This window comes from Streptomyces griseiscabiei (genome assembly GCF_020010925.1).
GTDB classification, from domain to species: Bacteria; Actinomycetota; Actinomycetes; order Streptomycetales; family Streptomycetaceae; genus Streptomyces; species Streptomyces griseiscabiei.
Window position 1 is genome coordinate 1,952,849 of sequence record NZ_JAGJBZ010000002.1, and the last position, 57,671, is coordinate 2,010,519.

The window sequence follows — 57,671 nt, forward strand, 5'->3', positions numbered from 1 at the left end:
AGTGCTGACCGGACCGGACGACGACGGCAGCAGGCGGCCGCCCCGTGGTGCGAGACCACGGGGCGGCCGCCTGCTGCCGTACGCGGAGGCGTCAGGCCACTTGTCAGGCCACTTCGTCACCGAGCGGACGGGGGTTGGGAGCGATGTGCCGGGAGCGGGGCCGCCCCGGCGGGTGCAGGAACGTGGCCACACAGCCCGCGAAGAGGGAGATCGTGCCGGCCAGGACGAAGGCGCCGGAGTAGTCCCAGGCGGAGACCACGACCGCGCCCATACCGGAGCCGAGCAGGCCCGACACCAGCTTCGACGAGTACACCAGGCCGTAGTTGGAGGCGTTGTTGTTCTCACCGAAGTAGTCGGCGGTCATCGCGGCGAACATCGGGAAGATCGCGCCGCCGCCGAAGCCGGAGATGGAGGAGAACAGCAGGAAGAGCGGCAGATTGCCGATGTTCCCGGAGAACAGGATGCCGTACTGCGACAAGCCGAGGACGATGCAGACGAAGATCAGGCACTGTTTGCGGCCGTAGCGGTCGGACAGCCAGCCGATGACACCGCGGCCGGTGCCGTTGACGATCGCCTTCAGGGACATCGCGGTCGCCACGATGCCGCCCGCGAAGCCCGCCTCGTCACCGAAGGGCACCTGGAAGGCGATACCGAAGATGTTGACGCCCGAGGTGCACAGCAGACAGAACCACATGAGGGCCACCCGGCCGGTCTTCCATGCCTCCCTGGGGGTGTACTGGTGCACGGCCGGCGGGTTCTTCTCCATCGCGCGCCGGGCGCGCGCGTCGGTGGGCTTCTTCAGCGGGTCGACCTCGGCCGGCCACCAGTTCTTCGGCGGGTCCCGGAAGAAGTAGCCCGCCGCCGCCACCACGGAGGCCAGGAAGACACCCACCGCGACGAGCACCCAGCGGAAGTTCGTCAGGTCCATGTAGCCGGTGAAGATGAAGACGAACGGCACCGAACCGTAGGCGAAACCGCCGTTCACGAAGCCGGTCTTGCCGCCCTTGCGCTCCGGGTACCACTTGGCGACCATGTTCACGCAGGTCGCGTAGACCATGCCCGCGCCCATGCCGCTGAACATGCCGAAGCCGATGTAGGCGACGATCACATGCGGTGCGAACGCCAGGGAGAGATAGCCGAGCAGGGTGCCGACGGCACCGCACATCATCGCCCAGCGGGCCGGTAGTTTGCCGCTCTCCCGCAGCTTGCCGGCGGGGAAGGCCACGGCCGCCTGGAAGAAGACCCAGACGCCCAGCATCCAGAAGATGTGCGCGCTGCTCCAGCTGTGCGCCGTGTGCAGCGTGTCCTCGGCGGACGCGAACGCGTACTCCGCCGAGCTGATGCCCATCATGCCCACCCACGGCAGGATGACCATCCACTTGCGTTTGCGCCCCATGATGTCCAGGTCGGACTCGCCGATCCGGTACATCCGGCCGTTGGCGTCCGTCACCTCCCGGTAGGGGACGGGTGTGGAGATGTCAGTTGTTGCCATGTCGATCGAACCCTCCGCGTGGAAGAAGTCTGGCCAGCGCCCCCTGTCCGTGCTTCTTTGCGCCGGGGCCCGCGGTGAGCGGTCGCCGCAGGCCCCGTGGTTCGAGCCGTCCCTCAGCTCATCGGCCGCCTCCCAACAACCCCGCGGCCCGCGCCCAGCGATACTTCGCGCCCAGCACCGCCACCGGCTTCTCGGTCGTGTACGGGTACGCCACGACCCCGCGCTCGAAGAGGTACTGGCAGGCCTCCTCCACCTCGACGTCGCCCGCGAGCGACGCGACGACGGGCTTCTCGATGCCGCGCTCCCGGAACTCGGCCACCACGCGCGCGGTGAGCTCCGCGAAGACCATCGGGGGAGTGACGATGGTGTGCCAGTAGCCGAGGACGAGCGCGTGGATGCGCGGGTCCTCCAGGCCCAGCCGGATCGTCGCCTCGTACGTCGACGGAGGCTCGCCCCCGGTGATGTCGACGGGGTTGCCGGCGGCCCCGAACGGCGGGATGAACGTCCGGAACGACGCGTCCAGGTCCGGCGGTATCTCCATCAGCGTCAGCCCGTTGTCGGTCACCGCGTCGGAGAGCAGCACACCACTGCCGCCCGCACCCGTGATGATCACGACGTTGTCGCCCTGGGGAGCCGGAAGCACCGGCAACGCGCGCGCGTACTCCAGCATCTCGTTCAGACCCGGCGCCCTGATGACACCCGCCTGCTTGAGGATGTCCTCGTACACGGCGTCGTCGCCCGCCAGCGCGCCCGTGTGCGAGCCCGCCGCCTTCGCCCCGGCCGCCGTACGGCCCGCCTTCAGGACGACGACCGGCTTCTTCGGGACGGTCGCCCGCGCGGCCTCCACGAAGGCCCGCCCGTCCTTCAGATCCTCCAGGTGCATCGCGATGCACTCGGTGTGCGGGTCCTCGCCGAACCAGGTCAGCAGGTCGTCCTCGTCCAGGTCCGACTTGTTGCCGAGCCCGACGATCGCCGACACCCCCGTCTTCGTGGTCCGCGCGAAGCCCAGGATGGCCATCCCGATGCCGCCGGACTGCGAGGTCAGCGCCACCCCGCCCTTGACGTCGTACGGCGTGCAGAACGTGGCACAGAGATCCTGCCAGGTCGAGTAGTAGCCGTAGATGTTCGGTCCGAGCAGCCGGACGCCGTGCCGCTCGGCGATCGCCACGATCTCGTCCTGGAGTTCGTGCTCACCGGTCTCCGCGAAACCCGAGGGGATCAGTACGGCGTTGGGGATGCCCTTGCGACCCACCTCCTCCAGCGCCGCTGCCACGAACTTGGCGGGGATCGCGAAGACCGCCACATCCACCTCACCGGGAACGTCCGTGACACTCTTGTACGCCTTGCGGCCCAGAATGTCATCGGCCCTGGGGTTCACCGGATGGATCTCCCCGGCGAAACCTCCGTCGACGAGATTGCGCATCACCGAATTGCCGATCTTCCCCTGCTCGTTGGAGGCCCCGATCACGGCCACCGACGAGGGCTGCATCAGCCGGCGCATCGACGTCAGGATCTCGTCCCGCGTGTACCTCCGTCGCGGCTTCGGCACCGACTCGGCGAGGATCACCCGGATGTCCGCCGCGACCGCCCCCTCCGGGGTCGCGATCACCGGGTTGAGGTCGACCTCGGCTATCTCCGGGAAGTCCGCCACCAGTTCGGAGACCCGGCGGATCTGCTCGGCGATCGCCCACCGGTCCACGGGGGGCGCTCCGCGCACCCCGCGCAGGATCTCGGCCGCGCGGATCGAGTCCAGCATGGAGAGCGCCTCGTCCGCGTCGACCGGCGCCAGCCGGAACGTCACGTCCTTGAGGACCTCCACCAGCACCCCGCCCAGCCCGAACGCGACGACCTTCCCGAACGTCGGGTCCGTCACCGCGCCGACGATGACCTCCTGCCCCTTCGGCAGCAGCTCCTGCACCTGGACGCCCTCGATCCGGGCGTCCGGCGCGTACGCGCGCGCGTTGTCGACGATCGTGTGGAACGCGGCCCGTACAGCACCGGCGCCCTCCACTCCGACGATCACACCGCCCGCGTCGGTCTTGTGGAGGATGTCCGGCGACACGATCTTCATGACCACCGGCCCGCCGAAACGCGCCGCGAACGACACCGCCTCGTCCACGTCCCGCGCCAACTCCTCGCCGGGTACGGCGATCCCGTACGCGTCGGCGATCACCTTGCCCTCGGGAGCGGTCAGCGCGCTCCGGCCCTCGGCCCGTACGGCGTCGAGGAGCCCACGCACCTTCAGCACCCGGTCTTCGGCCATCAATCAGATCACTCCGTTCGACTTGAGCAGGCGCAGCTCCTCGTCGCCGAGCCCCAGCTCGCCGACGTAGACCTCTTCGTTGTGCTCGCCGAGGAGTGGTGAACTGGTCACGTCCACGGGGGAGTCGGACAGCTTCAGCGGGCTGCCGACGGTGACGAAGTCGCCGCGCTCGGGGTGCGGGACGGTGACGACCATCTCGTTGGAGACCAGGGACTCGTCCTCGATGATCTCCTTGGTGGAGAGGATCGGCCCGCACGGGATGTTGTGCGCGTTGAGCCGCTCCAGCACCTCCCACTTGGGCAGGGTGGAGGACCACTCCTCGATCAGCTGGAACATCTTGTTCAGCTTGGGCAGCCTGGCCTCCGGTGTCGCCCACTCGGGGTCCTCGGCCAGCTCGGGCCGGCCGATCAGCTCGCTCATCGGCTGCCAGCCCACGGGCTGCACGATGACGTACACATAGTCGTTGGGGCCGCCCGGCGCGCACTTCACGGCCCAGCCGGGCTGACCGCCGCCGGACGCGTTCCCGGACCTGGGAACCTCGTCGCCGAAGTCCTCGTTGGGATATTCACGGAGCGGGCCGTGTGCCAGCCGCTGCTGATCCCTCAGCTTCACCCGGCAGAGGTTGAGGACGGCATGCTGCATGGCCACATTGACCCGCTGGCCGCGCCCGGTGTTCTCCCGCTGGTACAGCGCCGCGAGAATCCCCGCCACGGCGTGGATGCCCGTGCCCGAGTCCCCGATCTGGGCCCCCGTCGCCAGCGGCGGCCCGTCCTCGAAGCCCGTGGTCGCCATGGACCCGCCCATGGCCTGCGCGACGACCTCGTACGCCTTGAAGTTGGTGTACGGACCGTCCCCGAACCCCTTGATGGAGGCATAGACGATACGCGGATTGATCTCCTGGATACGGTCCCAGGTGAAGCCCATGCGGTCGACCGCGCCCGGTCCGAAGTTCTCGACCATGACGTCGGAGCGCCGGATCAGCTCGGTGAGGATCTCCTTGCCGCGCTCGGTCTTGGTGTTGAGGGTGATGCTCCGCTTGTTGCAGTTGAGCATCGTGAAGTAGAGGGAGTCGACGTCCGGGAGGTCGCGCAGCTGCTTGCGCGTGATGTCACCGGTCGGCGCCTCCAGCTTCACCACGTCCGCGCCGAGCCAGGCGAGCAGCTGGGTGGCGGACGGGCCGGACTGGACGTGCGTCATGTCGAGGACGCGGATGCCTTCGAGAGCCTTGGTCATGCCGAGGTCACCTCACTTGTACATCGTCTGGTTCATGGTTCCGGGGGCGTACGCGTCCGGGTCGACCCAGACGTTGATGAGCGACGGCTTGCCCGACTCACGCGCGCGCCGGAGCGCGGGGCCGATGTCGGCGGGGTCGCGGACCTCCTCGCCGTAACCGCCGAGCATCTGGGCGAACTTGTCGTAGTGCACGTCGCCGAGGGTGTTGCCGATCCGCTCGCGCTCCAGGCCGTACTTCTGGGCCTGGCCGTAACGGATCTGGTTCATGGAGGAGTTGTTGCCGATGATCCCGACGAAGGGGAGGTCGTAGCGGACGAGGGTCTCGAAGTCCCAGCCGGTGAGGGAGAAGGCGCCGTCGCCGAAGAGGGCCACCACCTCCTTGTCGGGCCGTGCCTTCTTCGCGGCGAGCACGAAGGGGACGCCGACGCCGAGCGTGCCCAGCGGCCCCGGGTCCATCCAGTGCCCGGGTGACTTGGGCTGGACGACCTGACCGGAGAAGGTGACGATGTCGCCGCCGTCGCCGATGTAGATGGAGTCCTCGGTCAGGAAGTCGTTGATCTCGCTGACCAGCCGGTAGGGGTGGATGGGCGAGGCGTCGGACCTCAGGCTGGGCAGCCGCTTGTCGATGGCCACCTGCTCGGCGGCGCGCAGCTCGTCGAGCCACTCCTTGCGCTTCGACGCGCCCCCGTTGATGCGCCCGGAGGCCGCCTCCGTCACGGACTTGAGCACCAGACCCGCGTCGCCGACGATCCCGAGGTCGATGTCGCGGTTCTTGCCGACGGTCCGGTAGTCGAGGTCGATCTGGACGACGGTCGCGTCCGGCGACAGCCGCTTGCCGTAGCCCATGCGGAAGTCGAAGGGCGTGCCGACGATGACGATGACATCGGCGTTGGAGAAGGCGTACCGGCGGGAGAGCTGGAAGTGGTGCGGGTCGCCGGGCGGGAGCGTGCCGCGTCCGGCGCCGTTCATGTACGCCGGGATGTTGAGCGTGCGCACCAGCTCGATCGCGGACTCGGTGCCACGGGTGGTCCACACCTGGCTGCCCAGCAGGATCGCGGGCTTCTCGGCGTGCACCAGCAGATCGGCGAGCTTCTCGACGGCCTCGGGGTCGCCGGCCGAGCGGGTCGAGGCCCGGTAGGCACCGGCCTTCGGTACGCGCGCCTTCTCCACCGGCACCTTGGCGTCGAGGACGTCACGCGGGATCTCCAGGAAGGAGGGGCCGGGGGCGCCGTGGTAGCACTCGCGGAACGCCATCGACACCATGTCGGCGGCGCGGGCGGTGTCCGGCACGGTCGCCGCGAACTTGGTGATCGGCGTCATCATGTCGACGTGCGGCAGGTCCTGGAGGGACCCCATCTTGTGCTGGGTGTGCGCGCCCTGGCCGCCGATCAGCAGCATCGGCGACTCGGCGCGGAAGGCGTTGGCGACACCGGTGACGGCGTCGGTCGTACCGGGGCCGGCGGTGACGACCGCACAGCCGGGCTTGCCGGTGATCCGGGCGTAGCCGTCGGCGGCGTGGGCGGCGACCTGCTCGTGGCGGACGTCGACGACCTCGATGCCCTCGTCGACGCAGCCGTCGTAGATGTCGATGATGTGGCCGCCGCACAGGGTGTAGATGACCTCCACACCCTCCGCTTTGAGTGCCTTGGCGACGAGGTGACCACCGGAGATGAGTTCCTGGCTGTTGCCGTCGGGCATGGCGAAGTCCTGTCCCTTCGTAGGGGATCGGCGTGTGCTCGCGGTTGATTGCATACAGTCGACGAATACTGTATGAAGCTTGTTATCCCGCATCCGGTGGGTGGTGTCCAGGGGGCGTGCGGCACTTTTGAGTCAGGAGCCGGAATGGACCTTTTCGAGCACCAGGCAAGGGAACTCTTCGAGGAACACGGCATCGCGGTGCCACGGGCCGAGGTCACCGACTCGCCCAAGGAGGCCCGTGAGATAGCCCGCAGGCTGGGCGGACGCGTCGTCGTCAAGGCCCAGGTGAAGACCGGCGGACGCGGCAAGGCGGGCGGGGTGAAGCTCGCCGCCGACCCCGCCGCCACCGAACTGACGGCACGGCAGATCCTCGGCATGGACATCAAGGGCCACACCGTCCGCGAGGTCATGGTCGCCGAACCCGTCGCGATCGAGAGCGAGTTCTACGTCTCGTACGTCCTCGACCGCGCCGCGGGGCGCTTCCTCGCGATCGCCTCCGCCGAGGGCGGCATGGACATCGAGGAGGTCGCGGCGAGCAGGCCGGAGGCGGTGGCCCGTGTCCCCGTCGACCCGGCGGAGGGCGTGACCTCGGCCAAGGCGTCCGAGATCGCCGAGGCGGCGGGCCTGCCCCCGCAGACCGTCGACGTCCTCATGCGGCTCTGGCAGGTGCTGACCCGCGAGGACGCCCTCCTCGTCGAGGTGAACCCCCTCGTCCGCACCGCACAGGGGCAGATCCTCGCCCTCGACGGCAAGGTCACCCTCGACGACAACGCGACCTTCCGGCAGACCCGGCTGGGCGACGAGGGCTTCGCGCACGACGACCCGCTGGAGGCGGCAGCGGCGGCCAAGGGCCTCAACTACGTGAAACTGGACGGCGAGGTCGGTGTCATCGGCAACGGCGCCGGACTCGTCATGTCCACCCTCGACGTGGTCGCGGGCTGCGGCGCCCGCCCCGCCAACTTCCTCGACATCGGCGGCGGAGCCTCCGCCCAGATCATGGCCGACGGCCTCTCCGTCATCCTCTCCGACCCCGACGTGAAGTCCGTCCTCGTCAACGTCTTCGGCGGGATCACCGCCTGCGACGCCGTCGCCGACGGCATCGTGCGGGCCCTGGACAGCGTCCGGTTGACCAAGCCGCTGGTCGTCCGCCTCGACGGCAACAACGCCGTACGCGGCCGGGCGATCCTCGACGGCCGCGACCATCCGCTCGTCCACCAGGCCACCACCATGGACGGCGCCGCGCGCCGCGCCGCCGACCTCGCCCACGCGAACTGAGGAGCCGGACATGGCCATCTACCTCACCAAGGAGAGCAAGGTCCTCGTCCAGGGCATGACCGGCGGCGAGGGCATGAAGCACACCCGCCGGATGCTCGCGGCCGGCACGAACGTCGTCGGCGGCGTCAACCCCCGCAAGGCCGGCCGCACCGTCGACTTCGACGACCGGGCCGTCCCGGTCTTCGGTTCGGTCGCCGAGGGCATCGAGGCCACCGGCGCCGACGTCACCGTCGTCTTCGTCCCGCCCGCCTTCGCCAAGGCGGCCGTCGTCGAGGCCGCCGACGCCGGGATCGGCCTCGCCGTCGTCATCACCGAGGGCATCCCCGTCCACGACTCCGTCGCCTTCACGGCATACGCCCAGGCCAAGGGCACGCGCATCGTCGGCCCCAACTGCCCCGGCCTCATCACCCCCGGCCAGTCCAACGCGGGCATCATCCCCGCCGACATCACCAAGCCCGGACGGATCGGCCTGGTCTCCAAGTCCGGCACCCTCACCTACCAACTCATGTACGAACTGCGGGACATCGGGTTCTCCACCTGTGTCGGCATCGGCGGCGACCCCGTCGTCGGCACCACCCACATCGACTGCCTCGCCGCCTTCCAGGACGACCCCGACACCGAACTCATCGTCCTCATCGGCGAGATCGGCGGCGACGCGGAGGAACGGGCCGCCGCGTACGTCCGCGACCACGTCACCAAGCCCGTCGTCGGCTACATCGCCGGGTTCACGGCCCCCGAGGGCAAGACGATGGGCCACGCCGGCGCGATCGTCTCCGGCTCCTCCGGTACCGCGCAGGCCAAGAAGGAGGCGCTGGAAGCGGTCGGCGTGCGCGTCGGCGGCACGCCCACGGAGACGGCCCGGCTGGTGCTGGCCGCGCTGGAGGCCGAGGTCTGACGCACCACCCCACCACCGGCTGGAGGCCGCGGCCCGACCGCACCTCCTTCCGACGCGCCACCCCGCCCCCGACTGTGCACCGAGAGCGGAGAACCCATGGCACCACCCACAGCGACACCCACCACCCCATCCACCCTCACCCTCAAGTCCGGCACCGCCTGGACCGACGCCTGGCAGCGGTGTCTCGCCGTCGCCCCCGAGGCCTTCCGGGACGACCGTGTCCTCAACCTCTGGAACGGCACCTGGCAGGCCGACGGCCGGGCACTCCCCGCCACCAGCCCCGTCGACGGCACCCCCGTCGCCGGCCCGCCCCGCCTGGACGGCACCACCGCGCACCGGGCGGTACGGGCCGCCCTCGACCAGCACCGGGCCTGGCGCCACGTCCCCCTCGACGAACGCCGCGCCCGGGTCGCCGCCACCCTCGACGCCCTCGCCCAGCACCGCGAACTCCTCGCCCTGCTCCTCGTCCGGGAGATCGGCAAGCCCTGGCGGCTCGCCCAGGCCGACGTGGACCGGGCCATCGACGGCGTCCGCTGGTACGTCGACGGCATCGGACCCATGGTCGAAGGGCGCGTCCCCCTCGACGGCCCGGTCTCCAACATCGCCAGCTGGAACTACCCGATGAGCGTGCTCGTCCACGCCATGCTGGTCCAGGCGCTGGCGGGCAACGCGGTCATCGCCAAGACCCCGACCGACGGCGGCGTCGCCTGCCTCACCCTGGCCTGCGCGCTCGCCGCCCGCGAGGGCGTCCCCGTCACCCTCGTCAGCGGCAGCGGACACGAACTGTCCGAGGCGCTGGTCCGCGCGCCCGAGATCGGCTGCGTCTCCTTCGTCGGCGGCCGGGACACCGGCGCCGCCGTGGCCACCGCCGTCGCCGACCTCGGCAAACGCCATGTCCTCGAACAGGAGGGCCTGAACACCTGGGGCATCTGGAACCACACCGACTGGGACACCCTCACCGCCGTCATTCCCAAACTCTTCGACTACGGCAAACAGCGCTGTACGGCCTACCCGCGCTTCGTCGTCCAGCGCGCGCTGTTCGACGACTTCCTCGCGGCCTACCTCCCGGCGGTCCGCACCCTGCGCGTCGGTCACCCGCTCGCCGTGGAACACCCCGACGACCCCTACCCGAAGCTGGACTTCGGCCCCGTCATCAACGCGGCCAAGGCGAAGGAGCTGAACGACCAGATCACCGAGGCCGTCGACCGGGGCGCCGTCCCCCTCCACCGGGGCAGGCTCTCCGACGCCCGCTTCCTGCCCGGCCAGGACACCGGCGCGTACGTCCAGCCCGTCACCCTGCTCAACCCGCCCCCGTCCTCCCCGCTCCACCACGCGGAACCCTTCGGCCCGGTCGACACGATCGTCCTGGTCGACACCGAGGCCGAGCTGCTGGCCGCCATGAACGCCTCCAACGGCGCGCTCGTCGCCACCCTCTCCACCGACGACCGGGCCACGTACGAGCGGCTGGCACCCCAGATCCGCGCGTTCAAGGTCGGCCACGGCACCCCCCGCTCGCGCGGCGACCGCGAAGAGCTCTTCGGCGGCTTCGGCGCGTCCTGGCGGGGCGCCTTCGTCGGCGGCGAACTGCTGGTGAAGGCCGTGACCCACGGCCCGCCGGGGGAGCGGCTCCCGGGCAACTTCCCCGAGTACCACCTCATGCCCTCCGCGGCCTGAACCGGCCGGATCGTGACCGTCCCCTCACCCCCGGTGAGGGGACGCGAGGCCCGCGCGCGGGGCCCCGCGGAACCCCTTCCGGGGCCCGGATATGCAGGTGAAGGGCGCTCCGAAAGCTTGGTATTGTTGTCCATGTCGCCGCGGGGAACACTCCCTGTCAGGCGGCGGACACCCGGTCCGGGTGGCGGAATGGCAGACGCGCTAGCTTGAGGTGCTAGTGCCCTTCGGGGCGTGGGGGTTCAAGTCCCCCCTCGGACACAGCAGCACAGCAGAGATCTACATCGACCCCATCGACCGGTTCCGGTCGGTGGGGTTTCGTCATTCGGAGCTCGGTGGGGCTTCGTCCTTCGGGGCACGGAAAAAAATGCGGTGCCCTCGCGTGATCCTCTCTCTAAGCTCGGTCCATCGAACGACGAGAGAGGGGGACCGGCCATGTGTGAGCGCACCGCTGTCGTCGTTCCCCGTTCCCTCCACGAGGTGATCCTCGTGTCTTCGTCCGGCCGGTGCCCGCTGCGCGGCCGGTACCGGACACCCGTGACGCACGTCTGACGTCCCCGACGTCTTCGCCCGGCGCCTTCGTACGGCGCCCTCGCACGGGAATCGCGCCGCCCTGAAACAGCTCAGCTGAAAGGCCATGGGCCATGCGCACCGACCTGAACACCACCCTCGCAGCCGTCCGGAACCTGGGCATCCTCGCCCACGTCGACGCCGGCAAGACCACCGTCACCGAGCGGTTCCTGTACGCCACCGGCACCACCCACAAGCGGGGCGAGGTGCACGACGGCACGACCGTCACCGACTACGACCCGCAGGAGCGCGACCGTGGGATCACGATCTTCGCGGCGGCGGTCAGCTGCGCCTGGGACGGGCATCGGATCAATCTGATCGACACCCCGGGCCATGTCGACTTCGCCGACGAGGTGGAGCGTTCGCTGCGGGTGCTCGACGGCGCGATCGCGGTGTTCGACGCGGTCGCCGGCGTCGAACCGCAGAGCGAGTCGGTGTGGCGGCAGGCGGACCGGCACGGCGTACCCCGTATCGCCTTCGTCAACAAGCTGGACCGTGCGGGCGCCGACCTCGACACCGCCGTCGAGTCGATCCGGCGGCGGCTCCATCCGGCGCCGCTGGTGGTGCAGTTGCCGATCGGCGCGGAGGACGGCTTCGTGGGTGTCGTCGACCTGCTGCGGATGCGGGCGCTGGTCTGGGCGGACGGCGGCGACGACGCCGTGGAGGGGCCGGTGCCGGACGCCCTGCGGGACGAGGCGGAGCGGCGCCGACGGCTTCTGGAGGAGGCGGTGGCGGAACTGCATCCGGGGGCGCTGGAGGAGTACTGCGGCGAGTCCACGCTCTCCGCGGCGACCCTGGCCGCCGCGCTGCGCGACCTGACCCGCACGGGTGAGGGCGTGGTCGTGCTGTGCGGCTCGGCCTACCGCAACCGCGGCGTCGAACCGCTGCTCGACGCGGTCGTGGCGTATCTGCCCTCGCCGCTCGACGTACCGGCCGTACGCGGTACGCACGACGGTACGGAGCAGGAGCGGGCCGCCGATGACCAAGTGCCGCTCGCGGCCCTGGCGTTCAAGGTGAGTGCCACGGCCACCGGACGGCTGACCTATCTGCGGCTGTACTCGGGCACGATCCGGAAGGGGGAGACCGTGCTGGACGCGGGCACGCGGCGCACCGAGCGGATCGGCCGGATCCTGCGGGTCCGGGCCGACCGGCACGCCGAACTCGACCGGGCCGTGGCCGGGGACATCGTCGCGGTGGTCGGGCTGAAGTCGGCCCGCGCGGGCACGACCCTGTGCGCGCCGTCGGCGCCCCTGCTGCTCGAACCGCCGTCCGTCGCCGACCCGGTGGTGTCGGTGGCCGTCGAGGCGCGCCGGAGCACCGACACCGACCGGCTCGCGACGGCTCTCGCGCGGCTGGCCGAGGAGGACCCGTCGCTGGTCGTGCGGACCGATCCGGAGACCGGTCAGACCCTGCTGTCCGGCATGGGCGAACTGCATCTGGAGGTGGCGGTGGAGAAGATCCGGCAGAGCCAGGGGCTCGACGTCGCCGTCGGCCGCCCCCGGGTCGCGTTCCGTGAGACGGTCGTGCGCGGGCTGTCCGGTCTGGTCTTCCGGCACGTCAAACAGGACGGCGGGGCGGGGCAGTTCGCCCATGTCGTGCTGGACCTGGCGCCGCTGGAGGCGGAGGGCGACCGTGCCGCCACGGGCTTCGTGTTCCGCTCGACCGTGGTCGGCGGGCGGGTGCCGCAGGAGTACGTCCGCGCGGTCGAGGCCGGCTGCCGGGACGCCCTCGCCGAGGGGCCGCTCGGCGGTCACCCGGTGACCGGGCTGAGCGTCACCCTCACCGACGGGGCGACCCACTCCAAGGACTCCTCGGAGATGGCGTTCCGTACGGCCGGGCGGCTGGCGCTGCGGGAGGCCATGCGGACGGCGGTGATGGGGCTGCTGGAGCCTGTCGCCGATGTCAGCGTCACGGTGCCCGCGGACGCCGTGGGCGGGGTGCTCGGTGATCTCGCGGCTCGGCGGGGGCGGGTCACGGACTCCGTGACCCGGGGTGGCTCGGTGGTCGTCAGCGCGGTCGTGCCGTTGGCGGAGCTGTTCGGGTACGCGACGCGGTTGCGTAGCCGGACGCAGGGGCGGGGGACGTTCACGGCTCGGCCCGCCGGGTACGCCGCCGCGCCGGGGGCCGTGACGGTGGGTTAGCGGGGACGGCGGGGGTGGGATCTTTCTCGCCCCCGCCGCCCCTACCCGTCCCATCCTCAAGGGGCTGCGCCCCTTTGACCCCCATGGTGCGGGTCGGTGGGGCTTCTCGCGCAGTTCCCCGCGCCCCTTTCAGGGGCGCGGGGTTTGCCTTTCTCGCTCAGGCCCAGGGGGTCACGGCTGTGAAGGAGCTGTCGGCTCGGAAGGTGTCCGTGGCCTGGTGGACGTCGAGCCGCAGTTCGTAGTTGTAGTGGCGGATGTAGCGGCCCGGATAGTTGTACGACTCCAGCCGGACCGAGCCGGAGGTCGTGCCCGGTCGGGCGCAGTACGTGGCGTCCTTGTCGAAGACGGTCGTGCCGTTGTCCGTGTCGAAGCGGATCCGGTAGTCCCAGTGCCGCAGGTAGCGGCCCGAACTGTCGCGGAACGAGTAGCAGTTGGCGTCCGCGAGGCCGGGCACGACCGTGAAGGTCGCGCTCTGCTTGACGGCGGTGGTGCTGGAGGAGGTCACCGGGTCGGTGTAGCCGAGGCTGTCGGAGCGGACCACGGCGTAGCGGCCCGTGTAGTTGACGGACTGGAGGGAGCGTGTGGTGTTGGTGGGCAGGGTGACCCCGCCGGAGACCGTCTCCTTGAGGACCGTCAGATGGCGTACGAAGCCGGTGAGGCCGGGGAGCTCGGTCGGGGCCGACCAGGTGGCGAAGGTGTCGTAGCTGTCGCTGTACCAGTACTTCCCGGCGCCGTACGCGTCGTAGTAGATCCGCCAGCCGCCGTTGTCGAGCTGGACGAGGGCCGGGCCCTCCATCCCCGAGCCGAAGCCGGCCCAGTTGCCCGTCTTCGAGATCGTGTAGGGGCCGGTGAGGCTGGAGGCGGTGCCGTACTCGATGTACTTCGTCGTCTCGTTCTTGGTGAACGCGTGGTAGGTGGAGCCGATCTTGACGATGAAGGTGTCGATGTAGTTCGGGCCGATACCGGAGAGCACGGTGGGCGCCGACCACGCGGTGAGGGCGGAGTTCGTCGCCGTCAGCTTGTACGGCTTGAAGATCCACTCTCCGTCGGCCGCGACGGACGCGGACAGGATGATGTTGACGCTGCCGTTGGTGTCGACGAACCACTCGGGCGCCCAGGCGCGCTGCAGACCGCTGATCGGGACCGTGTAGTCGTACAGGAAGGTCCAGTTGAGGCGGTCGGTGGAGCGGGCGAAGCCGATGGTGGTGGAGAGCGCCGACCAGGTGCGGGTGGTGTAGGTCAGGTAGTAGTAGCCGTCCGTGTGCTTGAAGATGCTGGGGTCACGGATCAGGCCGGAGGGCGGGGTGTACGCCGGGCCCTTCCGCAGGGTGAAGCCGGTCGCGTCCGGTGAGTCGTAGACATACATGTTCGACTCGCTGCTGTTGGTGAACGCGGTCATGGTGTACCGCGTCGCCTGTCCGGGCGCCGGGTGAGCGGCTCCGGCCGGAGCGGCGAGGGCGGTGGTCAGGCCCAGCAGGGCGGCCACCGAGGTGAGGAGGGCGAGGACCGCCCTGAGGGTTCTGTTCAACGCTCGTCCCGTCTACGCGTGAACTGCCCTGAGGCGTCGGATGTTGTTCGAAATGTCGGCTCTTGTGCGGAACTTCGGTCAGAAGATAAGAGGGGGGCATGTTCGCGTCAATGGATTGAGCCAGGTTTTCTGCGAGACGAGATTCCGCTTTGCGTCCGTCATGACTCCGCTGTGCTGCCGCTGTGTCCGTCCTGCCTTCCGCTCCCTTCCCCCGCGGTCCCCCTGCCGCCCTCTCCCGTACCACTCCGGCGTTGCCTCCGGGATCGCGTTTCCCCAGCTCATCAACCGTTTCCCGGCCGTCGTGCGGGAGGGCAACAGGAAACCCGTCGACCACGGTGAGCGACCGGGCAACTCTTGATTCGTCAGCGACGGCGGAACCCGGGGACGGGACGGACAGGCCAAGGGAGGTGGAGACCATGAGACGGGCGCTCAAGGCTCTGTGCGTGGTCATGGCGGCCACCGCGGCCGTCACCACCGGATGCGCCGGCGGGGACACCGGCGACGGGGGCCGGGAGCGGGCGGACCGGAAACCGCGTCCCCAGGCGCTGACCTGGCAGCAGGAACTGCGCACCAGCGACGCCCAGCAGCACCTGACCGCCGAGTGCATGCGCCGCCAGGGCTTCATCTACTGGGAGGACCGCACCCTGACCCTCCAGGAGAGCCGCCCCGTGCGCTACGTCCAGGACGACGTGGCCTGGGCCCGCACCCACGGATACGGCGGGCGGATCGACGCGAAGAGCCAGCGGGCCCGTGAGGACAACCCCCTCGGCGCCTACCGCCAGCGCCTCTCCGCGTCCCGGCGCGCCGCCTTCGACACCGCGCTCGACGGCGGCGGCGACGCCCGCGTCCTCACGGCACCGCTGCCGAGCGGCGGGGAGATCCGCAAACGCAGCGGGGGCTGTATGGAGGAGGCCGAACGCGAGCTCTACGGCGACCCGGCCGAATGGTTCCGCACGAGCAAGATCGCCACGGGGCTCAACGCCCTGTACGGCCAGGACCTGATGAAGGACGCCCAGCTCGCCGACCGCCTCCGGGCGTGGGCCCGCTGCATGAAGAAGGCGGGTCAGCCCTACGGCGACCCCCAGGCCGCCCGCGACGCCGTGCGGGTCGACACCAGCCGGCTGGGCGGCGCCCGCGCCGACGAGTCGTTCGCCGCCGAGCGCCGGACGGCCGTCGCGGACGCGACCTGCGCCCGCGAGACCTCCCTCAAAGCCGTGGCCTCGGCCAGGGAGACGTACTACCAGGACCGCCTGCGCGATCGCTTCGGCGAGGACGTCGACACCTACCGGAACCTCGGTCGGCAGGCCTATGACCGGGCGGTGCGCATCGTTCCGGAGCGCGACTGACCACCGCGCGCCTCCGGCGCACACCGACCGCGGGGCGCCTCCGGCGCACCACCCCACGCATCACCGACCGACCGCGTCACCGACCGACCGCACCACCGATCAGACACATCACCAAGAAAACGAGGGGAAACACCATGCGCAAGTTCACCGCCACGGCAGCGCTGCTCGGGCTCACCGCCCTGGGCGTTCTCGTACCCGCCGCCACCTCGCAGGCCGCCGTCGCCGGCCCCGGCTGCGACAGCAAGTGGGGCCCGCGCAACGGCAACATGTACGCCTGGCAGGACCTGGACTGCTCCGGCACGCAGCTGATCGTCGCCGCGGGCAACAGCGCCAACTGGGGCGCCGGTGCCAACGACAAGGCCACGTCCGTCATGAACCGCGGCTTCACCGGCGGCCTCGACCACGTCGCGTTCTACGAGCACGACAACTTCGGGGGCGGCCACGCCTGTCTCGCCCCCGGCGAGCTGTACGCCGACAACCTGACCGACAACCGCCTCACCAGCGGGGTGAACGCGAACGACAACATCACCTCGCACCGCTGGGTGGCCAGGAGCGCCTGCGGCGCCTTCCTGACCTGATCCCCCACGGCACGGGCGGCCCGGAACTGACCACCCCGGGCCGCCCGTTCCCGCTCGGCAGCCTCGTACGAACGTCCGGAACCGCGCCGCGGTTCCGGACGCTCGTGTTTTCGCCACTCCGGGTGAAAGTCATGGCTGCCCCGACCGCCCCGACAGTAACCTGGCCCTCCGCCGTATCACGGCCAGTACTGCCTTGGGGGACACCTTGAGGGACCCGCAGCTCGGAGACGATCCGGATCATCGGGCCGACCGGGAGCGGAGCGCGCCGACCACGCGATCCCTCCCCGCACAGCAGTCCTTCCCCGCCCAGCTCAGACGACTGAGGCGGGAGCGCGGCCTGTCGCTCACCGACCTGGCCCGTCGGACGCACTACAGCAAGGGCTATCTCAGCAAGATCGAGACGGGTACGAAACGCGCCACCGTCGACGTCGCCCGGCTCTGCGACCAAGTCCTGCGCGCGGAGGGCGAGTTGCTGCGACTGGTGCAGCAGTCCACACCCCGCGACGGCGACGGGGGCGGCGACCGCGCTCCCGAGACCGACACCATGCCGCGCCCCTCGGGCGGGACCTGCCCCTACCGCGGTCTGTCGGCGTTCACCCCGCAGGACGCGGCATGGTTCTTCGGCCGGGAGCGCGCGACGGCCGCCCTGGTGGAACGGATCTTCGAACGGCTCGGCGGCGGACCGCTGATGCTGGTCGCCCCCTCCGGCGCCGGCAAGTCGTCCCTCCTCAACGCCGGTCTGGTCCCCGCCCTGCGGCGCGGCGACCTCCCGATGCCGGGCGCCGACCGCTGGCCGGTGGTCCTGCTCACCCCCACCTCGCGCCCCCTCGACGAGCTGCTGGAGCGCACCGCCAAAGCCCTCGGCGGCGACATCGGCCTCACCCCGGAGGAGGTCCGGGAGAACCCGGCCGCGCTGCTCGACGCCGTCCGGGCCGCGGCCGTACCGGCGGCGCCCCCGCCCGCCGCACCGGTGCGCACGGTGTCGGACGACCCGCCGACCGCCCCCGGGGACCGTGAACCCCCGCCCCCTCGGCCCGTCCTGATCGTGGACCAGTTCGAGGAGCTGTTCACCCTCTGCTCCGACGACGAGGAACGGCGCGCCTTCGTCCGGGTGCTGCGCGCCCTGGCGACCGCCGGACCGGAACCGGACACCCGCCCCCCGGCGGTCGTGGTCCTCGGTGTGCGCGCCGACTTCACCGGCAGCTGTCTGGGCCTGCCCGAGCTGACCCCGGTCCTCACCGACGGCCTGTTCGTCCTCGCCCCCATGTCCGTGACGGAACTGCGGGAGGCGATCGCCCGCCCCGCCGAACTCGCCGGCGTCACCCTCGAACCCGGCCTTCTCCCGCTCCTCCTGCGCGACGCCGGGCTGCGCGACGAACCGGGGACACCCCTGCCGGACACCGCGCGGCCCACCGGGATCGGCGCCCACGAGACACCGTCCGGCGCGCTCCCCCTCGTCTCCCACGCCCTGCTCGCCACCTGGCAGCGCCGCACGGACGCCGCGCTCCTGACCGTCGACGGGTACGAACGCGCCGGCGGCATACAGGGCGCCATCGCCCGCACCGCCGAGACGGTGTTCGCCCGGCTGTACCCGGCCGAGCAGAAGACGATCCGCCGCATCCTGTCCCGGCTGGTGCTCGTCGCGGACGGCGCCGGCGCGACCCGCCGCCGGATGAGCAGGGCCGCCCTGATGGAACAGCTCGGCGACGCCGACGGCACGGCCGCCGCCCTCGACGCCTTCGTACGGGCCCGGCTCATCACCCTGGACAGCGACACGGTCCAGATCACCCACGAGGCCCTGCTGCACGCCTGGCCCCGGCTGCGCGACTGGATCCACGCCGACCGCGCCGGGCTCCTCCTCCACCAGCAACTCGCCCACGCGGCGGCCGAATGGGGACGCGAGGACCGCGACCCGTCCGCCCTCTACCGGGGCACCCGGCTGGACACCGTACGGTCGTGGGCCGACGAGTCGGATGGCTGGAGCCGTCTCGGGCCCGGCGAGGAGGCCTTCCTGAGAGCGAGTCAGGCCGAGGAGGACGGCCGGCGCAGACAGGCCGGACGGCAGGTCCGGCTGCGGCAGTCCATGCTGGCCACGCTCGCCGTCCTGCTCGGCCTCGCCGTCACCGCCGGCGGCCTCGCCTATCAGCAGCGGGAGGGCGCCCGCGCGCAGGAGCGGGCCGCCCGTTCCCAGGCCCTCGCCGTGCGCTCGGCGTCCCTGGCCGGGGGCCAGCCGGAGGCGTCGATGCTGCTCGCGGGGGAGGCCTACCGCGCCGACACCACCGCCGAGGCGCGCGGCGCCCTGCTCAGCACCCAGTCCCAGCCCTTCTCCGCCCGGCTCGACGGCTACCGGGGGCCGGTCAACGCGGTGGCCTTCGCACCGGACGACCGGACCCTCGCCACGGCCAGCTCCGACGGCACGGTGACCCTGCGCGCCACGGGCGGCGACCACCGCAAGCTCGCCACGTTCAGCGTCCCCGGCCGCGTCCGCTCGGTCGCCTTCAGCCCCGACGGCCGTACGCTCGCGGCCACCTCGACCGACGGGCCCGTCACCCTCTGGGACGTCACCACCCGCCGCCGGACGGCCCTCCTCGCCGCCGACACCCGGGGCGCCCGCGCCGTGGCCTTCGACCCGCGCGGCAAGACGCTCGCCGTGGCCACCCCCGACGGCCCGGTCCAGCTCTGGGACACCGGGCGCACCCCCCGGCGCACCGCCTCCCTCACCGGCCACAAGGGCACGCTCCACGCGCTGGCGTACGCCCCCGACGGCCGCACCCTCGTCTCCGCGGGCGCCGACCGGACCGTACGGCTCTGGGACACCGACCGCGCCCGGCGGCTCACCGTGCTCAAGGGCCACACCGACGAGGTGCTGGGCGCCGCGTTCTCCCCGGACGGACGGCAGGTCGTCTCCGGCGGCATCGACCGGACCGTCCGTGTGTGGGACGTACGTGAACGCCGGACCACCGCGACGTTCACCGGCAGCAGCGACGACATCAACGCCGTCGCCTACACACCCGACGGCGCGACGGTGATCGGCGCGGTCGGCGACGGCACGACCCGGCTCTGGGACGTGCGCGGCGGCCGGCAGACCGCCGTGCTCGCCGGACACACCGACTACGTCATGGGGGTCGCCGTCACCTCCGACGGCGCCCTGCTGGCCACGGCCGGCTTCGACCAGTCCGTCGTCCTGTGGGAGCTGGGCGGACCGGTGCTGACGGCCCGTCCGTTCACCGAGGTCTGGCAGGCGGTGTACAGCCCCGACGGCTCGCTGCTGGCCACCGCCGACACCGACCACACCGTCCGCCTCTGGGACGCCCGCGACCACCGGCTCCTCAAACGCCTCAAGGGCCACACCGAGACGGTCTTCTCGGTGGCGTTCTCACCGGACGGCACCACGCTCGCCTCGGCGGGCTCGGACGGCACGATCCGCCTCTGGGACGTGGCCGCGCGCAAGCACCTGGCCACGCTCACCGGCCACACCGGGGAGGTCTTCTCGGTGGCCTTCGCCCCGGACGGCCGGACCCTCGCCTCAGCCGGCGCCGACCGCACGGTCCGCCTCTGGGACCTCGCCTCACGGCACGGCGTCGCCACCTTCGAGGGCCACGAGGACTACGCCAACGCCGTCGCGTTCAGCCCCGACGGCCGCACCCTGGCCAGCGCGGGCGACGACCTGACCGTACGGCTCTGGGACGTCCGCTCGCACCGCGCGCTGGCCGAACTCACCGGCCACACGGGCGCGGTCCGGGGCGTCGCCTTCAGCCCGGACGGCCGCACCCTCGCCAGCAGCGGCAACGACGGCACCGTCCGCCTGTGGGACGTCCGCGCGCGCCGCTTCGAGACCGCCCTGACCGGCCACACCGGCTCCGCCCGCGGCATCGCCTTCTCCCCGGACGGCCGGATGCTCGCCAGCAGCGGCAACGACCGTACGGTCCGGCTCTGGGACCTCACCACCCGGCACCCCTGGGCGACCCTGACCGGCCACACCAACGCCGTGTGGGGCGTGGACTTCGCCCCCGACGGCCGGACCGTCGCCAGCAGCAGCACCGACGGCACGGTCCGGCTGTGGGACCTCGACCCCGGCGCCAGGCTGGCGGAGATCTGCCGGCTGAGCGCCGGGATAGGCCCCGACGAACGCGACATCCTGCTCCCCGGAGTCCCGGTGTCGGCGGAACCGGCGTGTGCGGGCACCTGACGTCCCTGCCTCGCATCGCCCGATCCGAATGCCCTGCTCGGAGGCGGTTTCCCGACTGTTTCCCGGTTGCCCGTTCGAGCGGGGCGACGTCCGGACCTCGACGCACGGGCCGCGCCGCCGCCAGGCTGCGACACGACCACACCACATTCGATCCACCCAAGACAGGAAACGGGGGTCCCGGCATGGTGAGCCGGACCGCACTCATCCGCACACTGATCACATTCCTCGCCGTCCTCTTCTGGGCGCCGCTGTCCGTGGCGGCCACCGCGCAGGCGGCCCCGGCCGCACCCGCCGCCGACTGCCGAGCCCTGGCGCCCGGCGCCTCGGCCGCCGCCGAACGGGCCATCGCCGCCGCGTGCGCCGAGGTCGCGGCCGGCACCTGGTACACCTGGGGCGGCGGCCACGGGGCCCAGCCCGGCGCCACGTACGGGCAGGTCGACCCCACCGACCCGGCCAGTGAACACGACCCCGAGCGGCGGGGCTTCGACTGCTCCGGTCTCGTCCGGTACGCCTACGCGCAGGCCGCCGGCTCGGACATCCTCAACGGCGTCGCCAGCCAGCAGTACTACACACACCGCGCCGCCGCCCGCTTCACCGCCGCCCAGGGTCTCGCCCCGCTCCTGCCCGGCGACCTCCTCGCCTACGGCACCGAGCAGGACCTGCACCACATCGCCATCTACCTCGGCGCGGGCAAGATGGTCGAGGCCAAGCAGTCCGGCACCAAGCTGATGGTGAGCGACGTCCGCCTCGGCGGCTACTTCGGCGCGGTCCGCGTCAACACCGGCCAGGTCACCGGCAACATCCACCAGACCTGGGGCACCGGCGTCTGGACCAAGGCCGAGCCCCGCCTCGCGGCCCGCCGCGTCTACGCCTTCCCGTACTCCACCACCATCCGCGTCCACTGCCAGAAGCACGCGGAGTGGGTCTCCGCGGAGGGCTACGAGAACGACGTCTGGTCCTACCTCCCCGACTACAGGGCCTGGGTCACCAACATCTACATCAAGGGCCCGGCCTGGCTGGAGGGTGTCCCCGACTGCAAGGACAACCCGCCCCCGGCGTGACGCCCGACACCGTGACCCTTCCCGCACCATGACGCGCTCCGCACGATGAGCGCCGCTCGCGCCGGTGACCGCCAGGGGGACGGTTGCCGGCGCGAGTTCTGATGTGTCAGAGCTGGGCAAGCAGTCGCTTGGCGGAGCTGTCGATCCATGCTCCGATCGTTTCCCGCAGGTGCGGGTTGTCCGCCAACAGTTCGTCGTGCTCTGGCCAGTGTGCGCGAACCTGTTCGATGGTCCGTACGGCCTCTTCACGCAAACGTGCGCCTGTGGTTCCGAAGCGGTGGTTAAGAGCGACTTCGAGCCGGTCGAAGGCACTGAGCCGTACCCGCTCGAAGGCCTTGCTGCCGCCGAACTTGAGGCCGAGATCCTCCGGCTCGTCGCGGGGCGCGTACGGGACCGTGGACACAAGGTCGTATACGGGGGAGAGCGACGGCACACGACGGTCGTGGTAGATCAGCGACCAGTTCTTGAGGTGGGCATCCCCGTTGCCCACGACCACGGAGAAGGCAATGCGCCGGGCGGCCTCGCGCAGGGAATCTCGATCGTGACTGCGGTAGGCGATGGCCGCGACCGTCTCGAACGTCGACTGATACTTGTCCTGAGGGTACTTGTCCCTCACCTGGGCGAAGTCCTCGATGTGGATGGCCGTGCGGCTCTCGTTCCGGGTGCGATCGAAGCGCCTCACGGCGTAGGCCCACTGCTCCTTGTTGGGCCACATACGGTCAGGGAGACCGTCGAGTTCGTCCCGGTGCATGAGACGGACATCGGGAACGTCGAGCCCAGCTGCCTTGGCCAGCGACATGACGGTGAACTCGTTGCGTGGAACATCCTGATGGCGATAGTCCGGGAACTTGACGAGCCAGTCTCCGTGCTCGCCCGCAGCGGGCACGGTCAGCCGGTCTCCTCGCGCGAGCATGGAGAACTTGAGGGCGACACCGGCCAGCGAGAACCGCCAGGGAGAGTCGGAAGGAAAACCGTTCGCGGCTCTTGTGCTTCTTCCCCCACCGGTCTTATCGGCGTCGGACCATTCCCAGCCGTCATCGGGTCCATCAGCGGGCAGTACTTGGACGGCGCCGGGCAGGTCGTGCCCCACTTGGGCCAAGAGTTCCATTTCTCGGTCGAGAGAAACGCCCCGTTCGTCAGCGATCCAGTCCCGCAGCGGTCCTTCGGGCAAGAGATTGGAGAACCAGCGAGGCAACCGCAAAGCGGAGGCGTACGGGGCGAGCAAGTTCTCCTCGAAGCGCAGTCCGAGTACGGGCCGCTGAGGGTCGGCCACATACGACTCATTGACAATGAATCTCGTGTAGTCGCCCTTCTGGCACAACGTGCCGATGCGGCGCGAGTGCAGGAGGACGGCGTAGTACGTCTCCTCGGGAGTGTTCATCGGCGACGGTTTCCTGTTCGCTGAGGCCGACTGGTCAGAACAGCTCTTCGCGCTCGTTGAGCTCGTCGAGCTCGTCGAAGTCCAAAGAGTCCAACGACGGAGTGTCTTCATAGGCCCACTCCGCCATGCGGCTAAGGAATTCAGACAGATGCCGCTGGATGTTCTCCTGGCGCAGACGGAGAAATTCCTCACGGTTTCCCGCCGCCAACGCCTGACTTGTCCGGCGATCCATGACGTGCGAGGTCAGGATCTTGTCCCAGGAGTCCTCTTCCAGGTGGGAGGGACGATGGGCGAGCAGTGTGGTGATCTCTGAGACGGGGTCCTCGGCACTAGGTAGGAACAGTCGGTTCGCCGCGTACAGAACCTGCTGGGAAGTGAGCCCATGCGGGAAGATCACATGCGCCACGGTGCCGGCTGTCTTCTGGTCGGCCAACAGGGTTGACAGGTCCTGGACATCGAAGGGTGCGCCCGTGACCAGGGATCGAGGACGCAGCGACCACCACGAACTGAGGATGATTTTCGCCGCTGCTTCATTGGTTCGGAACCGCTCGATGGTCGGCATTGATGGCTGGGCTTCTGCCATGGCGTCCATGAGCCCCATGATCGAACCGTGCTCGTCACCCTTTCGGATGCGCGCGCACAGCACTCGGGACACCTGCGTGAAGCTTCCCTTGAAGACAGCGGGTCCAGACACGGCGACTCGCCAGTACAGCCGCCGCAGCAGGCGGCGGGAGTTGGGCTGAGGGTCGGGGAAATGAGCGAAGAAGCGGGTCATGACGACGAGGAGGGCCCGGTACACCAGGAGAGAGATATGAGGCACCTGCGCCTCGGCCTGCAGGAACCCGATGGCTCGGACCAGGGACTCCTCTCCCTCCCCGTAGGCCGCGTACTGATCCTCGTCCTTGAATTCCGGGGCTGTGCGGCGACCCACCGACGTGAATTCGTTGCGGATGTCCCGAGACGGGTCGGGGCCGCGACGCGCCAGGATCGAGGCGAGCACAGTGTCGGTGTCGACGGTTCCGAAACCAGTCCTGGTAGCGATCCGGTCGGCGATTCTTGAGAGATTGAGCCTTTCCGCCGCCCCCTCTTCTGGCCCTGCATACAGTGCAGAGAAGATTTCCGCCCGGTTGAGACGCTTCCCGTAGTTGTTCATCCGGTCGAAGATGTCGGTCAGGACATCAAGGTCGTCCTGTCGTACGAGGTAGGCGGGCACCTTGTACTGGCGGAGGGCCGTGGCCACACTGTCGGCCTCATCGAACAACTCGGCGACAAGTTCCCCCTCTGTCCGGAACCATCCGAGGAGCTTCTTGAGGTCGAACAGGACCGGCAGGGCGATGTGCTGCGGTTCGCGAGTCTTGGGCTGAGCGATGAATTTTTTCTCCGCGAGGTCGTAGTAGACGGAGAACGGCTCGTGGAGGTGACCTTCAGGACTGAGGGCGTTGGCAAGGCTGGTGATGCGCTGCTGGCCGTCAACCACCCAGAAAGCTTCCTGAGCAGCGGGAGCATCGATCTGCAGAGAGCCCAGAGTGAAGGAACGCGCGGGTGTCTTTCTCACCCACAGGAGGAGGTTTCCGATGGGGTAACCCTTGACGATGCTGTCGAAGAGGCGCAGCACGTCGGTTGTGCCCCAACGGAAGTCACGCTGGAAGTGAGGGACATGCACTTTGCCGTTCCAGGCCTGGGCAACGAGGTCCCCCAGCTCGTACGTCGTCGCGCTCGGCTGGGTTTCCAGACCTGCGGTGCTCATCTCATCGCCCCTCTGGCTCGACATCTGTGATCAGGTTCGCGTGGCGTGAGGGTATCGGCAACGTGTTTTGCGACAGGAATCTGCATGGCCTGTTCGATCAGGTTGGACATACCGAAGTCCACATACCTGCTGCTGGTGGCTGTCGGCGTTCGGGTCAGCTCCGCTACGACTGCGAGGATGTGGTCATTCCGTCGGCTGTGTCGCTGGCCCTGTACTCGACTGTAGACCACGATTCTGCTGGCTGGAGCTGCGGGCAGTGCAGGCCCCTGTCTCCCCGCGAGCTTCTCGGGACAGAGGCCAACCTAGGCCTGGCCGGTTCAGGAGGTTCTCCAGAGTGGTGCGCCCTTGCCACGCAGGTGTCCAGGGGGAGGCGGCCGCGCGGAGCGAGTAACGATCAGCCATGACGCGCCCTCGGTGGTATGCAGGCCGATCCGGACTGGGGCAACCCGCACCTGCGAGGCGGGCTGAAGAGGCGCGAGATCGGCTTCGTACCCGCCGTCGCCTGCGACCATCAGATTCCCACCCCTGCAGGCGGGCGCCGCGCCGACGCTCTGGTCAAGAAAGTTTCCGCACGGACCTGGCGGAAGGTCTCAATCGGTGCGGAGCCCAAAGCACCGCTGCTACTCGGCGACCCGGATTGCGTTGTCGACTTGGACGCGCGTCGCCGGAGGCGGATGGACGGTCGAGGAGACCATCCAGTCCGGCAGGGGCCTGACCGGACTGGTTGAACACCAGGTCACACATTGGGTGTCCGGGCACCACGGGGATACCCTCGTCCGCGCCGACGAACATGCGCGCCACCCCAGGCCGGACGGCCGGATATCGCTCGCCGACAGCGAGATCCAGCACCTTCACTGCCGCGCTCGTCGTCCGGCACGTCCATGGTGCGGTCGTCCAGCTCACGTGGTCCGACGGACGGCGCCGACACCAGGCCCGATCCGAAGTCAAGCACTACGAGCGACAAGCCGCCCAGACATGAAGATCACGATCTACAGCTGGACCACTAGGAAACCGTCTTGCGCACCTCGTCCAGCGACACCGGCCGGTGCTCCGCCACCGAGAGCGTCGCCGCCTCGGCGATCCAGCTGGCCTCCAGGGCGTCGGCGACCGTGCAGGGGGAGGTGCGGGTGCCGGCGACGACCTCGGTGAACGCGGCGAGTTCGGCGCGGTAGGCGGGCGCGAAGCGGTCCATGAAGAAGGTGTGCGGGACGCCCGAGGGGAAGGTGACACCGGGCTCGGCGGAGCGCAGCGGGAGCTGGGTGTCGAGGCCGGCGGCAATGCTGTCCTTCATGCCGTGCACCTCCAGACGGACGTCGTAACCCCGGGCGTTGTGGCGGGTGTTGGAGATGACGCCGATGGTGCCGTCGTCGAAGGTGAGCAGCGCGGACGCCGTGTCGACGTCACCCGCCTCCTTGATGTACTCCGCGCCCTTGTTGCCGCCCGTCGCGTACACCTCGACGACCTCGCGGCCCGTCACCCAGCGCACCACGTCGAAGTCGTGCACCGCGCAGTCCCGGAAGATACCGCCCGACACCGCGACGTAGGCCGCCGGCGGCGGGGCCGGGTCGAGGGTGGTGGACCGTACGGTGTGCAGCGTGCCCAGCTCACCGCTTAGGACGGCCTCGCGGGCGGTCACACAGCCCGCGTCGAAGCGGCGGTTGAAGCCGATCTGGGCCTCGATGCCGCTGTCGCGCACGGCGCGCAGCACGGTGAGGCTCTCCTCGACCGTCTTCGCCACCGGCTTCTCGCAGAACACCGGGACGCCCGCCTCGACGGCGGCCAGGATCAGGCCCGGGTGCGCGTCGGTGGCGGCGGTGATCACGACACCGTCGATGCCCGCGGTGAAGACCGCCTCGGGCGAGTCGGCCACGACGGCGCCGAACTTCTCGCCCGCCGTCTGCGCGGCGGCGGCCAGCGGGTCGGAGACGACCAACTGCTCCACGACGTCCAGACCGGCGAGGGTTTCGGCGTGGAAGGCGCCGATGCGGCCCAGCCCCAGGATGCCAATGCGCATGACGAGTGTCCCTTTCGAAAGTGCAGATGAGAGCAGGTGAAGCAGAGAGGAAGCAGAGGGGAGGCAGGGAGGCGGGAGGCAGGTCAGTCCATGGCGCCCGGGACGTTCTGGTCCCAGTCGATCACCGAACCGGTCACCACCCCGCTGCGGTCGGAGAGCAGGAAGACCACGAAGTCGGCGATCTCGTCGACCTGGCCGAGCTTGCCCATGGGGAGGCCCGCGGCGGCCCGTTCCCGCCAGTCGTCGTCCGCGCCGTGGAACTCGCGCTGGATCGCGTCCTCGCCCTCGGTCTCCGTCCAGCCGATGTCGAGGTCGTTGATCCGGATCCGGTCCCAGCGGTGGGCGTGGGCGGCGTTGCGGGTGAGGCCCGCGAGGCCGGCCTTCGCGGCGGAGTACGGGGCCAGGTGCGGCGGGCCGCCGTGCGCGCAGTTCGAGCCGATGTTGACGATCGTGCCGGGTGCCGCGCGGGCCACCAGATGCCCGACCACGGCCTGCATCGCGAAGAAGGGGGCGCGCAGGTTGATCGCGATGTGCGCGTCGAACAGTTCGGGCGAGGTGTCGAGGAGCGAGCCGCGTGAGGTCAGGCCCGCCGCGTTGACGAGGCTGTCCACCCGGCCGTGCGCGGCGACGACCCGCTCCACGGCGTCGCGCACCTGCGCCGGGTCCGTCAGGTCGGCCCGGACGAAGGTCGCGCCGGTCTCCGCCGCGAGCTTCTCGCCGACCTCGGCGCGACGGCCGGTGAACGCGACGGTCGCGCCCTCGCGCAGGGCCGCCCGGACGATGCCCGCGCCGACACCCTGACTGCCGCCGTTGACGAGGACGACCTTGTCCTCCAGTAGTGCCATGGGGGGATGTTTCCTTTCGGTCCGCTCGGCGGGGTGCTGCGGGCATCGTTTCCGGCTGTCCTGACGGGCCCGGTCGCGGGAGCTTTCGCGGCGTCCTCGCCTCTGTCAGTCTTGGGGCGCGCGGGCCCTCGTACAACCCGCAGCGGACCATCAAAAACCCATCATCCGGACGATCGGCGGACCAGCCCGTGGCACACCCCTACACGATCCGTGAGATCGCCCGTCAGGCCGGGCTGAGCCAGGCCACGGTCGACCGGGTGCTCAACGGCCGGGGCGGGGTGCGGGAGAGCACCGCGCGCGAGGTGCGGCAGGCCGTGCGGGACCTGGACCGGCAGCGGACGCAGGTGCGCATCGGCGGCCGTACGTTCATGGTCGACATCGTGATGCAGACCCCGGACCGGTTCTCCACGGCGGTCCGGGAGGCGCTGGAGGCCGAGCTGCCGTCCCTGCACCCGGCGGTCGTACGGTCCCGTTTCCACTTCCGGGAGACCGGGTCCGCCTCGGAGATGGTGCGTGTGCTGGACCGTATCGGGCGGCGCGGTTCGCAGGGCGTGATCCTCAAGGCGCCGGACGTCCCGGAGGTCACCGCGGCCGTGGAGCGGCTGGTCGCGGCCGGGATTCCCGTGGTCACGTTCGTGACGGACCTGCCGAGCAGCCCGCGCGGCGCGTACGTCGGCATAGACAACCGGGCCGCCGGGGCGACCGCCGCGTATCTGCTGCGGCAGTGGCTGGGCGACCGGCCGGGCGCGGTGCTGGTGACGCTCAGCCGCAGCTTCTACCGCAACGAGGAGGAGCGCGAGATGGGGTTCCGGGGCGTCATGCGCGCCGTCGCACCGGCCAGGACACTCGTCGAGGTCACCGACAGCGACGGCCTCGACGCCACCCAGCGGGACCTGGTCCTCGGCGCGCTGCGACGGGAGCCGGGCATCGCCGCCGTCTACTCCATCGGCGGCGGCAACACCGCGACGCTCGACGCCTTCGCCGCGCTCGGCCGTGAGCCGCACGTCTTCGTCGCCCACGACCTGGACCACGACAACACCCGGCTGCTGCGCGAACACCGGCTCTCCGCCGTGCTCCACCACGACCTGCGCCAGGACGTCCGCCGCGCCTGCCAGACGATCATGCGCGCCCATCACGCCCTCCCCGACGAGGGCCCGTTCCTCCCGTCGGCGATCCAGGTGGTGACGCCGTACAACATGCCGCCGGGGGCCGGCGCCGTCACCGGCTAGCGGAAAACGGCGCCGTCACCGGCCGGCCGGAGCGAGCCGGTCGGCCCCTTCCCGGGCGTCCGCCGCCGCCCGGAACGTACGCCGATACGTCAGCGGCGACACCCCGATCGCCGCGTGCAGATGCTGGCGCAGGGACGTGCCCGTGGCGAAGCCGACGTGACCGGCGATCTCGTCGACCGGGAGGTCGGTGGATTCGAGGAGATGACGGGCCCGGGCGACCCGCTGCTGGACGAGCCAGCGGCCGGGGCTCATGCCCACCTCGTCGTTGAAGCGGCGGGCGAAGGTGCGCAGGCTCATCCGGGCGTGCCGGGCGAGGTCGGCCAGCGCCAGCGGGGCGTCCAGGTGTTCGAGGGCCCACAGGCGGGTGGCGGCGGTGCCGCTGGCCGGATCCTCGGGGACGGGCTGTTCGATGTACTGGGCCTGGCCGCCCTCCCGCCAGGGTGGCACCACACAGCGGCGGGCGACCCGGTTGGCGACCGCGCTGCCGTGGTCCTTGCGCACCAGGTGCAGACAGAGGTCGATGCCGGACGCGGCGCCGGCCGAGGTGAGGATGTCGCCGTCGTCGACGAACAGGACGTCCGGGTCCAGGTCGACCCGCGGGTGGCGGGCCCGGAACGCCTCGGCCACCGCCCAGTGCGTCGTCGCGGGCCTGCCGTCGAGGAGACCGGCCGCGGCGAGGACGAAGGCACCCGTGCAGATGGAGACCACCCGGGTGCCGGGCCTGATCCGTGCCAGGGCCGCCGCCACGGGCTCCGGCAGTTCGGCCGCGACCAGCCGGGCCGCCGCCGGGGAGACGCCGAAGGAGGGAACGATCACGGTGTCGGCCGTGGACAGCACCTCGGGGCCGTGCTCGACGGCGATGGTGAAGTCGGCCGCCGAACGCACCGGGCGCCCGTCGACGGTGCAGGTCAGCACCTCGTAAAGCCCGTCGGTCGCGTCGAAGATGCGGCTCGGGACGCCGAGCTCGAAGGGGTAGACCCCGTCGAGCGCGAGGACCACCACACGGTGCGGGGACGGCACGGAAACGGTCATACCACCAGTGTGGCACGATCCCATCGAATGATGGCCATCGTGCCATTGCCGTGATCACGGGCCCGCAGCAGGCTGGACGGCATGACGAACGACTACACCGAGAACGACACCCCCACCATGCGGGCCATGACCCAGGACACCTTCGGCGGGCCCGAGGTGCTGAGAGAGGCCGTCCTGCCGCGTCCCGAGCCGGGGCCGAGCGAGATCCTCGTCCGGGTGCACGCGGCCGGCGTCAACCCGACCGACTGGAAGAACCGTTCCTTCGGGCTCTGGCGCCCCGAGCCGCTGCCCGTGCTCGGCTGGGACGTCTCCGGGGTGGTCGAGGCGGTCGGCGTCGGGGTCACCCTCTTCGAGCCCGGCGACGAGGTCTTCGGGATGCTGCCCTATCCGCACCGCGCGGGCGCCTACGCCGAGTACGCCACGGCCCCCGCCCGCTCCTTCGCCCACAAGCCGGCCGGAATCGACCACGTCCAGGCAGGGGCCCTGCCGCTGGCCGCGCTCACCGCGTACCAGGCGCTCGTCGACACCGCCGACGTGCGGCAGGGGCAGCGCGTCCTGATCCACGCCGCCGCCGGGGGAGTGGGCCACCTCGCCGTGCAGATCGCCAAGGCGCGCGGCGCGTACGTCATCGGCACCGCCAGCGCGGGCAAGCACGAACTGCTGCGCGAGCTGGGCGCGGACGAGCTGATCGACTACCGGACGACGGACTTCGCCGAGGCCGTGGCCGACGTGGACGTGGTCCTCGACACGATCTCCGGTGAGGTCCGCAGCCGTTCGCTGGACGTCCTGCGGCCGGGCGGCGTCCTCGTCACGATCCTGCCGCACGGCTACGAGGAGGACCGCGAGCGCGCCGCCGGGCTGGGCGTACGGCTGCGGCCGATGCTCGTCGAGGCCGACCACGCGGGCATGCGGGCCATCGCCGAGCTGGTGGAACAGGGACGGCTGCGCGCGCTGATCGACGCGACCTTCCCGCTGGCCGACGCCGCCAAGGCGCACGCCCACGGGGAGACCGACCGGACCACCGGGAAGATCGTCCTCACGGTCCGCTGAGTCCGACCGGCCCAGCGAGCACACCGCTCCCGCACGCACCACCGCTCACACGCACCACCGCCCACACGCACGACCGCTCTCGTGCGGGCCCCTGAGCCGGGCCCGCACGAGAGCGGTTCGCGGAGGAGGACGCCGGTCGGCGCCGCGTCAGCCGGTGACGCTGACCAGCTCGGGTGCCCGGCGGTCGATCTGCACCGCGGTCTCGACGGCCATGGCGGTCACCGTGTCGTTCACGGCCGCCGGGGTCGTGGCCGCGGTCGTGGCCGTGGCCGTCGCCCCGCCCCGGCCCTCCCGGTTGCGGAACAGCCAGGCGATGTCCCGGCCGAACGACCAGAGCAGCGAGCCCAGCGCCAGCGCGACCAGGCCGAAGCCCGCCTCGTACGGCAGCAGACCGGAGGCGGCGACCAGCAGGAACACACCCTGGACCGCGGCGACCGTCTTGCGGGCCATGCTGGGGGGGAGGGAGTCGTTCAGCCACGGGGCGACCTTGGCGGCGGCGACGAAGACGTACCGCATCAGGCCGATCAGCAGCACCCAGGGGCCCATCGACATGGAGACGTACACGCTGAGCACCAGGATCAGGAACGCGTCGACCTCCATGTCGAAGCGGGCGCCCAGCGCGGTCGACGTCCCGGTCTTGCGGGCCACCCTGCCGTCGACACCGTCGAGGATCAGCGCCACGGCGGTCAGACCGACGAAGAGCGAGACGGGCGGCGAGCTCTGGAAGGAGTCGGCGACCAGCGCGGTGACGGCGCCGACGAGTATCGCCCGCCCGAGCGTGACGCGGTTGGCGGGGCCGAAGGTGCGGGTCCGGGTGCGCAGCAGGGCGCGGTTGAGGACGGCCCACGTGGCGAGCCCGAAGGCCAGCCCGGTCAGCCAGCCCGCCGGGCCCAGTCCGATCGCCGTGCCCAGGAAGGCGAGGAGCAGCACCTGGGCGCCCGCGCCCACCGTCGTCTCCGAGAGCAACAGCCGGCCGTCGTATGTGTTGATCAGGGCCACCGCATACCTTCCGAACGTGTGACAAGTGGATCATCGCCGCGTACCGTGTCCGCGACTCCCACCGCTGCGTACGTGGCGAACCGCTCGACCGTTCACGGAGACGCACATGAAACCGACAGCCAATGCCTTCTGGCTACGCTCCCCCGGGCGGGGTGAGATCCGCGAGGAGACCCTCGCGAAGCCCGCCGACGGCGAGGTCCTGGTCCGCGCGCTGTACTCAGGAGTCAGCAGGGGCACCGAGACACTCGTGTTCCGCGGCGGAGTGCCCGAGAACCAGTACGCGACCATGCGCGCTCCCTTCCAGGAGGGCGAGTTCCCCGCTCCCGTGAAGTACGGCTATCTCAGCGTGGGGCGGGTCGAAGAGGGGCCGGACGCACTGGTCGGCAGGACCGTCTTCTGTCTGTATCCGCACCAGAGCCACTACGTCGTTCCTGTGAGCGCCGTCACCGTCGTGCCGGAGTCGGTCCCCGCCGCGCGGGCCGTCCTCGCCGGGACCGTGGAGACCGCCGTCAACGCCCTGTGGGACGCGGCGCCCCTCATCGGGGACCGGATCGCCGTCGTCGGCGGCGGCATGATCGGCTGCTCGGTCGCCGCGCTCCTCGCCCGCTACCCGGGCGTACGCGTCCAGCTCGTGGACGCGGACCCGGCGCGCGCCGACATCGCCCGCGCACTCGGCGTCGACTTCGCGCTGCCCGAGGACGCGCTCGGCGAGTGCGACCTGGTCGTGCACGCCAGCGCGAACGAGCAGGGCCTCACGCGCTCCCTCGAACTTCTCGCGTCCGAGGGCACGGTCATCGAACTCAGCTGGTACGGCGACCGCCGGGTCGCCCTGCCGCTGGGCGAGGCGTTCCACTCACGCCGGCTCACCATCCGCAGCAGCCAGGTCGGAACCGTCTCCCCGGCCGGACGCGTCGGACGTACGTACGCGGACCGGTTGGCGCTCGCCCTCGAACTCCTCGCCGACGCCCGCTTCGACGCGCTCGTCACCGGAGAGTGTGCCTTCGAGGAACTCCCGGACGTGCTGCCGAAGCTGGCGAGCGGCGAGCTGCCGGGGATGTGCCACCGGGTGCGCTACGACGCCGAGTGAGCACAGAGGTCGAGCGTTCCGGTTCGCCCCACCCGCCCCTGAACTGCCCGAACGGAACGCTGACCTCCAAAGAAACCGCAAAACTCGGCTGAACAACGGGTAGGGAGCAGCCGTACTACACGGCATGCCCCGGCCCGGGGGCAGACGCACCGCACTGGAGGGTCGTCCGTTGTTCAGCATCACCGTCCGCGATCACATCATGATCGCCCACAGCTTCCGCGGGGAGGTCTTCGGACCCGCGCAGCGCCTGCACGGCGCCACGTTCCTCGTGGACGCCACCTTCCGGCGCGCCGAACTGGACGACGACAACATCGTCGTAGACATCGGGCTGGCCACGCAGGAGCTGGGTGCCGTGGTCAGCGAGTTGAACTACCGCAACCTCGACAACGAGCCCGCCTTCGCCCACACGAACACCTCCACGGAGTTCCTGGCCAAGGTGATCGCCGACCGTCTCGCCGAGCGGATCCACAAGGGCGCCCTGGGGGAGAACGCCAAGGGCATCGCGAACCTCACGGTCACCCTGCACGAGTCGCACATCGCCTGGGCGAGTTACGAGCGTGCCCTGTGACCGATGTGACCATCGACCGGGCGGCCGTCGGCACCGCCCAGGCATACGGCAGCGCTGTGCAGGCGAACGGAGGAGAGAAGGTGCGGCTCGCGGACGGGGGAGAGCAGGTGCGGCTCGGCTATGTGCCCGTGCAGAACGCGGCGCTGAAGAACGCGGCGATCGTCCCCATGTCGCTGCGTGCGATGCACTTCGTGATGCCGGGCGGCGTGGACGACCTGGCCCGGCCCAGCGGCGGCAACGCCTACGACCGCCGGATCTGCCTCGATCTGCCCGGTTTCGGCTGGCAGGTGCACAAGCACGCGATCGGCGGCAGCTGGCCGCGTCCGGACGAGACGGCACGCGCCGAACTCGCCCGTACGCTGCGGGAACTCCCCGACGGCACGGTGGTCCTGCTCGACGGACTGGTCGCCTGCGGGGTCCCCGAGATCATCCTTCCCGAGGCCGAACGGCTCTGCCTGGCCGTGCTGGTGCACCTGCCGCTCGGCGACGAGACGGGCCTGGAGCCGGAGCTCGCCGCCGAACTCGACGCCAAGGAGCGGACCACCCTGCGGGGCGTGTCCGCCGTGATCGCGACCAGCGACTGGGCCGTCCGCAGACTCGTCTCCCACCACGGCCTCGCCCCCGAGCGGGTCCATGTCGCCGCCCCCGGCGCCGACATCGCGCCCCTCGCCTCCGGTACCGACGGTGTCTCCCGGCTGCTGTGCGTGGCCGCGGTCACCCCGCGCAAGGGCCAGCACCGGCTGGTGGAGGCCCTCGCCACGGTCACCGAGCTGCGCTGGAGCTGTGTGCTGGTGGGCGGCCTCGACCAGGAGCCCGAGTACGTCGAGCACATCCGCACCCTGATCGCGAAGTTCGGCCTGGAGGACCGCTTCCACCTGGCCGGACCGCAGGCGGGCGCGGCACTCGACGCCAGCTACGCCGCCGCCGACCTGATGGTCCTCACCTCCTACGCCGAGACGTACGGCATGGCGGTCACCGAGGCCCTCGCGCGCGGCATCCCCGTGCTGGCCACGGACGTCGGCGGTCTCCCCGAGGCCGTCGGCCGCGCCCCCGACGGCGGGGTCCCCGGCATCCTCGTCCCGCCGGAGAACCCCGCGGCCATCGCGGCGGAGCTGCGCGGCTGGTTCGGTGAGGCCGACGTACGGCGTCGGCTGAAGGCGGCGGCGCGCGGGCGCCGGGCCGCGCTGGACGGATGGGCGACCACGGCCCGCAGCCTCGCCCATGTACTGGGCCGGCTGCGGCACGAGCCCCGGAGGGCCGCATGACCACTTCTGCCGATATGACCATGTCCGCGGGCGGTCCCCTGTCCACCGGCCCGAACACCCCGGCGGGCACGTCCGCGGCCACCGGGTCGGCAGGCCCGGCCGGTGTCGCCGCGGGGTCCCCCGTCGGCGGAGCGCTCAGCATGGCCGGGCGCGGTGGTGACACACCGGCGCCCGAGGGCCACCAGTACGCGCCGCAGTGGCTGGAGTTGCGCGAGAGCGCCGACGCCGACGCCCGTGCCGCGGACCTGCTCGACCCGCTGCGCATCCGCCTGGCGAACCTGCCCGGCCGGGCCACCGGGCTGGTCGTCCACGACCTCGGCTGCGGCACCGGGTCGATGGGCCGCTGGCTCGCCCCCCGGCTGGACGGCGCCCAGCGCTGGGTGCTGCACGACCAGGACCCGAACCTGCTGCGGCTGGCCGTCGCGCGGGCGCCCCGTGCCGCCGCCGACGGCAGCCCCGTCACGGTCAGCACACGGCGCGGCGACATCGGGCGGCTGACGGCGCATGACCTGGCCGGGGCCTTGCTGGTCACCGCCTCCGCGCTGCTCGACGTGCTCACCCGCGAGGAGATCGAGGCGCTCGCCGCGGCCTGTGCGGGCGCCGGGGTGCCCGCGCTGCTGACGCTGTCGGTGGTGGGCCGGGTGGACCTCGTCCCCGCACACCCGATGGACGCCGAGCTGGGCGAGGCGTTCAACGCCCACCAGCGCGCGAGCGAACTGCTCGGCCCGGACGCGATCACCGTGGCCTGCGAGGCGTTCGCCCAGCAGGGCGCGACGGTCCGGGTCCACCCGAGCCCCTGGCAGCTCGACACCCGCCACACCGCCCTCACCGAGGAGTGGCTGCGCGGCTGGGTCGGCGCCGCGTGCGAACAGCGGCCCGAACTCGCCGAGCGCGCCGACGCCTACCTCCGCGAGCGCCTGGCCGCCAACGCGGCCGGTGAACTCCGCGTCGTCGTCCACCACAGCGACGTCCTGGCCCTGCCCCGGCCGACGGGCGGAGTCTCATGACGGCCCCGGTGGAGGAGACGGTCGAGTCGCACCCGTCGGTGACGGTGCATCCGCCGGTCACGGCGCACCCGTCAGCGCCCGTGGACCGCGTCCGCGTACGCCCGCGTGGTGTGCGGGCCCGTGTGAAGGCGGGTACGCCGGTCGCGCGGGCGAGGGTGCGCGCACTCACGCCCGGCAGGCGCTCACGCGAACTCCCGCCCGTCGCGGCGGCGTCGTCGGACGCGCCGCGGGCGGCCGCCGCCTCCACCACGCCGATCCCGGGCGCGGTCCCCGAGGGGACCACCCCGGTGGAGGCCGTCGCCGCCTCGGTCACGCCGTACGGTCGTACGGCCTCGACGGTGGACGACGCGCGGCAGGGGCCGGTGCCGCTGCCGGACGAGCCGGTCGGCGGCCGGAGCCGGGACGAGGCCGGTACGGCGTCCTCCCAGGCAGCCCCGACCGATGTCCTGCCCGCGACCTCGCCCGAGACCTCGACCTCGTCCCCGGCGCCGGCCGTGTCCCGCACGGAACCGGACGCCGACTCCGCCGCGGCCGGCGCCGCGGCCCGCCCTGCCTCCCGCTTCGGCCGCGCCCTGCGCACCCACTTCGGCACGCTCGCCGGAACGGTCATCCTCGTCGTCGTGTTCTGGCGGATGGGGACCGGGGTGTTCGTGGACGGGCTGCGGCGGATCGACGGTGTGACGCTCGCGGCGGCGGTCGGGATCGGCGTGCTGACCACGGTGTTCAGCGCGTGGCGCTGGTGCGCGGTGACCCGGGCGCTCGGGCTGCGGCTGCCGCTCGGACCGGCCGTCGCCGACTACTACCGCGCGCTCTTCCTCAACGCGGCCCTCCCCGGCGGCGTCCTCGGCGACGTGCACCGCGCGGTGCGCCACGGACAGAGCTCCGGCGACATGGGCCGGGGTGTGCGCGCGGTGGTGATCGAGCGCACCGCGGGCCAGTTGGTGCTGGCCGTCGTGGGCGTAACGGTCCTGCTGGTCCTGCCGTCCCCGGTGCTGGAGCAGACCCGGCACGTCGCGGGCATCACCACGCTCGCCGCGCTGGGCGCCCTGGCGATCTGGGCGGCGGTCCGCATGGGCCGCAGGCCGGGCACGGGCAGAGGCCGGGGCCGGGTCCGGGCCGCGCTCACCGAGGCGCGCGGCGTCCTGCTGCGCCGCGACAGCGGACCCGCCGTCCTGCTCTCCTCGGTGGCGGTACTCGCCGGATACGTGGCGACCTTCCTGCTCGCCGCGCGCGTGGCCGGCTCCGCGGCGACCCCGCTGCGGCTGCTGCCCCTCGCGCTGCTGGCCCTGATCGCCATGAGCCTGCCGCTCAACGTCGGCGGCTGGGGCCCCCGTGAGGGCGTCACCGCCTGGTCGTTCGGCGCCGCGGGCCTGGGCGCCTCCCAGGGGCTGACCGTGGCCGTCGTCTACGGTGTGCTCAGCTTCGCGGCGGCCCTGCCCGGAGCCCTCGTGCTCGTCGGACGCTGGTACGGCTCCCTGCGGGCCCGTCGTCAGTCGCCCACCGGCGAGCCCGGCGACGGAACCGGAGCGGTGCCCCACGCGTCCGAGGTGACCAACGAGAAGTACGCCCCGAAGGAATCCACGAACCCTGCCAGCAACTCCTTCCCCTTCGCGGCGGACGCCAGGGACGGACGGCCGATGACACCGGAATCGGTGTAGGCCGACATACCGAGGGAGAGGAGATGACGGCGGTCGTCGGCAAGGAAATCGGTGGTCTCGTGACCGGGCCGGACCAATTCGGGATGGCAATGCAGAAGTATGGAGGTCTCTATCTCTCCCGCATGCATATCGCTGAGCAACGAGGTCTGTACGCCCGCTCGTTCACATGCGGCGTTCCAGTCCTCCATCGCCGGGAAAAGAGCCATTCGATGTCCCGCCGCGGTGGATTCCTGGACCACATTGCCCAGGACGTAATTACCGCCGTGTCCGTTCACCACGACCAGTGCCTCGACGCCGGACCGGCGCAGGGACGCGGCGACATCGCTCACCACCGCGTGCAGCGTCGTCGCGGAGATGCTGACGGTGCCCGGCCAAGCCGCGTGCTCGTGCGAGCAGGCGATGGTCACGGGCGGCAGGAGGTGCACCGGGTACGCGGCGGCTATCTCGCCGGCTATCGCGCAGGCCACCAGCGTGTCGGTGGCCAGCGGCAGATACGGGCCGTGCTGCTCGTAGCTGCCGACCGGAAGCACCGCGACCTGCCGGCCGGCCGCCTCCCCCCGGGCCCGGACGTCCGCGGTGGTGTCCGTCGGTACCAGATTCGGTGCAAGACTCGAACTGCTCATCTTTTCACGGCCTTTCGTCTCTGCTGATGCTCCGTCATTTTCGCATGACGTCAGGACTCACCAGATAGGAACCAGATCATGACAGAAAATGTTGGTGTACTCGGCACGAATGCCCAGTCCTCCGGCGCCGTACGCGTGGTGAACGCCCCCCTGCCCACGACCTACGGCGACTTCGAGGCCGTAGGTTATCTCGACCAGGACCGCGGCGAGGAACAAGTGGCTCTGGTGTACGGCGACATCTCCGGCGGTGAGGGAATTCTCATCCGGCTGCACTCGGAGTGCCTGACCGGTGACGCGTTCGGCTCCCAGCACTGCGAATGCGGCGAACAGCTCGACAGCGCCCTGCGCGCGATAGTCGCCGAGGGCCGCGGCATTCTCGTCTATCTCCGCGGCCACGAGGGGCGCGGCATCGGTCTGCTCGCCAAGCTCCAGGCGATGAAGCTCCAGGCCGAGGGGCTGGACACCGTCGAGGCGAACCTCGCGCTCGGGCTTCCGGTGGACGCCCGCGACTACCGGGTGGCGGCCGAGATGCTGCACGACCTCGGTGTCCGCTCGGTCCGGCTGATGTCGAACAACCCGCGCAAGCGGGAGGCGCTGCTGCGCCACGGCATCGACGTCGCCGAGCAGGTGCCGCTGCTGATCACCCCGTGCGAGGACAACATCACCTATCTGCGCACCAAGCGCGAGCGGCTGGACCACTACCTGCCGCACCTGGACGCGGTGGTCCACTCGTCCTGAGGCCGGGGTCCGCGCGGCGGCCGACCGGAGGACGCGGAGACGAACGCCTCCGACGACTCCGACACCGGCCGCCGTGCCCGCCCGCCCTGCCCGCCAGGGGTTCGCCCGGGGTCCGCACGCCCCTGCCCCGTCCCTGCCCTCCGGCCCCGCCCCTTCCCCCGCTCCTTCGGGCAAGTACGCGGGCGCTCCGCATGAACGTTCGCCTGTGGTGGAAGACCTGACTCCGTCGGGCCATCCGACCACGGTCGGCCGAAGGGAGCGTTCGTGATCCGCAGCGCACGGGTCGTCGTCATCGGCGGAGGAGTCATCGGGACGAGCATCGCCTACCATCTGGCCGCCGCCGGAGTGGACGACGTCGTCCTCGTCGAACGCGACGAACTGGCCTCCGGATCGACCGCGAGGGCCGCCGGCGGTGTCCGCGCCCAGTTCTCCGACGAACTCAACATCCAGCTCGGCGCCCGCAGCCTGGAGGCGTTCGGCCGCTTCCGGCAGGAACTGGGCCACGACATCGGACTCCACCGGGTCGGCTACCTCTTCCTCCTGACGACCCCCGACGAGGTCGCCCAGTTCGAGGCCGGCGTCCAGCTCCAGAACGACCTGGGCGTGCCCAGCCGCTTGGTCGACCCCGCCGAGGCGCGGCGGCTCTCCCCGCTGATCTCCACCGACGGCCTGCTCGCCGCCGCGTTCTCGCCCGACGACGGGCACTGCACCCCCGAGTCCGTGGTCCACGGCTACGCCGCAGGGGCCCGCCGCCACGGGGCGACCGTGTTGCGCAACTGCGAGGTCCTCGGCATCGAGACCTGGCGGGACACGATCACGGCCGTGGTCACGAGCAAGGGCCGGATCGTCACCGACACGGTGGTGTGCGCGGCCGGCGCCTGGTCCCGGTCGGTCGGCGTCATGGTCGGCGTCGACCTCCCCGTGGAGCCGCTGCGCCGCCAGATCGCCGTCACCGAACCGGTCCCCGGCCTGCCGCCCGACCTCCCCATGACGATCGACTTCACCAGCAGCCTCTACTTCCACACCGAGGGCCCCGGCCTGCTCGTCGGCATGTCCGACTCCGACGAACGGCCGGGCTTCGCCACCGACACCCACGACCGCTGGATCCCCCGCCTGTACGAGGCCATGGAGCGCCGCGCGCCCGGCCTGCTCGACCTGCGCCGCACGGGCGGCTGGGCGGGCCTGTACGAGATCACACCGGACCACAACGCGCTGATCGGCGAGGCCGGTTCGTGCTCCCGTTTCCTCTACGCGACCGGGTTCTCCGGTCATGGGTTCCTGCAGGGCCCGGCGGTCGGCGAGGTGGTCCGCGACCTGTATCTGGGCCGCGTACCCTTCGTCGACATCAGCCCCTTGAACGTCGACCGGTTCACGGCCGACGCGCTGCGCCCGGAGGCCAACCTCGTATGACCGATCTCCACTTGTGGCTCCGCCACGAGACCCGCACCACCGAACGCCGCACCCCGATCGTGCCGACCGACGCCCGGCGGCTCGTCGAGAACGGCGTACGGATCACCGTCGAGGACTCCGCCCAGCGGATCTTCCCCGTGGCGGAGTACGAGGAGGCCGGCTGCCAGGTCGCCGACCCCGGGTCCTGGGTCTCGGCATCGGCGCGAGCGGTGATCGTGGGCCTGAAGGAACTCCCGGACAGCCCGCCGGAATTGACGCACCGTCATATCTTCTTCGGGCACGCCTACAAGGGGCAGCCCGGCGCCGAGGCCCTGCTGCGCCGGTTCGCCGTCGGGGGCGGAGCTCTGCTCGACCTGGAGTACCTGGTCGACGACCGGGGCCGCAGACTCGCCGCCTTCGGCTTCTGGGCGGGCTATCTGGGCGCGGCCCTCGCCGTACTCCACCACCGGGGCGTGCTGGGGGCCCCGCTCGTCCCCACCACCAGAGAGGCGATGGAGGCCGAACTCCGCGCGTCCACGGGTGACTTGACCGCGCTGGTCATCGGTGCCCTGGGCCGCAGCGGCCGGGGCGCGCGCACGGCGCTCGGCGAGGCCGGTGTCGAACCGACCTGCTGGGACCTGCCCGAGACCCGCGACCTGGACCGCCCGGCGCTGCTGGCCCACGACCTGATGGTCAACACCGTGCTGACCACCAGCCCGGTGCCGCCGTTCCTGACGGACAAGGACCTCGACGGCCCGGACCGCCGTCTGAGGACCCTGTCGGACGTCACGGTCGACGTCGGCTCACCCATGAACGTCCTGCCCGTCTACGACACGACCACGGAGTGGGACGCCCCGGTACGGCGGCTGCGCGAACACCCCCCGCTCGACCTCATCGCCATCGACAACCTGCCCTCCCTGCTGCCCCGCGAGGCGAGCACCGACTTCTCGGCCGCTCTGCTGCCGCAACTGCTGGACTTCGGGACGGGCGGGGCCTGGGGCCGCTGCCTGGACCGGTTCCGCGAGGTCAGCGGCGAACTGGGCCTCACAGAAAGGTAGTAGCCCGATGACCGAGGTGGTCCCCGCGAGCGGCACCGTCCACTGGGTCGGCGCCGGCCTCTCCACGGGCAGCGGCCTGGCCGCCCTGTGCGACACCGCCGCCCGGGTACGGCTGTGGCACCGCACCGAGGAGCGCGCCGAACAGGCCCTGGCCGCACGGGGGCTGGCGGGTCTCGCCGAGCCCCGCGCGTACACACTGCCGGCGCTGGTGGCCGAGCTGGCGCCCGGAGACGTCGTGGTCTCGATGCTTCCGGCCCCGGAACACGGTCCGCTGCTCGGGGCGTGCGTCGGGGCGCGGGCCCACTTCGCCTGCTCCAGCTATGTCTCGGACGCCGTGCTGGAGCAGGTACCGACGGCCGCGTCGGCGGGGATCGCCGTCCTCACCGAGGCGGGTCTCGACCCGGGTGTCGACCATCTCTTCGCCCACAGCCTGATCGCACGGGCGACCGAGGCGATCGGGCCTGAGACCCCCGCCTCGTACACCCTCACCTCCTACTGCGGCGGTGTCCCGGCCGTCCCCAACGACTTCCGCTACCGCTTCAGCTGGGCCCCGGCCGGAGTGCTGGGCGCCCTGCGCTCGCCCGCCCGGTACATCGAGGACGGCGCCGAGACCACGGCCGACCGCCCCTGGACGGCCACCCGCCCGCACGTCATCGACGGCGAGACCTTCGAGGCCTACCCCAACCGCGACAGCGTCCCCTTCGTCGCCCAGTACGGGCTGCCCCCGTCCTGGAAACCGCTGACCTTCGTCCGCGGCACCCTCCGCCTCGACGGCTGGCTCAGCGCGTGGGCCCCGGTCTTCGCGGAGCTGGAGCAGGGCGACGACCGCCGTATCGCCGAGCTGGCGGGCGAACTGGCGGCGCGCCACCCGACGACCGACTCCGACCTCGACCGGGTCGTCCTCGCCGTCTCCCTCGACGTCCACACCGACGCGGGCGCCCACTGGTCCGGCCGCCATCTCCTTGACACCACCGGCACGAAGGAGGAGAGCGCCATGGCCCGCCTGGTGTCCCGCCCCCTAGCCCTCGGGGTGGGACACATCCTGGACGGTTCGCTGCCGGCGGGCCTGAGCAGGGCGGCGGAGACGGGGGAGCGGTCGCGGGTGTGGCTGCGGGAACTGAAGGAGTCCGGCGTGGAGTTCACGGGACGGATCGACTAGCGGCGGCCCCCGTCGGGCGCGGTCAGATCACGGACTCATGCACCAACCGCTTCAACTCCGGATACACCGAGAACGAGGACCGCCGCCGCACCTGCGTCATGAACTGAACGGTCAGATCCCGCGCCGGATCCACCCAGAAGGTCGTCGTCGCGGCCCCGGTCCACCCGAACGTCCCCAGGGAGGACGGGCATTCGGTCACGGACGGGTCGATCACCACGGACACGCCGAGCCCGAACCCGACGCCCACGTTGCCCGGCTGCCGGTGGACGGCACTGCCGTACGTACGGATGTCCGCACCTTCCGGCAGCTGGTTCGTGGCCATCATGGCGACGGACTCGGCGGACAGCAGCCGTACCCCGTCGAGTTCACCGCGCCGCCGCAGGAACTCGGCGAACCGGTGGTAGTCGCGGGCCGAGGCGACCATGCCGCCGCTGCCGGACAGGAAGCGCGGCCGGCCGCGCACCGGGAGGCCGGGGACGGGCGCGATCGACCCGTCCTCCTGCTCGCCGTACAACTCGGCCAGCCGCTGCGCCTGTTCGGGGGTGACCTGGAAGCCCGCGTCCGTCATACCCAGCGGCCCGAGGATCCGCTCGGCGAAGAACACGTCGAGGTCCTGGCCCGACACGACCTCGACGATCCGGCCGAGGACGTTGGTGGAGACGGAGTAGTTCCACTGCGAGCCCGGCTCGAACTGCAGTGGCAGGCGCGCGTACTCCGCGCAGGTCCGCGCCAGATCGGCGCCCGGCCGCACGGAGTTCTCCAGACCCGCGTCGCGGTAGAGCGCGTCCACGGGGTGGTCGTAGTAGAAACCGAAGGTCAGGCCCGAGGTGTGGGTCAGCAGATGGCGGACGAGGATCGGCTGCTCGGCCGGACGGGTCCGGACGTCGGCGCCCGCACCGGACTCGTACACACGGGGCTCGGCGAACTCCGGGAGATAGCGGGAGACCGGGTCCGTGAGCGACAGCCGCCCCTCCTCGACCAGTATCAGCGCGGCGACCGACGTGACCGGCTTGGTCATGGAGTAGACCCGCCACAACGTGTCCGGCTCGACGGGGAGTCGAGCCTTCCGGTCGCGCATGCCGTAGGTCGTGAGGTGGGCGACGCGACCGCCGCGGGCCAGGGACAGCAGATAGCCGGGCAGCCGGCCCTCGTCGACCTGGAGGGCCAGGTACTCGTCCAGCCGGGCCAGGGTCCTCGGGTCGAGGCCGGCCTCGCGCGGCTCTGCCTCTCGGCGCAGTCGTTCCATGGTGGTTCTCCTCCGGTGGCCCGGGTCACGGCTCGCGGTCAGGCCGGTCGCACTCACTCCGGTCGCCCTCACACTTCTTGCCTTCATCGTTCCGTACTGATCGCGTTCCATCCCTCACGGGGCGGGCGGGTCGGGGCATTCGCAGGGCAAGAGGCGCACCGAGTGCGGCCACACCGGCCAGGAGCAGCAGCGCGGGGCGCGTGCCGAGCGGCATCAGCGAGGTCGCGGCGGCCACCCCGAGGGTCGGGCCGATGTTCATCGCGGTCTGCTGCAGCCCGCCCGCCACCCCGGCCGCCTCCGGCGGAGCGTGCCGTACGACGACGGCGGTCGCGGTGACCATCAGCGCGCCGAAACCGGCCCCCAGCAGCAGGAATCCGCCGCCGGTCAGTACGGTCGACGATCCGGGGCCGAGCCCGGACAGTGCCAGCACACCGGCGGTGAGCAGCGCCGTCCCCGTGAGGGCGGTGGGCCGGGCACCCCACCGGCGCAGCAGTACGGCCGACAGGGGTGCCCCGAGCACCATCGTCACACCGCCGGGCAGCGCGACGAGGCTCGTGCGCAGCGGGTCCATGCCGAGCCTGTCCTGGAGGACGAAGCTGCACACGAACAGCGCGCCGAGCATGGCCGCCGACGCCGCCACGAGCACCCCGAGCGCCGCACGGACCGGAACCGAGCCCAGCACGGCGGGCGGCAACAGCGGTTCGGGGGTACGGCGTTCACGGCGGACGAGGGCGACGGCGCAGACGGCGGCGACCAGCAGACCGAGCACCCCGGCCGCCGTCCAGCCCTGCTCGGGCACCCCGACCAGCGTGTGGACGACAGCCGCGAGGGCCACGGCGAGCAGCGCGGCGCCGGGCAGATCGAGGCCGGTCGGGTCGGGACGGGTGCCGTGGCCCTGTTGCGCGCGCTCCGCCCCCGGAGTCCGCACCGCCAGCGCCAGCGCGCCCATGACCAGCGCCGGTACGACGTTGAGGAAGAACACCGCCCGCCAGCCGAGCTGGGCCACGAGGACCCCGCCGACGAGGGGACCGGCGGCGACCGCCACCCCGATGGCGCTGGTCCGCAGCGCGATGGGCATCCCCAGCCGGTCGGGCGGGAACGCGGCCCGCAGCATCCCGAGCGTGGCGGGCTGCAGCAGCGCCCCGAAGACGCCCTGGGCGACCCGCAGCCCGATCACCCAGCCCACCCCGGGTGCGAACCCGATCCCGGCGGACGTCGCCCCGAACCCCAAGACACCCCAGGCGAACACCCGTTGGTGCCCGAACCGGTCACCGAGCCGCCCGGCGAACACCAACAGTCCCGCCACCGCGATCAGATACCCGCTACTGGTCCACTGCACCTCGGTGAGGGAGGCGTCGAGGTCGCGCCGCAGGGACGGCTGAGCGATCATCAGCACCGTTCCGTCGAGGGCGACGATCACGGCACCGAGCACACTGTTGGCGAGGGTGAGCCGGCGGTGGGCGGTCGGTGCCGGGCCGCCCCGGTCCACCCCGGCCTCGGCCGCGGTCGCCGTCATCGCCCCTCGCTCCCCAGGTGCGCGTCCAGCGCGGTCCGCAGCAGGGGCTCCACGTCAGCGGCCCCCGTGGTGAGTTGAAGAGAACCCCAGGTCCACAGCTGGGCGATGCCGTGGAGGTTGGCCAGCAACGCGCCCGCGACGAGCCGCGCGTCGGCGTCGGGCCGGGCCCGCCCCACGAGGTCCACCAGCAGCGAGAAGATCGGCAGACTGGCGTCGCGCAACCCCAACTCGTTGCTCTCCAACAGATCATGACGGAACATCAGCTCGTGCATGCCCCGGTTGCCGAGCGCGAAGTCGAGATAGACCCGCCCCAGCGTCGCGATCTGCTCCCGCGGCCCCGCCGTACCGCCCCCGAGGGCGACCGTCCCCCGCCCCGCCAACTCCTCGAACCCCCGCCGGGCGATCGCCGACAGCAGCTCCGGATGCGTGGGGAAGTACCGCCGCGGCGCCCCGTGCGACACCCCCGCCCGCCGCGCGATCTCCCGCAACGACAGCGCCTGGACGCCCTCCTCGGTCACCAACGCGACCCCGACCTCGACCAGCCGGGACCGCAGTCCCGTGTTCGGCTCGCTCATGGACAGTGTCTACCAGTGGTGCGTAGACACTGTCTACTCGATAGTGGCCCAACGCTGATGACCCTGCCGATGATGACTCCGCGCAGGAGACCGATGCGCCGACCGTCACCTCCGTGGGTGTACGGGGCACGGCTGGAGCCGTGGCGGGGGCAGCGGGCGGGGTGATGAGGGGCCGAGAGTGGAGGGGGTGGCGGCGGGGAGCCCCCACGCGCGGCGGACCTCGTCGATGAGCGATCGGGCGCTGTGCGGTGAGACGCCCAGTTCCAGGCGGGTCTCGGCGAGGAAGTGGGGATGGCCTTCCGGCGCCCGCGCCGCAGCGTCCTTGCTGCGCTGGTCGAAGGAAGCGGCACTGAATATCTGGAGGAAGGTCAGCCCGAAGTACGCGTACGCCGACGCCTCGTGGATGAGCGAGGCGGCCTGCTCCGGCAGGTCCGTCGGTGCGGATCCCGTCGGTGCGGCTGTGGCGAACGCCTCCAGCGCCTGTCGGACGGTGTCGGGGCGGCACTCGCAGTCCGAACGCAACTGATCCATCAGGTCACGGTATTGACTGAGCACAGCCGAGTTCGCGGATGTCCATTGATGTCCACCGAGCAGAGTCCGGAAGCCCGCGAGCGTCTCGGACACCTCCTCCAGGATGAGCTGGCGTGAGATGTCCGTGAACTCCAGGGAGTTGGTCTGCTTGCGCATCTCCACGATGCGGCGCCCGTACCGGATCAGATCGCGGGGGATGCCCCCCGACAGGCCGTGGGCGAGCAGGACGTACGGCGTCGGAGTCGGGTTGTCGGCGGGCGCCAGTCCCGGGGCACGCCTGCCGATGATCTCCTTGGACTTTTCGAGGGTGCACGGCCGGACGTGGACGACATCGTCCAGCGAACTGTCGGTGGAGTCCCGATGGGGCAGGCCGCGGCGGACGAAGGCGGCACCGACGTCCTCCGCGACGGAGACGATGTAGAAGACGTGGGGCACACCGAAGATCGCCTTGATCTCGCTGAGGAAGGCCAGTGCCTGCTCGGCCGAACCGAGGCGGTCGAGTTCGTCGACGGTGATGATCGTGCGCAGGCCCCGCGCGGACAGGTGCTGGGCGATCCTGGCCAGCAGGCTGCGGAAGGTCGCCACGAGTTCGGGGAGGTTGACGGGTACCGAGGAGAGGCCCGAGGTATGGGCGCTGCCCAGGCTGACCAGTTGGGAGACGCCGGAGGTGACTCCGGCCGTGGTGCTCTGCACGGTCCTGAGCCGGTACAACTGGTCGCCGCACTCGGTCACCAGCGGGGGCCGGGGCGGCCGGGGCCGCCACCTTCCCACTCTCAGCAGCGCCCACGCGGTGATGAGGCCCACGAGGCGAGCCTGGTTCTGGGAGTCCAGGAAGACGGCGACCGCGTTCTCGTCGCTGTGCACCAGCCATGTCAAGAGGACCAGACTGCCCAGCGCCGCGGGAGTGAACACACGCGAAGCGGGGAAGCTCCACTGTCCGACCCGGATGGCCCCCCGCAGATGGCCGGTGACCCACAGGGCCATCGCGCTCAGCATGAGCAGCAGGGCGAGGGCGAGGAAGCCGTCGCTCAGGGCCCTCGCGTGTTCCCCGAGCTCCCGGTCCGTGGCGAGGGTCAGGGCCGTACCGGCCAACAGCAGGACGCCCGCGACGGACGACAGACCTCTCGGCACGGCCCGCAGCCGGCGGCGCCAGCGTGCGGATCCGCGCATCAGCCAGATGGACACTCCCACGATCGTGAGGAGCAGACTGACACCGAGGTTGTCCCCCCGCCACACCTCTTGGGCCAGATCGCCGCACCACCGAGCGGAGTCGGCAGCCCACGAGCGCACGGTGGAGATGTGCCTCTCCCACAGGGAGCGCACCACCGCGTAGCAACCCAGGAGTACGAGCGCCGCGGCGGGAAGGCCGAAGAAGGCCCTGCGGCGCAGCCCGCGCAGCGCGACTCGCAGCCGGCGAAGGTTGCGGACGAAGCCGGAGAGTCTTGTGAGGGGCGGCACGCTGTACTTCTCGTGCTCGATGTATCGCTCGTAGACGTCGATGCACAGGGACAGGAGGAAGTCGTGCGGCGTGTACGTGGCCGGCACATGGGTGCGGATCGCGAAGTCGCCGTCCCGCAGGGCGCTGTCGAGGAGGGTGCTCTTGCCGACGCCGCGTGGGCCGCAGACCGCGACGGTGCCGCCGTCGAGGATCTCCAGCTTGCTCTTGAGCTGGTCCGCCGCGCTGCTGGGCACCACGTACCCGTGGTCCCGCGCCGCCCGCAGACCCTCGTAACTGTCCGTCAGGAAGACGGAATGGGGGTCGTCGCGGAGCAGCGCGTCGATCACCCGGTGGACCACGGGGGCGCTGCCGTTGCGCTGAAGGTCGCTCTCCCATTTCCTCGACGCGATCCTGACTCTCCGCGCCCGGAACGGCAGCGAGCACAGTGCGCGGAGGACGAGCACCTGGTTCACGAGGTTCCGCCGGGAGGCGGCCTTGTGGTCGATCCACAACAGCATGGTCGGCAGGGCCACCCCGAGCGGCGCGGAGCCGAGGGCGATGTCGAGGAACGACGCGTCGGGCTCGTACCGCACGATGAGATGTCCGACGCTGATGACGACGGCGATCCAGCCGAGGGCCGTGCGGACGTCGATGCTCACGTCGGCCTTGGCCCGGGAGAGTTGTGCCCGGGTCGTGTGCGCCCTGTCGACAGCCTTCCGGTAGTCGGCGTAGGTGGCCGCGCAGGGTTCCATGCTCCGGGCCATGTTGGGCTGTGCGTGCATCGCCGTGCGTACCGCGTCGGCGGTGACACCGTCCCGGGTGTCCAGCCGCCGGGTCACGCGGAAGTCGCTGAGGCAGGCTTCGACGGTCCTCAGATAGGCGGCCTTCTCGGCGGGATCGGTCAGGTCCGCGGACGTGGTGGTGCCGGCCGGATCCTGGACCCCCGAACTCGCCATGGTCACTCCCCCTCGCGACGTCGACGCCGCGCGAGTGTACCGATCGCCGGGGCGGGATCAGGGTGTTTCGCCGAGCTTCTCGTGGCAGGGTGGGATGTCCGAACTGGAGTGTCCGGACATCCGGGCCGACCGATCGTCGGGGTAATTCAAAGGAACTCGCCGGTAACTTTATCGGGGACCGGATGCGGCCCCGCTTGTCGCTTGTAGCCCCTAGGCTATGTGCGCGGCCGACGTGGCGGCGACGGACGAGGGATCGCATATCGCGAGGAGTACGGCCGTGACGAGGAAGACCGCGGTCAGTGCGTTCGTACGGAGCATAGGTTCGTCGTTCCTTGTGGTTGTGGCTCGACTTGCGGCACCGGATCAGTGGGCGATGCGGTGACGCGCCGACTTAAGCAGTGAAGGAACGTCAATGCAAGTCGACGAGTGGTGTTGCCGCGGGGCCTTCGCTTAATCCTTGGGCCAAGGCTGCCGAGGGTCGCGAATTTGCTGTGCCGGGCTCAGTTCGTGAAACCGCTTTCCGTTTCCTCGGGCAGCTCCGCGAGCGCGTCGAGGTGGCGCCTGGCCGCGGCCTCCTCGTGTGCCGCTCCGATCTCCCTGGCCAGCTCCAGAGCGCGCTGGTGGTGGGCGACGGCCTCATGCGTCCGCCCGGCCGCCTCAAGGGCGACGCCGATCTGGTGAAGGGTGATGGAGCAGTTTCGCCGATCGTCCAGTCGGCGAAAAGTGAAAAGGGCCTGGCGATACATTTCGAGAGCGGTATCCAGCTCATCCGGAATGTGCATCGTCTCCGCCAGATTGACCTGGATGATGGCGCGCCCCTGGTGGTTCTCCTGTCCCGTCTCCTCAAGAAGTCCGAGTGCCTGCCGGAGAAGATTTCCGGCTGTCTCGCGATCCCCGGTTCGCAGTGATATCTCGGACAGATTGTTCAATGCGCGCGACTGCTCCCGGAGATCCCCGCACATTCGGAAACCCTCCAGTGCGTCGGTGCAGGATTTCCTTGCCTCCGCATAGGAATTCAGATAGATCTGGGTGATCCCGAGGTTGTTTCCGGCCCGTGCGCTCTGCCACGTGTCACCGGATTTCCGTCGCATGTCCAGTGCTGATTTCTGGACGTCGAGAGCCGCTCGATGGTCACCGAGATTCCAGTGGACGAGCCCCAGCAGGTGCAGGACATCGGCCTCTGCCGCGGCCTCCCCCGTGGCACGGGCCACGTCCAGGGCGCGGAGCGTGACGGCGAGGGCCCTGTCGTAGTGGCTCGCGTGGTTCTGGGCCGTGCCCAGGTCGACGAGAGCCCGGACCTCGGCATGTCCGTCGCCGACGGCGTGCCAGTGGGCGGCGGCGGCCGTGTGCATGACCTGCGCCACCTCCCAGTGCCCTTCCTCGTCGAGGAAACCGGCCAGCGAGTCGGCCACCAACGCGGCCTGGTGCGCTCGCCCCGCGGCACGGCTGTGCCGCTCGGCGGACACCAGGGCGTGCTGTTCCTGCGACAGCCACCGCCGGGCGGAGCAGGCGTCGCTCCACGGCGGCGCGTCGCTGTCTTCGAGAGATTCGAGGGGACCGAGTGGGACACGGCGGGGATGGGTCCTGGAGGCCGCTCGTGAGGCGGTGCGGACATAGAAGGTGATCAGTGCCTGTACAGCACAGTCACGTGACTGGGGCGTGTCCTCGGAGAGGGTCAGGGTAAGTGCGTACTCCTTGACGAGATCATGAAATCTGTAGAGCTCTGGTCGACTTTCCTGGATGAGATTGGCGTCCAGGAGCTGATCGAGGATCTGCTCGCTCTCCGTCGGGAGGAGACCGGTCAGCGCGGCTGTCGAATAGGCGTCGAATTCGACACCGAGATGCAGACTGAGCAGCCGGAAAACACGTTGTTGGGTGTCGGTCAGTGTGTGGTACGACATCTCGAACGCGCGGGCGACGGCTCTGAAGCCGTCCCGTATTTCTCCCAGTCTGTCCGGCCCTTTGGTGAGTCGTTGAATCAGATGCGAAATGGTCCATGAGGGACGGGAGTTGAGCCGGCCGGCGGCGATTTCGATGGCCAGCGGCAGATGACCGCACAGCCGTACCACCTGGTATGTCCCGTCCGTGTCGGAGGAGCGTTCCGTCCCCACGAGGTGACGGAACAGGGCCACCGCGTCCTCGGTCGGCAGGGTGTCCAGACTGAGCGTGCGCAGCCCCGGCAGACCGGTGAGCCGACGACGGCTGGTGACGATCACCAGTGAGAGGGAGGCCCCCGGCAGCAACGGCCGGACCTGCTCGGGATCGGTCGCGTCGTCGAGGACGATCACTGTCCGGCGGGTGTTGAGCAACGTCCGCCACAGGGAGGTGAGTTCGTCGAGGCCGGACGGCAAGGACCCGGCGGGCACACCGAGGGTGCGCAGCAGTTGACCAAGGGCGTCGACCGGGCTGAGGGGGCGCTGGCCGGACGCGTGGCCGCGCAGATCGAGGAAGAGTTGCGCGTCCGGATAGCTGTCGCGCAGGGCTCGCGCGGTGTGCACCGCGAGCAAGGTCTTCCCCACGCCCGGCATCCCGGAGACCGTGTGCAGCGCGATGGCCCCGCCTGCGGGGGAGACGCAACGCAGAACCCGGGACTCCTCGGCCCTGCCGACCAGATCGCCGTGGCTCGGCAGGGTGCTGGGGGCCGGTGCGGTGGGGGCGGGGCGGGCGAAGAGTTCGGTCACCGGGGCCTGGCGGAGAATGAGCCGGTGCAGGCGGGCCAGCGAACCACCCGGGGCGGTGCCGTACTCCTGGGCGAGCCGCTTCCGTAGCGTGTCGTACACCCGCAGGGCGTCGGTCTGGCGCCCGCATCCGTAGTTGGCGGCCATCAGCTGACCGGCCACGGTCTCGTCGGTGGGATGCGCGTCGAGCAGGGCGGTCAGGTCCGGGACCAGGTCGGCGTAGTGGCCCCGCCGCAGTTCGATGGCCATGCGGGTGAGCGTGGCCGCGAGCCGCTTCTCCGACAGATTCGACCGTACTCCGTGCGCCCACAGGCCGGGCAGCCCGGTGAGGGGCTCGCCGCGCCAGAGCCCCTCCGCCTGCTCCAGCAGTGCCAGGGCGCGTACGTCGTCCCCGCTGTCGGCGAGCGAGCGTGCCTGTTCGCACAGGCGCAGATAGCGATGGGAGTCCACCTGGTCGGGTCGTACGGCAAGCCGATAGGCGTGCGCCTGCTGGGTGAGCAGGTCGCCGAGTTCCTCGTCCCGCAGGCGTCGGCGGATGCGGGCCACGTAGGAGTGGAGGCTCGCCCGCGCCTTGGCGGGTGGCGTTCCGTCCCACAGCCGGTCGATGAGGGTGTCCAGGCTGATCGCCCGGCCCGCGTCCACGGCCAGCGAGGCGAGCGCGAGCCTTTCCTTGGGTGACCCCAGGCCGTCCCGCCGGTCGTCGGCGCACAGTTCGACCGTGCCCAGAATGAGGATGTCCACGTCCACCAGCGCCCCCATCGCTGATCAGTACGTGCGATTCAGATGCCCAAAAGAATGACATGCTGTCAACTTTGGTCAATACGTCGAACAATAACGAAAGTTAGCTTGGCTAAATCGCTCTGGTTGCAACATGCACTGGTCTGTTCCCGTGGCCCTTTGGGTAGTTCTTCCTCCGCCCGGGTGACGACAGCCGGTCGGACGCCGATGACCAGCGAAGGACAGCGATGAACCCGGTGACCCCCGACGACCTGCTGACCGCACTGAACGCTGCCGTGACCCGCCCCTGGGCGCGCCGGGCGCTCGTCGATCTCGCACGGATCACGGCCGGATCGGGGACCGTGGCCCGGATCCAGGAGTGGGGGAACGGGGCCGCCGACGCCGCTGCCCCGCCCCGCTTCACCCGGCGGCTCGCCATGGAGCTGGCGCATGAGGCCGCCGCCCGGCCCTCTCTGGCGGACTCCCTGCGCATGTGGGTCACCGTTCTGACGGCGGCGGGCGAGACGGACGGACAGCAGGAGTCCGGCGAGGGCGGGGGCTTGGCCAACAGCATCGCTGGCGACTCCCGCGTCACCGGCCCGGTGGTGCAGGCGCGGCACATCCGCGGTGATCTGCACATCCATGCCCCACCGCCCACCGGTACCGACCGCGACAGCAGCGTCCCTCGCCAACTTCCGCCACTCGTGCCCCACTTCACCGGTCGGGACGGTGAACTGGCCGCTCTGGAGGCGAAAGTGCGTGATGTCGCGGCATCCGGCCCCGCACTCGCGGTACTCACCGGCCAAGCCGGCATCGGCAAGACGGCCCTGGCCACACACTGGCTCACGGGACGCGCGGGACACCACCCGGACGGGCAGTTCCACGCCGACCTCCAAGGGCACAGCCCCGGTGTGCGACCGCTGCGGCCGGGCGAGGTGCTCGGGCGCTTCCTGCGTGCCCTCGGTGTCACCCGGGCCCCGGCGGAGCTTCCCGAGCAGGCGGCGCTGTGGCGGTCGGTCACCGCGGGGCTGGACATCGCCGTACTGCTGGACAACGCCTTCAGCGCCGCTCAGGTGCGCCCGCTGCTCTCCGGCTCCCCGGGCAGCCTCGTCGTCGTCACCAGCCGACTGCGGCTCGCCGGACTCGGCATCGACGGCGCCGTCTTCCACCAGGTCGAGGCGCTCACGGCCGACGACTGCCTGGCCCTGCTCACCCGCAGGCTCGGCGCCGACCGGGTCCGCCGTGAACCCGAGGCGGCCCGGCGGCTGGCACTGCTGTGCGCCGGACTGCCGCTGGCCGTCGGCGTCGCCGCGGCCCGGCTGGTGTCCCGGCCCACACGCCCGCTCGCCACGATGGTGGGCGCGCTGGAGAGGGACGACGCGAGCCGGCTCGCGACGCTGCGACTGGACGCCGAACACGCCGTGGAGGCCGCACTGGACGAGTCCTACCGTCAGCTCACCGGCCCACTGGCGCGCGCCTACCGGATGTGGGGGACACTCCCGATCCCCGACCTCGACGCGAGCGTGGCCGGCGCGGTGCTCGACATCACGCCGCGCGAGGCCGCCGGACTGCTGGACGGACTGACCGAGGTCAGCCTCGTCGAAGAGGTGGGCCACGACTCCCTCACCCGGCTGACCCGCTACCGCTTCCACGACCTGGTGCGCGCGCACGCCGCCCACCGCGCGGGCCAGGAGGACACCGAAGAGGCCAGGGACGAGGCCGTACGCCGCCTCGCCGACCACTTCCTGGCCGCCGCCACCGCGGCCGAGGAACTCCTGTCCCCGAGCCATCGCACCCTCGCGCGGGACTACGCGTTCCCACCCCGTATCCCGCTCCGCTTCGCCGACGAGGCGGAGGCACTGCGCTGGCTGGACTCCTCGCAGGCGCGGCTCATGGCCGTCCTGCGCGCGGCGGTTGGGCGCGGTCTGCACCGCACGGCCTGGCAGCTGGCCGACGCGATCTGGCCGCTCGTGCTGCGGCTGCGCCCCTACGAGCTGTGGATCGAGGCGTACGGCATCGGACGGGAGGCGGCGCTGCGGGACGGGGACCGGGCGGGGATCAGCCGCATGCTGACCTCGGGCGGGACGGGGCTGCGGAACACCGGCCGGCACGACGAGGCGCTCGGGTGGTTCACCGAGGCGCTCGAAGCCGCGCGCCAGGACGGCGACCGGCGGGCGGAGGCACAGGCCCTGCACGGTCTGGGGCAGACACAGCGGCTCGCGAACCGCCTCGCCGAGGCCGCCGAGTACTTCGCCGAGGCGCTCGTGCTGCGCGAGGCCGTCGGCTATCGGCGCGGCGCGGCCCTGACCCGGATCTGCCTGGGCGACGTGGCCCTCGCCTCGGACGACCGTGAGCGGGCCCGCGCGTTCCTCGCGCGGGCCCGCGACGAGCTGCTCGCCGAGGGAGACACCTACGAGGCGGCCCGGGCCCTGGCTTTCCTGGGCCTCGCCCAGGAACCGGTCCAGGACGCCGTCCCGGACCCGGCATCACCGCAACTCCTGCTCGCTCTCGGCGAGTTCGAGGCCACCGGCGCCGTTCCCTGGCAGGGACGGGTGTTGGAGATGCTCGGCGAGCGCGCCGAGGCGGCGGGCGACCAGACCCGGGCCAGGACGTGGTACCGCCGCTCCCTGGCCCGTTACGCGTCGGTCGGTGCGGCCGACACGGGGCGGCTCAGCGAGCGGTTGCGCGGACTTCCCCCGGACCCGGACGGGACGACATCAGCCACGTGAACACCAGAGCCGCGAACTGCGCCAACTCGGCCTCCACGCATCCTCGTTCACCCGGCCATGCCACCGACAGCCGAAGCCCCGTGCGGGTGGCGACGACACAGCGGCCGTCCCCGCACCGGGCGACCGCGACCAGACATCCCGGGTATCGCCGCAGCACCCACCGGGTCAGCGGGACCGCCGCACCCGGTGGCCGGGACCGACCGGCCAACAGCACATCCGCCAACTCGTACTCGGCGCGGTCGCGAGGGTCGTCCAGATCGGCGACGAACGGCTCGTCGTGCATCCGCCCGTTCATGACCACCCGTCCGATCCGCGCCGGTCCCGCAGCCGACGTGGAAGCCTCGGCGGCAGGGGCCGCGCCGCGGTGGGGCAGGCGGGTTCGCCGAGCCCCAGCAGCCGGTAGATGACCCGCCGCATGTTCCGGTGGAAGCGCCCCGGCTCCGAGGAGATACGGCCCGCGATCCGCGCGTACTCCTCCGCCGGGTACTCCGCGGCGGCATATGCGAGTTGCCGGCGCAGTGAATGGGCTGGCGACAGTGAGGGCGCCGTGCGGGCCAGTTCGGCGCCGGGTGAGCCGGGGCGGACATCGGCCTCCGGGAAACGGGTGAGCAGGATGGCGGCCCGGGTGAGGGTCGAGTACAGCGTCACGGAGCCGTGGTCGCCCAGCACCCAGTCCGCCGCGATCAGCGGGACCCTCCAGTCGGCCTGCGGCGGGACGACCAGCACCCCACGTCTGCGCAGGGCGGCGAGCCAGGCCCGGACCTGCCAGTCGCCGTGCCCGGACCAGACGTTGGGGTGCACGGTCACGGCGATCCGGTACTCCTTGCGCGGGAGTTCGGCCAGCAGCCTCGGCAACAGCGCGTCCAGCCGGTTGAAGGAGGAGCCGCGCCCCCATGTCGAGGCGACGAGGACCAGCTTCTGTCCGGGGCGCAGCCCCACGGCCTCGCGGTAGCGGGACCGCAGCGGCAGACTCGCCACGATGCGGTCGTGGCAGGCGTCGCCGACCACCCGGGCCGCCGGCAGTGCTTCGGGGCAGGTGTGGGCCAGCAGGTCCAGATCCTCCTGGTGGGCCAGGGCCAGCACCTTCGGGACGACCGTCCCGTCGCGCGTCAGATAGTGCCGGCCCAGCCCGCCGACGGTCCTCGGCGCGCCGGGATCGCGGTCGTCGTCGAGCCGCGACAGCTTCATGTGCCCCGCCCCGTGCGGCAGCCGGATCAGCGGGGCGCGCAACCGGTCGGTGCCCTGCGCCCCCGCGGCGAGGGCCAGATCGAAGTCGGTGCGCACCGCTTCCTCCCACGGGATCACCGAACCGGCGCGGCCCGGGAGCGAGCGCTCCGCCCCCCGGTTGAACGCGTGCGGTGCCATGGTGAACGCCACCTGGACCCGAAGGTCGGACTCCAGCAGCGACAGCAGATCCTTGAGCCGCTGTCCGTACACCTCGGTGTGGACGACGACAAGCACCTTCTTGCACCCGGTCAGGGTCAGCCACTGACCGGTCTCGACGGATACGGTCCTCTGGGGCCCGCTTACGACAGACATCATCTCCCCCGACGTTGCCTCCGTTGACCTACGGGCCGTTCGGCCCCGGTCCTGTGGGGGAGAGCTGCCCGCACCCTCGGTCCGAACGCTTGACCGACCCTTGACGAAACCTTGCAGGGCGGCACGGGCGCATCACGTACGCGTCCCCGGACACCTCGTCGGTGCCCGGGGACGCGGGGCGGAACCCGGTCACGGCTCAGGCCGCGACCCGCTCCCGGTCGTTCCCCTCGTTCGGGGCGCGGGTGCCCAGGAGTTCGGTGGGGATCCTGTGGGTCTCGCGGGCGGTGAGGGCGGCGATGACCGGCGGGACGCACAGGGCCGTGGTGAAGAGGGCCACGGCGAACCAGTCGTCGCCGTCCGGGCCGGCGATCTGCGCGGCGAAGGTGACGGCGAAACCGGCGACGGCGAAGCCGATCTGGGTGCCGATGGCCATACCGGAGAGCCGGACCCGGGTGGAGAACATCTCGCCGTAGAAGGAGGGCCAGATGCCGTTGGCGGCGCTGTAGACGACACCGAAGGTGACGATGCCGAGGACCAGGACCAGCGGGTAGGCGCCGGTGGAGATCGCCCACAGGTAGACGAACATCATCACCGCGCTGCCGGCCGCGCCGATCAGGAAGACGGGGCGGCGGCCGATGCGGTCGGAGAGCGTGGCCCACAGCGGGATCGCGGCGAGGGCGACCAGGTTGGCGAGCGCGCCCACCCACAGCATGGAGGAGCGGGACAGGCCGACCGACTCGCTCGTGCCGTACGCCAGCGCCCAGACCGTGAAGATCGTGGAGACGGAGGCGACCAGCGCGCCCGCGATCACCCGGAGCACGTCCGCCCAGTGCTCGCGCATCAGGACCGCCAGCGGCAGCTTGGCGACGCCCTCGGACTCGGTCTGCTGGGTGAAGGCCGGGGTCTCGTCCAGCGTGCGGCGGATGACATAGCCGACGACGGCGACCGCGATGCTCA

The 57,671-nt window shown here is 71.1% G+C and carries 39 protein-coding genes, 1 tRNA gene and 1 pseudogene (2 of these 41 running past the window's edge); 22 read left to right on the plus strand and 19 right to left on the minus strand.

Going from position 1 to position 57,671, the window contains the following annotated elements; genetic code table 11:
- Nucleotides 1-8, plus strand: the 3' end of a protein-coding gene (locus tag J8M51_RS25895; RefSeq protein WP_086756058.1) for a sugar phosphate isomerase/epimerase family protein. 1,048 nt of this gene lie to the left of the window's left edge; only the last 8 of its 1,056 coding nucleotides appear in the window; the start codon falls outside the window, past its left edge; the stop codon is at nt 6-8.
- 95 nt (nt 9-103) lie between these two features.
- Here the strand turns inward: J8M51_RS25895 and J8M51_RS25900 are convergent, their stop codons facing one another.
- The 4 genes from J8M51_RS25900 to J8M51_RS25915 form a co-directional block, all read right to left on the minus strand.
- Entirely contained in the window at nt 104-1,492 is a 1,389-nt protein-coding gene (locus tag J8M51_RS25900; protein ID WP_086756056.1) for an OFA family MFS transporter, read from the minus strand.
- A gap of 118 nt (nt 1,493-1,610) precedes the next feature.
- On the minus strand, nt 1,611-3,755 hold the full coding sequence (locus J8M51_RS25905; protein ID WP_086756059.1) for an acetate--CoA ligase family protein: 2,145 nt from the start codon (nt 3,753-3,755) through the stop codon (nt 1,611-1,613).
- Between the two features lie 3 nt (nt 3,756-3,758).
- Nucleotides 3,759-4,988 carry a formyl-CoA transferase gene (gene frc, locus J8M51_RS25910; RefSeq protein WP_086756054.1) on the minus strand — a complete coding sequence of 410 codons (1,230 nt, stop codon included), beginning with the start codon at nt 4,986-4,988 and terminating at the stop codon, nt 3,759-3,761.
- Nucleotides 4,989-5,000: 12 nt separating this feature from the next.
- Nucleotides 5,001-6,686 carry a thiamine pyrophosphate-binding protein gene (locus tag J8M51_RS25915; protein ID WP_086756052.1) on the minus strand — a complete coding sequence of 562 codons (1,686 nt, stop codon included), beginning with the start codon at nt 6,684-6,686 and terminating at the stop codon, nt 5,001-5,003.
- Nucleotides 6,687-6,830: 144 nt separating this feature from the next.
- On the opposite strand from J8M51_RS25915, the gene sucC reads away from it, so the two are divergent.
- From sucC to fusA, 5 genes are all read left to right on the plus strand, one after another.
- Nucleotides 6,831-7,961, plus strand: a complete 1,131-nt coding sequence (sucC, locus tag J8M51_RS25920; RefSeq protein WP_086756051.1) for an ADP-forming succinate--CoA ligase subunit beta — start codon at nt 6,831-6,833, stop codon at nt 7,959-7,961.
- A 10-nt stretch (nt 7,962-7,971) separates the two neighbouring features.
- Nucleotides 7,972-8,856: a succinate--CoA ligase subunit alpha gene (gene sucD / locus J8M51_RS25925; protein WP_086756049.1), complete on the plus strand. Its 885-nt coding sequence runs from the start codon at nt 7,972-7,974 to the stop codon at nt 8,854-8,856.
- A 96-nt stretch (nt 8,857-8,952) separates the two neighbouring features.
- Nucleotides 8,953-10,530: an aldehyde dehydrogenase family protein gene (locus tag J8M51_RS25930; protein WP_086756048.1), complete on the plus strand. Its 1,578-nt coding sequence runs from the start codon at nt 8,953-8,955 to the stop codon at nt 10,528-10,530.
- Between the two features lie 175 nt (nt 10,531-10,705).
- Nucleotides 10,706-10,788 (plus strand) — tRNA-Leu (locus J8M51_RS25935).
- A 383-nt stretch (nt 10,789-11,171) separates the two neighbouring features.
- The gene (fusA, locus tag J8M51_RS25940) at nt 11,172-13,238 is read left to right on the plus strand and encodes an elongation factor G (RefSeq protein WP_086756046.1); all 2,067 of its coding nucleotides are present in this window, start codon (nt 11,172-11,174) and stop codon (nt 13,236-13,238) included.
- Between the two features lie 157 nt (nt 13,239-13,395).
- Here the strand turns inward: fusA and J8M51_RS25945 are convergent, their stop codons facing one another.
- Entirely contained in the window at nt 13,396-14,766 is a 1,371-nt protein-coding gene (locus J8M51_RS25945; protein ID WP_086759054.1) for a glycoside hydrolase family 43 protein, read from the minus strand.
- Between the two features lie 416 nt (nt 14,767-15,182).
- Here J8M51_RS25945 and J8M51_RS25950 point away from each other — a divergent pair, with 416 nt between their 5' ends.
- The 4 genes from J8M51_RS25950 to J8M51_RS25965 all read left to right on the plus strand — a co-directional run bounded on the left by J8M51_RS25950 (nt 15,183) and on the right by J8M51_RS25965 (nt 21,940).
- On the plus strand, nt 15,183-16,112 hold the full coding sequence (locus tag J8M51_RS25950; RefSeq protein WP_086759055.1) for a hypothetical protein: 930 nt from the start codon (nt 15,183-15,185) through the stop codon (nt 16,110-16,112).
- Between the two features lie 134 nt (nt 16,113-16,246).
- On the plus strand, nt 16,247-16,690 hold the full coding sequence (locus J8M51_RS25955) for a peptidase inhibitor family I36 protein (protein WP_086759052.1): 444 nt from the start codon (nt 16,247-16,249) through the stop codon (nt 16,688-16,690).
- Nucleotides 16,691-16,895: 205 nt separating this feature from the next.
- Nucleotides 16,896-20,879, plus strand: coding sequence for an nSTAND1 domain-containing NTPase (locus J8M51_RS25960; protein ID WP_267299511.1), 3,984 nt, complete (start codon nt 16,896-16,898; stop codon nt 20,877-20,879).
- A gap of 182 nt (nt 20,880-21,061) precedes the next feature.
- Complete coding sequence (locus J8M51_RS25965; protein ID WP_086756855.1) at nt 21,062-21,940, plus strand: NlpC/P60 family protein; 879 nt, start codon at nt 21,062-21,064, stop codon at nt 21,938-21,940.
- A 106-nt stretch (nt 21,941-22,046) separates the two neighbouring features.
- Here the strand turns inward: J8M51_RS25965 and J8M51_RS25970 are convergent, their stop codons facing one another.
- From J8M51_RS25970 to J8M51_RS25985, 4 genes are all read right to left on the minus strand, one after another.
- Nucleotides 22,047-23,321 carry a type II toxin-antitoxin system HipA family toxin gene (locus J8M51_RS25970; protein WP_086756854.1) on the minus strand — a complete coding sequence of 425 codons (1,275 nt, stop codon included), beginning with the start codon at nt 23,319-23,321 and terminating at the stop codon, nt 22,047-22,049.
- A gap of 34 nt (nt 23,322-23,355) precedes the next feature.
- On the minus strand, nt 23,356-25,068 hold the full coding sequence (locus J8M51_RS25975; RefSeq protein WP_086756861.1) for a DUF262 domain-containing protein: 1,713 nt from the start codon (nt 25,066-25,068) through the stop codon (nt 23,356-23,358).
- 1,003 nt (nt 25,069-26,071) lie between these two features.
- On the minus strand, nt 26,072-27,082 hold the full coding sequence (locus tag J8M51_RS25980; RefSeq protein ID WP_086756852.1) for a Gfo/Idh/MocA family protein: 1,011 nt from the start codon (nt 27,080-27,082) through the stop codon (nt 26,072-26,074).
- A gap of 83 nt (nt 27,083-27,165) precedes the next feature.
- The gene (locus J8M51_RS25985) at nt 27,166-27,927 is read right to left on the minus strand and encodes an SDR family oxidoreductase (protein ID WP_086756850.1); all 762 of its coding nucleotides are present in this window, start codon (nt 27,925-27,927) and stop codon (nt 27,166-27,168) included.
- Nucleotides 27,928-28,115: 188 nt separating this feature from the next.
- Between J8M51_RS25985 and J8M51_RS25990 the strand changes: the two genes are divergently transcribed.
- Nucleotides 28,116-29,156, plus strand: coding sequence for a LacI family DNA-binding transcriptional regulator (locus J8M51_RS25990; RefSeq protein WP_086756848.1), 1,041 nt, complete (start codon nt 28,116-28,118; stop codon nt 29,154-29,156).
- A gap of 15 nt (nt 29,157-29,171) precedes the next feature.
- Here J8M51_RS25990 and J8M51_RS25995 read toward each other — a convergent pair whose 3' ends face one another.
- Nucleotides 29,172-30,188: a GlxA family transcriptional regulator gene (locus J8M51_RS25995; RefSeq protein WP_086756846.1), complete on the minus strand. Its 1,017-nt coding sequence runs from the start codon at nt 30,186-30,188 to the stop codon at nt 29,172-29,174.
- A gap of 81 nt (nt 30,189-30,269) precedes the next feature.
- On the opposite strand from J8M51_RS25995, the gene J8M51_RS26000 reads away from it, so the two are divergent.
- Nucleotides 30,270-31,238, plus strand: a complete 969-nt coding sequence (locus tag J8M51_RS26000) for an NADP-dependent oxidoreductase (RefSeq protein ID WP_256965001.1) — start codon at nt 30,270-30,272, stop codon at nt 31,236-31,238.
- Nucleotides 31,239-31,385: 147 nt separating this feature from the next.
- Here the strand turns inward: J8M51_RS26000 and J8M51_RS26005 are convergent, their stop codons facing one another.
- Nucleotides 31,386-32,237, minus strand: a complete 852-nt coding sequence (locus tag J8M51_RS26005; protein ID WP_086756844.1) for a CDP-alcohol phosphatidyltransferase family protein — start codon at nt 32,235-32,237, stop codon at nt 31,386-31,388.
- 106 nt (nt 32,238-32,343) lie between these two features.
- Between J8M51_RS26005 and J8M51_RS26010 the strand changes: the two genes are divergently transcribed.
- The 5 genes and pseudogenes from J8M51_RS26010 to J8M51_RS46145 all read left to right on the plus strand — a co-directional run.
- Nucleotides 32,344-33,324 (plus strand): zinc-dependent alcohol dehydrogenase, encoded by a 981-nt coding sequence (locus J8M51_RS26010; protein WP_086756842.1) that lies wholly within the window; start codon nt 32,344-32,346, stop codon nt 33,322-33,324.
- Nucleotides 33,325-33,493: 169 nt separating this feature from the next.
- Nucleotides 33,494-33,892 (plus strand): 6-pyruvoyl trahydropterin synthase family protein, encoded by a 399-nt coding sequence (locus tag J8M51_RS26015; RefSeq protein WP_086756840.1) that lies wholly within the window; start codon nt 33,494-33,496, stop codon nt 33,890-33,892.
- Nucleotides 33,889-35,157, plus strand: coding sequence for a glycosyltransferase family 4 protein (locus J8M51_RS26020; protein ID WP_086756838.1), 1,269 nt, complete (start codon nt 33,889-33,891; stop codon nt 35,155-35,157). The genes J8M51_RS26015 and J8M51_RS26020 overlap by 4 nt, the downstream gene beginning before the upstream one ends.
- A complete protein-coding gene (locus J8M51_RS26025) occupies nt 35,154-36,164 on the plus strand; it encodes a methyltransferase domain-containing protein (RefSeq protein WP_086756836.1) in 1,011 nt (336 codons plus the stop codon). Before J8M51_RS26020 ends, J8M51_RS26025 begins: the two co-directional genes overlap by 4 nt.
- Nucleotides 36,165-36,796: 632 nt before the next feature.
- A pseudogene (locus tag J8M51_RS46145) lies at nt 36,797-37,540 on the plus strand (lysylphosphatidylglycerol synthase transmembrane domain-containing protein); the annotation flags it as partial.
- 113 nt (nt 37,541-37,653) lie between these two features.
- Here the strand turns inward: J8M51_RS46145 and J8M51_RS26035 are convergent.
- Nucleotides 37,654-38,445: a creatininase family protein gene (locus tag J8M51_RS26035; protein ID WP_086756833.1), complete on the minus strand. Its 792-nt coding sequence runs from the start codon at nt 38,443-38,445 to the stop codon at nt 37,654-37,656.
- A gap of 78 nt (nt 38,446-38,523) precedes the next feature.
- On the opposite strand from J8M51_RS26035, the gene ribA reads away from it, so the two are divergent.
- The 4 genes from ribA (at nt 38,524) to J8M51_RS26055 (ending at nt 42,789) form a co-directional block, all read left to right on the plus strand.
- Nucleotides 38,524-39,183 (plus strand): GTP cyclohydrolase II, encoded by a 660-nt coding sequence (gene ribA, locus J8M51_RS26040; protein ID WP_216589166.1) that lies wholly within the window; start codon nt 38,524-38,526, stop codon nt 39,181-39,183.
- A gap of 264 nt (nt 39,184-39,447) precedes the next feature.
- Nucleotides 39,448-40,593 (plus strand): NAD(P)/FAD-dependent oxidoreductase, encoded by a 1,146-nt coding sequence (locus J8M51_RS26045; RefSeq protein WP_267299512.1) that lies wholly within the window; start codon nt 39,448-39,450, stop codon nt 40,591-40,593.
- The gene (locus J8M51_RS26050; RefSeq protein WP_086761631.1) at nt 40,590-41,630 is read left to right on the plus strand and encodes a saccharopine dehydrogenase; all 1,041 of its coding nucleotides are present in this window, start codon (nt 40,590-40,592) and stop codon (nt 41,628-41,630) included. The genes J8M51_RS26045 and J8M51_RS26050 overlap by 4 nt, the downstream gene beginning before the upstream one ends.
- Nucleotides 41,631-41,637: 7 nt before the next feature.
- The gene (locus J8M51_RS26055; RefSeq protein WP_086761633.1) at nt 41,638-42,789 is read left to right on the plus strand and encodes a saccharopine dehydrogenase family protein; all 1,152 of its coding nucleotides are present in this window, start codon (nt 41,638-41,640) and stop codon (nt 42,787-42,789) included.
- Nucleotides 42,790-42,811: 22 nt separating this feature from the next.
- On the opposite strand, the gene J8M51_RS26060 is transcribed toward J8M51_RS26055, so the two are convergent.
- The 5 genes from J8M51_RS26060 to J8M51_RS26080 all read right to left on the minus strand — a co-directional run bounded on the left by J8M51_RS26060 (nt 42,812) and on the right by J8M51_RS26080 (nt 52,488).
- Nucleotides 42,812-44,035: a serine hydrolase domain-containing protein gene (locus J8M51_RS26060; RefSeq protein ID WP_267299513.1), complete on the minus strand. Its 1,224-nt coding sequence runs from the start codon at nt 44,033-44,035 to the stop codon at nt 42,812-42,814.
- Nucleotides 44,036-44,060: 25 nt separating this feature from the next.
- Nucleotides 44,061-45,551: an MFS transporter gene (locus tag J8M51_RS26065; protein WP_267299514.1), complete on the minus strand. Its 1,491-nt coding sequence runs from the start codon at nt 45,549-45,551 to the stop codon at nt 44,061-44,063.
- Nucleotides 45,548-46,126 carry a TetR/AcrR family transcriptional regulator gene (locus J8M51_RS26070; RefSeq protein WP_267299515.1) on the minus strand — a complete coding sequence of 193 codons (579 nt, stop codon included), beginning with the start codon at nt 46,124-46,126 and terminating at the stop codon, nt 45,548-45,550. Before J8M51_RS26070 ends, J8M51_RS26065 begins: the two co-directional genes overlap by 4 nt.
- Before the next feature lie 105 nt (nt 46,127-46,231).
- Entirely contained in the window at nt 46,232-49,051 is a 2,820-nt protein-coding gene (locus J8M51_RS26075) for a P-loop NTPase fold protein (protein WP_267299516.1), read from the minus strand.
- A 500-nt stretch (nt 49,052-49,551) separates the two neighbouring features.
- Nucleotides 49,552-52,488: an AfsR/SARP family transcriptional regulator gene (locus J8M51_RS26080; protein ID WP_267299517.1), complete on the minus strand. Its 2,937-nt coding sequence runs from the start codon at nt 52,486-52,488 to the stop codon at nt 49,552-49,554.
- 206 nt (nt 52,489-52,694) lie between these two features.
- Here J8M51_RS26080 and J8M51_RS26085 point away from each other — a divergent pair, with 206 nt between their 5' ends.
- Nucleotides 52,695-55,175: an ATP-binding protein gene (locus tag J8M51_RS26085; protein ID WP_267299518.1), complete on the plus strand. Its 2,481-nt coding sequence runs from the start codon at nt 52,695-52,697 to the stop codon at nt 55,173-55,175.
- Nucleotides 55,176-55,466: 291 nt separating this feature from the next.
- Here J8M51_RS26085 and J8M51_RS26090 read toward each other — a convergent pair whose 3' ends face one another.
- Both J8M51_RS26090 and J8M51_RS26095 read right to left on the minus strand, forming a co-directional pair.
- The gene (locus J8M51_RS26090; protein WP_086758624.1) at nt 55,467-56,717 is read right to left on the minus strand and encodes a hypothetical protein; all 1,251 of its coding nucleotides are present in this window, start codon (nt 56,715-56,717) and stop codon (nt 55,467-55,469) included.
- A 193-nt stretch (nt 56,718-56,910) separates the two neighbouring features.
- Nucleotides 56,911-57,671, minus strand: the 3' portion of a protein-coding gene (locus J8M51_RS26095; protein ID WP_086758622.1) for an MFS transporter. Its footprint extends 580 nt past the window's final position; only the last 761 of its 1,341 coding nucleotides appear in the window; its start codon lies beyond the right edge, outside the window; the stop codon is at nt 56,911-56,913.

Coding starts and splice junctions, on each gene's coding strand:
- J8M51_RS25900 (WP_086756056.1), bottom strand. CDS start 1,492: ATGGCAACAACTGACATCTCCACACCCGTCCCCTACCGGGAGGTGACG.
- J8M51_RS25905 (WP_086756059.1), bottom strand. CDS start 3,755: ATGGCCGAAGACCGGGTGCTGAAGGTGCGTGGGCTCCTCGACGCCGTA.
- frc (WP_086756054.1), bottom strand. CDS start 4,988: ATGACCAAGGCTCTCGAAGGCATCCGCGTCCTCGACATGACGCACGTC.
- J8M51_RS25915 (WP_086756052.1), bottom strand. CDS start 6,686: ATGCCCGACGGCAACAGCCAGGAACTCATCTCCGGTGGTCACCTCGTC.
- sucC (WP_086756051.1), top strand. CDS start 6,831: ATGGACCTTTTCGAGCACCAGGCAAGGGAACTCTTCGAGGAACACGGC.
- sucD (WP_086756049.1), top strand. CDS start 7,972: ATGGCCATCTACCTCACCAAGGAGAGCAAGGTCCTCGTCCAGGGCATG.
- J8M51_RS25930 (WP_086756048.1), top strand. CDS start 8,953: ATGGCACCACCCACAGCGACACCCACCACCCCATCCACCCTCACCCTC.
- fusA (WP_086756046.1), top strand. CDS start 11,172: ATGCGCACCGACCTGAACACCACCCTCGCAGCCGTCCGGAACCTGGGC.
- J8M51_RS25950 (WP_086759055.1), top strand. CDS start 15,183: ATGAGACGGGCGCTCAAGGCTCTGTGCGTGGTCATGGCGGCCACCGCG.
- J8M51_RS25955 (WP_086759052.1), top strand. CDS start 16,247: ATGCGCAAGTTCACCGCCACGGCAGCGCTGCTCGGGCTCACCGCCCTG.
- J8M51_RS25965 (WP_086756855.1), top strand. CDS start 21,062: ATGGTGAGCCGGACCGCACTCATCCGCACACTGATCACATTCCTCGCC.
- J8M51_RS25970 (WP_086756854.1), bottom strand. CDS start 23,321: ATGAACACTCCCGAGGAGACGTACTACGCCGTCCTCCTGCACTCGCGC.
- J8M51_RS25975 (WP_086756861.1), bottom strand. CDS start 25,068: ATGAGCACCGCAGGTCTGGAAACCCAGCCGAGCGCGACGACGTACGAG.
- J8M51_RS25980 (WP_086756852.1), bottom strand. CDS start 27,082: ATGCGCATTGGCATCCTGGGGCTGGGCCGCATCGGCGCCTTCCACGCC.
- J8M51_RS25985 (WP_086756850.1), bottom strand. CDS start 27,927: ATGGCACTACTGGAGGACAAGGTCGTCCTCGTCAACGGCGGCAGTCAG.
- J8M51_RS25995 (WP_086756846.1), bottom strand. CDS start 30,188: ATGACCGTTTCCGTGCCGTCCCCGCACCGTGTGGTGGTCCTCGCGCTC.
- J8M51_RS26000 (WP_256965001.1), top strand. CDS start 30,270: ATGACGAACGACTACACCGAGAACGACACCCCCACCATGCGGGCCATG.
- J8M51_RS26010 (WP_086756842.1), top strand. CDS start 32,344: ATGAAACCGACAGCCAATGCCTTCTGGCTACGCTCCCCCGGGCGGGGT.
- J8M51_RS26025 (WP_086756836.1), top strand. CDS start 35,154: ATGACCACTTCTGCCGATATGACCATGTCCGCGGGCGGTCCCCTGTCC.
- J8M51_RS26035 (WP_086756833.1), bottom strand. CDS start 38,445: ATGAGCAGTTCGAGTCTTGCACCGAATCTGGTACCGACGGACACCACC.
- ribA (WP_216589166.1), top strand. CDS start 38,524: ATGACAGAAAATGTTGGTGTACTCGGCACGAATGCCCAGTCCTCCGGC.
- J8M51_RS26050 (WP_086761631.1), top strand. CDS start 40,590: ATGACCGATCTCCACTTGTGGCTCCGCCACGAGACCCGCACCACCGAA.
- J8M51_RS26055 (WP_086761633.1), top strand. CDS start 41,638: ATGACCGAGGTGGTCCCCGCGAGCGGCACCGTCCACTGGGTCGGCGCC.
- J8M51_RS26060 (WP_267299513.1), bottom strand. CDS start 44,035: ATGGAACGACTGCGCCGAGAGGCAGAGCCGCGCGAGGCCGGCCTCGAC.
- J8M51_RS26065 (WP_267299514.1), bottom strand. CDS start 45,551: ATGACGGCGACCGCGGCCGAGGCCGGGGTGGACCGGGGCGGCCCGGCA.
- J8M51_RS26070 (WP_267299515.1), bottom strand. CDS start 46,126: ATGAGCGAGCCGAACACGGGACTGCGGTCCCGGCTGGTCGAGGTCGGG.
- J8M51_RS26075 (WP_267299516.1), bottom strand. CDS start 49,051: ATGGCGAGTTCGGGGGTCCAGGATCCGGCCGGCACCACCACGTCCGCG.
- J8M51_RS26080 (WP_267299517.1), bottom strand. CDS start 52,488: ATGGGGGCGCTGGTGGACGTGGACATCCTCATTCTGGGCACGGTCGAA.
- J8M51_RS26085 (WP_267299518.1), top strand. CDS start 52,695: ATGAACCCGGTGACCCCCGACGACCTGCTGACCGCACTGAACGCTGCC.
- J8M51_RS26090 (WP_086758624.1), bottom strand. CDS start 56,717: ATGATGTCTGTCGTAAGCGGGCCCCAGAGGACCGTATCCGTCGAGACC.